This window comes from Sphingomonas sp. (assembly GCF_048595155.1).
In the GTDB taxonomy this organism is placed as follows: domain Bacteria; phylum Pseudomonadota; class Alphaproteobacteria; order Sphingomonadales; family Sphingomonadaceae; genus Sphingomonas_I.
Genome location: NZ_JBMDXN010000012.1, coordinates 1 through 57,092, shown reverse-complemented (window position 1 = coordinate 57,092; position 57,092 = coordinate 1). Strand labels below are relative to the sequence as shown.

54 protein-coding genes (1 of these 54 running past the window's edge) are annotated in these 57,092 nt (G+C 65.4%); 36 read left to right on the top strand and 18 right to left on the bottom strand.

The genetic code is table 11. The features are described 5' to 3' along the window. A protein-coding gene (locus ACOJSI_RS02615) for an aminotransferase class I/II-fold pyridoxal phosphate-dependent enzyme (RefSeq protein ID WP_420136704.1) crosses the window boundary here: on the bottom strand, positions 1-205 show its start. 1,109 nt of this gene lie to the left of the window's left edge; the window shows 205 of its 1,314 coding nt (coding positions 1-205); it begins with the start codon at positions 203-205; its stop codon lies off the left edge, out of view. A 191-nt stretch (positions 206-396) separates the two neighbouring features. On the opposite strand from ACOJSI_RS02615, the gene ACOJSI_RS02610 reads away from it, so the two are divergent. Beyond that, positions 397-1,026, top strand: a complete 630-nt coding sequence (locus ACOJSI_RS02610) for a hypothetical protein (protein ID WP_420136703.1) — start codon at positions 397-399, stop codon at positions 1,024-1,026. Positions 1,027-1,183: 157 nt separating this feature from the next. On the opposite strand, the gene ACOJSI_RS02605 is transcribed toward ACOJSI_RS02610, so the two are convergent. The 5 genes from ACOJSI_RS02605 to ACOJSI_RS02585 all read right to left on the bottom strand — a co-directional run bounded on the left by ACOJSI_RS02605 (position 1,184) and on the right by ACOJSI_RS02585 (position 8,405). After that, the gene (locus ACOJSI_RS02605; protein WP_420136702.1) at positions 1,184-1,366 is read right to left on the bottom strand and encodes a hypothetical protein; all 183 of its coding nucleotides are present in this window, start codon (positions 1,364-1,366) and stop codon (positions 1,184-1,186) included. Between the two features lie 8 nt (positions 1,367-1,374). After that, positions 1,375-2,589: a glycoside hydrolase family 28 protein gene (locus tag ACOJSI_RS02600; RefSeq protein WP_420136701.1), complete on the bottom strand. Its 1,215-nt coding sequence runs from the start codon at positions 2,587-2,589 to the stop codon at positions 1,375-1,377. A 116-nt stretch (positions 2,590-2,705) separates the two neighbouring features. Continuing rightward, positions 2,706-4,139 (bottom strand): efflux transporter outer membrane subunit, encoded by a 1,434-nt coding sequence (locus tag ACOJSI_RS02595; protein ID WP_420136700.1) that lies wholly within the window; start codon positions 4,137-4,139, stop codon positions 2,706-2,708. A gap of 2 nt (positions 4,140-4,141) precedes the next feature. Then, positions 4,142-7,258: an efflux RND transporter permease subunit gene (locus ACOJSI_RS02590; protein WP_420136699.1), complete on the bottom strand. Its 3,117-nt coding sequence runs from the start codon at positions 7,256-7,258 to the stop codon at positions 4,142-4,144. After that, complete coding sequence (locus tag ACOJSI_RS02585; protein WP_420136698.1) at positions 7,251-8,405, bottom strand: efflux RND transporter periplasmic adaptor subunit; 1,155 nt, start codon at positions 8,403-8,405, stop codon at positions 7,251-7,253. Before ACOJSI_RS02585 ends, ACOJSI_RS02590 begins: the two co-directional genes overlap by 8 nt. Before the next feature lie 264 nt (positions 8,406-8,669). Between ACOJSI_RS02585 and ACOJSI_RS02580 the strand changes: the two genes are divergently transcribed. The 5 genes from ACOJSI_RS02580 (at position 8,670) to ACOJSI_RS02560 (ending at position 12,734) form a co-directional block, all read left to right on the top strand. Continuing rightward, a complete protein-coding gene (locus ACOJSI_RS02580) occupies positions 8,670-9,776 on the top strand; it encodes a sensor histidine kinase (RefSeq protein ID WP_420136697.1) in 1,107 nt (368 codons plus the stop codon). Continuing rightward, on the top strand, positions 9,773-10,420 hold the full coding sequence (locus tag ACOJSI_RS02575; protein ID WP_420136696.1) for a response regulator transcription factor: 648 nt from the start codon (positions 9,773-9,775) through the stop codon (positions 10,418-10,420). Before ACOJSI_RS02580 ends, ACOJSI_RS02575 begins: the two co-directional genes overlap by 4 nt. A gap of 96 nt (positions 10,421-10,516) precedes the next feature. Further along, positions 10,517-11,374: a DUF1444 family protein gene (locus tag ACOJSI_RS02570; RefSeq protein ID WP_420136695.1), complete on the top strand. Its 858-nt coding sequence runs from the start codon at positions 10,517-10,519 to the stop codon at positions 11,372-11,374. 63 nt (positions 11,375-11,437) lie between these two features. After that, on the top strand, positions 11,438-12,277 hold the full coding sequence (locus ACOJSI_RS02565; protein WP_420136694.1) for a hypothetical protein: 840 nt from the start codon (positions 11,438-11,440) through the stop codon (positions 12,275-12,277). Next, on the top strand, positions 12,261-12,734 hold the full coding sequence (locus ACOJSI_RS02560; protein ID WP_420136693.1) for a hypothetical protein: 474 nt from the start codon (positions 12,261-12,263) through the stop codon (positions 12,732-12,734). Before ACOJSI_RS02565 ends, ACOJSI_RS02560 begins: the two co-directional genes overlap by 17 nt. Before the next feature lie 31 nt (positions 12,735-12,765). On the opposite strand, the gene ACOJSI_RS02555 is transcribed toward ACOJSI_RS02560, so the two are convergent. After that, on the bottom strand, positions 12,766-13,845 hold the full coding sequence (locus ACOJSI_RS02555) for an AI-2E family transporter (RefSeq protein WP_420136692.1): 1,080 nt from the start codon (positions 13,843-13,845) through the stop codon (positions 12,766-12,768). Between the two features lie 330 nt (positions 13,846-14,175). On the opposite strand from ACOJSI_RS02555, the gene ACOJSI_RS02550 reads away from it, so the two are divergent. The 4 genes from ACOJSI_RS02550 (at position 14,176) to ACOJSI_RS02535 (ending at position 17,805) form a co-directional block, all read left to right on the top strand. Continuing rightward, on the top strand, positions 14,176-14,808 hold the full coding sequence (locus ACOJSI_RS02550; RefSeq protein ID WP_420136691.1) for a tetratricopeptide repeat protein: 633 nt from the start codon (positions 14,176-14,178) through the stop codon (positions 14,806-14,808). Between the two features lie 2 nt (positions 14,809-14,810). Then, positions 14,811-16,151, top strand: coding sequence for a PQQ-binding-like beta-propeller repeat protein (locus ACOJSI_RS02545; RefSeq protein ID WP_420136690.1), 1,341 nt, complete (start codon positions 14,811-14,813; stop codon positions 16,149-16,151). Between the two features lie 86 nt (positions 16,152-16,237). Beyond that, positions 16,238-17,611, top strand: a complete 1,374-nt coding sequence (gene der / locus ACOJSI_RS02540) for a ribosome biogenesis GTPase Der (RefSeq protein ID WP_420136689.1) — start codon at positions 16,238-16,240, stop codon at positions 17,609-17,611. 2 nt (positions 17,612-17,613) lie between these two features. Next, positions 17,614-17,805: a sulfurtransferase TusA family protein gene (locus tag ACOJSI_RS02535; protein WP_420136688.1), complete on the top strand. Its 192-nt coding sequence runs from the start codon at positions 17,614-17,616 to the stop codon at positions 17,803-17,805. 7 nt (positions 17,806-17,812) lie between these two features. On the opposite strand, the gene bfr is transcribed toward ACOJSI_RS02535, so the two are convergent. The 5 genes from bfr to ACOJSI_RS02510 form a co-directional block, all read right to left on the bottom strand. Continuing rightward, positions 17,813-18,295 (bottom strand): bacterioferritin, encoded by a 483-nt coding sequence (gene bfr, locus ACOJSI_RS02530; RefSeq protein WP_420136687.1) that lies wholly within the window; start codon positions 18,293-18,295, stop codon positions 17,813-17,815. Between the two features lie 109 nt (positions 18,296-18,404). Then, positions 18,405-18,578 (bottom strand): (2Fe-2S)-binding protein, encoded by a 174-nt coding sequence (locus ACOJSI_RS02525; RefSeq protein WP_420136686.1) that lies wholly within the window; start codon positions 18,576-18,578, stop codon positions 18,405-18,407. Positions 18,579-18,616: 38 nt separating this feature from the next. Further along, a complete protein-coding gene (locus ACOJSI_RS02520) occupies positions 18,617-19,852 on the bottom strand; it encodes a DUF418 domain-containing protein (RefSeq protein WP_420136685.1) in 1,236 nt (411 codons plus the stop codon). Between the two features lie 227 nt (positions 19,853-20,079). Continuing rightward, the gene (gene purL / locus ACOJSI_RS02515; RefSeq protein WP_420136684.1) at positions 20,080-22,311 is read right to left on the bottom strand and encodes a phosphoribosylformylglycinamidine synthase subunit PurL; all 2,232 of its coding nucleotides are present in this window, start codon (positions 22,309-22,311) and stop codon (positions 20,080-20,082) included. A 93-nt stretch (positions 22,312-22,404) separates the two neighbouring features. Then, positions 22,405-22,794, bottom strand: a complete 390-nt coding sequence (locus ACOJSI_RS02510; protein ID WP_420136683.1) for a hypothetical protein — start codon at positions 22,792-22,794, stop codon at positions 22,405-22,407. Positions 22,795-22,946: 152 nt separating this feature from the next. Here ACOJSI_RS02510 and ACOJSI_RS02505 point away from each other — a divergent pair, with 152 nt between their 5' ends. From ACOJSI_RS02505 to ACOJSI_RS02410, 20 genes are all read left to right on the top strand, one after another. Continuing rightward, positions 22,947-23,939, top strand: coding sequence for a cysteine synthase A (locus tag ACOJSI_RS02505; protein ID WP_420136682.1), 993 nt, complete (start codon positions 22,947-22,949; stop codon positions 23,937-23,939). 76 nt (positions 23,940-24,015) lie between these two features. Then, entirely contained in the window at positions 24,016-24,252 is a 237-nt protein-coding gene (locus tag ACOJSI_RS02500) for a hypothetical protein (RefSeq protein ID WP_420136681.1), read from the top strand. Positions 24,253-24,595: 343 nt separating this feature from the next. Further along, positions 24,596-25,042 carry a hypothetical protein gene (locus ACOJSI_RS02495; RefSeq protein ID WP_420136680.1) on the top strand — a complete coding sequence of 149 codons (447 nt, stop codon included), beginning with the start codon at positions 24,596-24,598 and terminating at the stop codon, positions 25,040-25,042. Continuing rightward, positions 25,039-25,986, top strand: coding sequence for a 16S rRNA (cytosine(1402)-N(4))-methyltransferase RsmH (rsmH, locus tag ACOJSI_RS02490; protein ID WP_420136679.1), 948 nt, complete (start codon positions 25,039-25,041; stop codon positions 25,984-25,986). The genes ACOJSI_RS02495 and rsmH overlap by 4 nt, the downstream gene beginning before the upstream one ends. Then, a complete protein-coding gene (locus ACOJSI_RS02485) occupies positions 25,983-26,681 on the top strand; it encodes a hypothetical protein (protein WP_420136678.1) in 699 nt (232 codons plus the stop codon). The genes rsmH and ACOJSI_RS02485 overlap by 4 nt, the downstream gene beginning before the upstream one ends. Then, on the top strand, positions 26,678-28,411 hold the full coding sequence (locus tag ACOJSI_RS02480) for a peptidoglycan D,D-transpeptidase FtsI family protein (protein ID WP_420136677.1): 1,734 nt from the start codon (positions 26,678-26,680) through the stop codon (positions 28,409-28,411). Before ACOJSI_RS02485 ends, ACOJSI_RS02480 begins: the two co-directional genes overlap by 4 nt. Further along, on the top strand, positions 28,404-29,822 hold the full coding sequence (locus ACOJSI_RS02475; protein ID WP_420136676.1) for a UDP-N-acetylmuramoyl-L-alanyl-D-glutamate--2,6-diaminopimelate ligase: 1,419 nt from the start codon (positions 28,404-28,406) through the stop codon (positions 29,820-29,822). The genes ACOJSI_RS02480 and ACOJSI_RS02475 overlap by 8 nt, the downstream gene beginning before the upstream one ends. Positions 29,823-29,928: 106 nt before the next feature. After that, positions 29,929-31,293: a UDP-N-acetylmuramoyl-tripeptide--D-alanyl-D-alanine ligase gene (locus ACOJSI_RS02470; protein WP_420136675.1), complete on the top strand. Its 1,365-nt coding sequence runs from the start codon at positions 29,929-29,931 to the stop codon at positions 31,291-31,293. A gap of 5 nt (positions 31,294-31,298) precedes the next feature. Beyond that, positions 31,299-32,369, top strand: coding sequence for a phospho-N-acetylmuramoyl-pentapeptide-transferase (gene mraY, locus ACOJSI_RS02465; RefSeq protein WP_420136674.1), 1,071 nt, complete (start codon positions 31,299-31,301; stop codon positions 32,367-32,369). Further along, complete coding sequence (gene murD, locus ACOJSI_RS02460) at positions 32,366-33,685, top strand: UDP-N-acetylmuramoyl-L-alanine--D-glutamate ligase (protein WP_420136673.1); 1,320 nt, start codon at positions 32,366-32,368, stop codon at positions 33,683-33,685. The genes mraY and murD overlap by 4 nt, the downstream gene beginning before the upstream one ends. Before the next feature lie 148 nt (positions 33,686-33,833). Further along, entirely contained in the window at positions 33,834-35,090 is a 1,257-nt protein-coding gene (locus tag ACOJSI_RS02455) for a peptidoglycan glycosyltransferase FtsW (RefSeq protein WP_420136672.1), read from the top strand. Beyond that, complete coding sequence (gene murG, locus ACOJSI_RS02450) at positions 35,087-36,397, top strand: undecaprenyldiphospho-muramoylpentapeptide beta-N-acetylglucosaminyltransferase (RefSeq protein WP_420136671.1); 1,311 nt, start codon at positions 35,087-35,089, stop codon at positions 36,395-36,397. Before ACOJSI_RS02455 ends, murG begins: the two co-directional genes overlap by 4 nt. Then, entirely contained in the window at positions 36,394-37,803 is a 1,410-nt protein-coding gene (murC, locus tag ACOJSI_RS02445; protein ID WP_420136670.1) for a UDP-N-acetylmuramate--L-alanine ligase, read from the top strand. The genes murG and murC overlap by 4 nt, the downstream gene beginning before the upstream one ends. A 142-nt stretch (positions 37,804-37,945) precedes the next feature. Next, positions 37,946-38,845, top strand: a complete 900-nt coding sequence (murB, locus tag ACOJSI_RS02440; RefSeq protein ID WP_420136669.1) for a UDP-N-acetylmuramate dehydrogenase — start codon at positions 37,946-37,948, stop codon at positions 38,843-38,845. Positions 38,846-38,927: 82 nt separating this feature from the next. Next, positions 38,928-39,845, top strand: coding sequence for a D-alanine--D-alanine ligase (locus ACOJSI_RS02435; RefSeq protein WP_420136668.1), 918 nt, complete (start codon positions 38,928-38,930; stop codon positions 39,843-39,845). Next, on the top strand, positions 39,842-40,753 hold the full coding sequence (locus ACOJSI_RS02430) for a cell division protein FtsQ/DivIB (RefSeq protein ID WP_420136667.1): 912 nt from the start codon (positions 39,842-39,844) through the stop codon (positions 40,751-40,753). The genes ACOJSI_RS02435 and ACOJSI_RS02430 overlap by 4 nt, the downstream gene beginning before the upstream one ends. A 17-nt stretch (positions 40,754-40,770) precedes the next feature. Then, positions 40,771-42,018 carry a cell division protein FtsA gene (ftsA, locus tag ACOJSI_RS02425; protein WP_420136666.1) on the top strand — a complete coding sequence of 416 codons (1,248 nt, stop codon included), beginning with the start codon at positions 40,771-40,773 and terminating at the stop codon, positions 42,016-42,018. A 113-nt stretch (positions 42,019-42,131) separates the two neighbouring features. Next, complete coding sequence (gene ftsZ, locus ACOJSI_RS02420) at positions 42,132-43,595, top strand: cell division protein FtsZ (protein ID WP_420136665.1); 1,464 nt, start codon at positions 42,132-42,134, stop codon at positions 43,593-43,595. A gap of 133 nt (positions 43,596-43,728) precedes the next feature. After that, entirely contained in the window at positions 43,729-45,144 is a 1,416-nt protein-coding gene (locus ACOJSI_RS02415; protein WP_420136664.1) for an SPOR domain-containing protein, read from the top strand. Positions 45,145-45,181: 37 nt separating this feature from the next. Beyond that, positions 45,182-46,345 (top strand): deoxyguanosinetriphosphate triphosphohydrolase, encoded by a 1,164-nt coding sequence (locus ACOJSI_RS02410; RefSeq protein ID WP_420136663.1) that lies wholly within the window; start codon positions 45,182-45,184, stop codon positions 46,343-46,345. A gap of 13 nt (positions 46,346-46,358) precedes the next feature. Here ACOJSI_RS02410 and ACOJSI_RS02405 read toward each other — a convergent pair whose 3' ends face one another. Together ACOJSI_RS02405 and ACOJSI_RS02400 are read right to left on the bottom strand one after the other, a co-directional pair. Next, on the bottom strand, positions 46,359-47,321 hold the full coding sequence (locus ACOJSI_RS02405; protein WP_420136662.1) for a class I SAM-dependent methyltransferase: 963 nt from the start codon (positions 47,319-47,321) through the stop codon (positions 46,359-46,361). A gap of 4 nt (positions 47,322-47,325) precedes the next feature. Next, complete coding sequence (locus ACOJSI_RS02400; protein ID WP_420136661.1) at positions 47,326-48,765, bottom strand: glycosyl hydrolase family 8; 1,440 nt, start codon at positions 48,763-48,765, stop codon at positions 47,326-47,328. A 16-nt stretch (positions 48,766-48,781) separates the two neighbouring features. Between ACOJSI_RS02400 and ACOJSI_RS02395 the strand changes: the two genes are divergently transcribed. Continuing rightward, positions 48,782-49,195 (top strand): DUF3592 domain-containing protein, encoded by a 414-nt coding sequence (locus tag ACOJSI_RS02395; RefSeq protein ID WP_420136660.1) that lies wholly within the window; start codon positions 48,782-48,784, stop codon positions 49,193-49,195. A gap of 6 nt (positions 49,196-49,201) precedes the next feature. Here the strand turns inward: ACOJSI_RS02395 and ACOJSI_RS02390 are convergent, their stop codons facing one another. After that, positions 49,202-49,717, bottom strand: a complete 516-nt coding sequence (locus ACOJSI_RS02390; protein WP_420136659.1) for a hypothetical protein — start codon at positions 49,715-49,717, stop codon at positions 49,202-49,204. A gap of 189 nt (positions 49,718-49,906) precedes the next feature. Between ACOJSI_RS02390 and ACOJSI_RS02385 the strand changes: the two genes are divergently transcribed. Further along, positions 49,907-51,250 carry a S41 family peptidase gene (locus tag ACOJSI_RS02385; protein ID WP_420136658.1) on the top strand — a complete coding sequence of 448 codons (1,344 nt, stop codon included), beginning with the start codon at positions 49,907-49,909 and terminating at the stop codon, positions 51,248-51,250. Between the two features lie 192 nt (positions 51,251-51,442). On the opposite strand, the gene ACOJSI_RS02380 is transcribed toward ACOJSI_RS02385, so the two are convergent. Beyond that, the gene (locus ACOJSI_RS02380) at positions 51,443-53,029 is read right to left on the bottom strand and encodes a flavin monoamine oxidase family protein (protein ID WP_420136657.1); all 1,587 of its coding nucleotides are present in this window, start codon (positions 53,027-53,029) and stop codon (positions 51,443-51,445) included. Between the two features lie 285 nt (positions 53,030-53,314). Here ACOJSI_RS02380 and ACOJSI_RS02375 point away from each other — a divergent pair, with 285 nt between their 5' ends. Continuing rightward, positions 53,315-54,247: an alpha/beta fold hydrolase gene (locus tag ACOJSI_RS02375; RefSeq protein WP_420136656.1), complete on the top strand. Its 933-nt coding sequence runs from the start codon at positions 53,315-53,317 to the stop codon at positions 54,245-54,247. 141 nt (positions 54,248-54,388) lie between these two features. Here ACOJSI_RS02375 and ACOJSI_RS02370 read toward each other — a convergent pair whose 3' ends face one another. Continuing rightward, positions 54,389-54,727 carry a YciI family protein gene (locus ACOJSI_RS02370; protein ID WP_420136655.1) on the bottom strand — a complete coding sequence of 113 codons (339 nt, stop codon included), beginning with the start codon at positions 54,725-54,727 and terminating at the stop codon, positions 54,389-54,391. Between the two features lie 131 nt (positions 54,728-54,858). Then, positions 54,859-55,443, bottom strand: coding sequence for a cell wall hydrolase (locus ACOJSI_RS02365; RefSeq protein ID WP_420136654.1), 585 nt, complete (start codon positions 55,441-55,443; stop codon positions 54,859-54,861). Positions 55,444-55,613: 170 nt separating this feature from the next. Here ACOJSI_RS02365 and ACOJSI_RS02360 point away from each other — a divergent pair, with 170 nt between their 5' ends. The 3 genes from ACOJSI_RS02360 to ACOJSI_RS02350 all read left to right on the top strand — a co-directional run. Then, positions 55,614-56,003 carry a nuclear transport factor 2 family protein gene (locus tag ACOJSI_RS02360; protein WP_420136653.1) on the top strand — a complete coding sequence of 130 codons (390 nt, stop codon included), beginning with the start codon at positions 55,614-55,616 and terminating at the stop codon, positions 56,001-56,003. A 92-nt stretch (positions 56,004-56,095) separates the two neighbouring features. Next, on the top strand, positions 56,096-56,407 hold the full coding sequence (locus ACOJSI_RS02355) for an HNH endonuclease (protein ID WP_420136652.1): 312 nt from the start codon (positions 56,096-56,098) through the stop codon (positions 56,405-56,407). A 256-nt stretch (positions 56,408-56,663) separates the two neighbouring features. Beyond that, on the top strand, positions 56,664-57,092 hold a 429-nt coding region (locus tag ACOJSI_RS02350; RefSeq protein ID WP_420136651.1), incomplete at its 3' end, for an aspartyl protease family protein.

Here is a 57,092-nt window from a genome sequence, read left to right as displayed (position 1 = left end):
GGCCTGGCCCGCCGATCAGGATGCCGGCGTCGCGCAGGCGGGCATAAGCGGAGGCGACAGTGTTGCGGCTAACGCCGAGTAAGATGCCGGCGTCGCGGACGCTGGGTAGCCGATCGCCGGGTTGAACCGATCCGAGGCGCACGGCGCGCTCGACCGAGTCGGCAATCTCGACGGCCGTCTCGCCCGAAAGGAAGCTGTGCGACATCCGGCACGACTAATAGCCCCTCCCGAACGAGTAAAGCGCAGCGCCGACGCCCCCTCTCCAACAGACTCCCCAGCTTCGAATGCCTCATAAAGTCTATGCCAAAGTATATTTTGACATATGACATTATAGATAATTATGATCGCCTGAGTGAGGTTTCGTGCGGCGCTGCCGCAGCAATGAGGGGCAGGAAGATGACGTCACGGGTTCTCGCGACATTGGTCGCAACAGGCATGACTTTCAGCGGCATCGCCGGCGCGGCGATGGCGCAAACCTATCGCGTCCATCTCACCAGTCTGAATGCCGGCAAGATCGGCAGCGCGCCCGAGGGAAATGCGACGCTCAAGGTGGTCGGCGACACACTTGAAGTGCGGATCAAGATGAACGGCGTGCCCGCCAACATCGAACATTGGGAGCATTTCCACGGCTTCGCCGATGCGCGGAACGCGACGTGCGTGACACCGGATATGGACGCGAACCAGGATGGCTTCATCGATCTGCTGGAAACCGAACCCGTGTCCGGCACCACGATGGTGCCGTTCAACGACAGGCCGGAAGAAATGCAGATCCCGACCCACACCTATCCGCATGCGTCAGCTCGCGGGAATTTCGATTATACCAAGTCAGTCCCGCTGGCCCAACTCGCGGCGAAGTTCGGCCAGACCTATCAGGACCAGACGATCGATCTCGAACGGCGGGTTCTGTATGTGCACGGCGTACCGAGCGACTCCGCTCTCCCAACCACGGTCGGATCGCTGGGCCCGGTTCCATCGCATGTCACGCTGCCGATTGCGTGCGGCAAAATCGTGAAAGTCTCCGGTTGAGCGCCCGTAAAGACAAGTGGCGAGGGGCGGTCAGCGCTGACCCGGCAGCAGGTCAATCGCCTCAGAGGCCACGCCCGCGCTGAGATAGGCTTTGCCGCCCTTGCCGCTCGCAATGCACAGCCGCGGTTCGTTGAATCCGCGGCGGCGGCAGGGATGGCTAGGTAAAGACGTGATTGTTGCCGCGATAAGAGCCGACGGTCACGCTGGGTGAGGCGGGCTGAACTGACGGCTGCGGAACAGGGCTGATGCAGTCGTCATGGTCGTCCTCTGGCGGGCTTTGGCGAAAGCAATCGTGGTTGGTGAGGCACAGCAGCAGCACGGCAAAGGCGATGCGCTTCACCACGCGCTTCAGTCGCCGTCGTCGGGCGAGGGGCGGTCCGGATCGTCTGGAAAGGGCACCCAGCGGCGCGTGCAATCTGGGCCAGGGCCCGTCGTGGCGGGCCCGTTCACGCCAGGAAGAGCAGGCGTGACGCCGCCTGGGCCGACGGCAACGTTGGCATTGCTTACCTGCCAGCGCGCGCCCGGGCCGAAGCGCACATCGTCGAGCGTCAGCTCCAGCGGACGCGCGGGATCGTGGCCGCGCGCAATCAGATCGCCGTCGCCCCCGCTCACGTCGTGCAGCAGAATGTCGCGGTAGACGGGGATAGCGTTACCCGCCGCACCCGCATCATAATGTGTGTCGAAATCGATCGGCGCGCGATTGCCGCGCAAACAGACATCGTCGAACCGCACCTGCTGGACGATGCCGCCGCGGGGGGCGTCGCTCTTGATCCGCAGCCCGGATGTCGTGCCATCCAACGTCATGTCCCGCACGAGGACGTTGCTGACACCCCCGATCGTCTCGCTGCCGATCGACAGGCCGTGGCCCCAGTAAAGATGGCTGTGGAGCACCGAGATATAGCGCGACCGGCTGCCACGCCCGGCCTTGATCGCGATATTGTCGTCGCCGGTTCGAATGAAACTATGCGTGATCGTGATGTCCTGCGAGCCGCCAGGATCGATGCCGTCGGTGTTACGCGCATTCGCCGGGGCGTCGATCCGCACGCTCCAGAAGGTTGCGCCCTGCACGTTCGTGAGCGCGACGTGGAAGTTGGGACTGTTGCGCAGGGTGACGCGGTAGAAAGTGATGTCGCGGGCCTCTGTCAGCTGGATCAGCCGCGGGGCATTCTGGTGGCCGCCCTGCACCTGCGCGCGGCGGGCAAGCTGCCACCAGCTTTCGGTGCCGCCGCGCATCGACGCGCCGCCCTGGCCATCGATCACGCCATCCCCGACGATCCCGCCGCCCTTCGTCTGCCGAAACAGGAGGAAGGGGCGGCAGCCCTTGCCGGTATCGTCGATCGTCCCGCAGCGGCCGGTTCCGCTATCGTAAGCGCGCGGATCAGCCGATGCCGCCAGCACCACATCCCGGTCCAGCCAGAGCGTGACCCCGGACTTCATCACCAGCGGACCACTGACGAACCGGGCCGCCCCCTCCGCCGCGGCAAGCCGGACCGCGGATCCGGCAGGACAAGCGTCGATCGCGGATTGCAGCGCATGCGTGGCATCGCCGGGTTCGGGCGCCACCGTTGCGCAAATCTGGCTAGGCAAAGCCGGTTGGCGCACCAGCCGGCGGTCCTGGGCGTTGGCTGATACCGCTACGCCCGCGACGGCAAGGCAGAGGCAGGCGAGCGCCCGGTGCATCACCCGGCCACGACATCGTTGCGGTGCCACCAGCCGCCCCCCATCGCCTGGAACAGAGCGGCGCTGTCGCTGTACACGGCGGCACGCGCCTGCTGCAGGGTTAGATCCGTCTGCCAATAAGCCTGCTCGGCATTCAGCAACTGCAAAGGCGCGATCGCCCCCAGCCGCGCCTGGCCGCGCGCGATGGTGACGCTGGCCGATGCGGCGCGCTTGGCCTGCTCCGCGGTCTTGAGTGCGTCACGATCGGTGATGATCGCCGCCAGCGTGTCCGACACATTCTGGAAAGCGGCAAGAACGGCGCTGCGATATTGGGCCTTGGCCTCGTCATAGGCGGCCTCGGCCGCATGCTGGCGATGGCGCAATGTGCCACCGTCGAAGATGGGGGCGGTCAGCCCGCCGACGATGCTCCACAAGATGTTGCCGTGGGCGAGCAGGGAGGCGAAGTCGGTGGATGCGCCGCCGACGCTGCCGCTCAGCGTGATCGCCGGCAGGCGCGCGGCGATGGCGACGCCCACTTGGGCGGCCGCGGCATGCAGATTGGCGGCGGCGGCACGTACATCGGGCCGCTGATCGACCAGCTGCGCCGGCAGGCTGATGGGCAGGCTTTGCGGCAAGGACAATTGCGCAAAGTCGATGTCGGGCTGTTGCGCATCGGGCATCTGACCGGTCAATGCCGCGATCAGATCGCGCTGCTGGGCCAGCTGGCGGAGCAGTCCAGGCAAGCTCTGTTCGGTTTGCGCCAGCAGGACCCGCTGGGCGGCGACATCCGCTTCGGCCGCGTCGCCCAGACGCTGCCGACCCCGCATGATCTGAAGGATCTGGGTCTGGGCGGTGATGCTGTTGCGGGTCGTCGCGATCTGCGCGCGTAGCGACGCCTCCGTGATCGCGGCGGTGACGATGTTTGAGGTGAGCGTCAGATAGGCGGCTTCCATCTGGAAACGCTGTGCCTCAGCCGCCGCGCTACTGCTTTCGGCTTGCCGCCGCACGCCGCCGAACAGGTCCAGCTGATAGCCGACGTTCAGCTGCCCCGTATGCAGCGTGTAGAGGTTTTGATTGGATTGAAGCGGGGAGGCGAGGACGTTGGGGTTGCGGGCGCGCGAGGTCGACGCTGCCACATCGACGCTCGGCAGATAGGCGCCATGGTCGGCGGCGGCCAGTTCCTGCGATTGGCGCAACGCGGCTCGAGCCGCTGCCAGATCGGGATTGGCCGCCAGGCTACGCCGCACCAGCGCATCGATCGCAGGCGACTTGAACAAGCTCCACCAGTCGCCCGGAATATCCGCCTCTACCACGGTTCGGCCGTCCGCCGGCACATTGGCATAGGCTGCATCGGCCGGCGCGGCCGGCTGGTGGAAGTTCGGCCCGACGGCGCAGCCCGAAAGGAGCAGCAAGGCCAGGCAGACGCCTGTGCGGCGTGGAAATGCGGTCGCCATCATCATGCTCCCTCGGCGGTCACCGCGCCTTGCGGCCGTCCTTGCCGCCGTGCTGCCCGGCGCGAAGCGGCGCGCTCGATCACATAATACAGCGTCGGCACGACGAATAAGGTCAGCGCCGTGGCGACGATCAGGCCGCCCACTACCACCGTGGCGAGGCCGCGTTGGACGTCGCTGCCGACACCGGTGTGGACTGCGGCCGGCAGCATGCCGATCGTGGCAACGGTCGCCGTCATCAAGACCGGCCGCAGCCGCTCATTGGCGCCGCGCAGCACCGCTTCCAGCAGACCCTCGCCGTCGACCCGATGCGTATTGAGGTTCGACACCATGATGATCGCATTCTGGATCGCCACGCCAAACAGCGCGATGAAGCCGACGGAGGAAGCGACGTTCAGCGTCGAATGGGTCAGGTGCAGCGCGACCAGGCCGCCCAGCGTCGCCAGCGGGACCGCGCCGAGGATCAGCAGCACCTGCCGCACCAGCGCGAACTGAATGTAGAGAAGCAACCCCATCGCAGCGAACATGACGCACAGGATCACGCGCAGGCGGCTCTCTGCACGCGCCTGATTTTCGAACTGGCCGCCCCATTCCAGATGATAGTTTGTCTTGTCGAACTTGACCTGCGCCGCGATGTTCCGCTGGGCGTCATGCAGGAAGGAGCTCAAATCGCGGTCGCGATAGTCGAGCTTCACCGTCAGATGGCGATGCCCCATCTCGCGCGTGATCGTGCTCTCGCCCATCTTCAGCTGGATATCGGCGACGGCGGACAGCGGAACCTGCGCGCCGGTGCCGGTCGTGATGGGCAGGTTGCGGATCTCGCCAAGCGTACTGCGGGCCGCGGCGGGAAAGCGGACGGCAATATCGTAGCGGCGATCGCCGACATAGAGCTGGTCGATGCCGGCACCGCCGATACCGGTTTGGATCAGGTCTGCAATATCACCCGCATTGACGTTCAGGCGGGCACAGGCGGCGCGGTCGATCCGGATCACCAGCTGCGGCAGCGGTGGTTCCTGATCCAGCGCCACATCGGCCGACCCGGGCGTCTTGTTCAGGACAGTGACGATCGCATTGCCGATCCGGCGCAGCTCGGCGAAATCGTCGCCATAGATTTTGATAACCAGCTCGCTATGGGCGCCCGCCATCTTGTCATAGACACCGTCGATCATCGGCTGGCTGAAGCCGACCGTGAAGCCCGGCATCGTCTTGAACTTGGCATCCATGCGCCGGATCAGATCGGCCTTGGTCTCGCCGGAGGGCCAGGTGCCGGGCGGGTGCAGGCCCACGCTCGCTTCGATGTGCGATGGCGTGAACGGATCGGTGCCGTCGTCATTCCGGCCGAGCTGCGTCACGATATAGGAGGTTTCCGGGAAGGTCCGCACGGCGCGCCGCAGCTCGTCCGCCATGGCCTTGCCTTCCTGCAGCGAAATGCCGCTCGGCAACTGAACCTGAAGCCAGATCGATCCCTCATCCAGCGCCGGCAGGAATTCGCGGCCGACCGTCGCGCCCAGCAGCAGCACGGCGACCGCGGCGACACCGGCCACGCCATAGATGATCGCCGGCGTGGCAAGGCAACGGCGCAGGGCGACGCCATAGCCGCGCTCAATCCGCACCAGTACCGGGTTGTGGAAGGTCTTCGTGGGCTTGCGGAAGGCGATATAGGCCAGGCCCGGCACCAGGGTCATCGCCACCAGCAGCGCGCCCAGCAGGGCATAGCTGACCGTGAAGGCCATCGGCGTGAACAGTTTCGCTTCGATCCGCTGGAACGCGAACAACGGCATATAGGCCGTGATGATGATGATCGTCGCAAAGAAGATCGGTCGGCCGACCTGGACCGCGGCATCCACCGCCTCGGCACGCGTCAACGGCTTGTCGGGCCGCGCCTCCCGTCGCCGCAGCAGCGATTCCATCATCACGATCGCACCGTCGACGATGATCCCGAAGTCGATCGCGCCGAGCGACAGCAGGTTCGCGGGCACATGCGTGACGTTCATTAGAATGAACGCGATCAGCATCGCCAGCGGAATGACGACCGCGACGATCAGGGCGCTGCGCACGCTGCCCAGGAAGAGGATCAGCACGATCAGGACCAGCCCGACGCCTTCCAGGACGGTATGCGACACCTTGTCGATCGTGGTGTGCACCAGATCCGACCGGTCGAGATAAGGCACGATGCGCGCGCCCTTGCGCGCCAGCTCGACGTTGAGTTCCTGTACCTTGGCATGGACGTCGTCCATGACCCGCGAGGGGTTTTCGCCCCGCAGCAACGTCACGATCCCTTCGATCGCATCGCCATGCTCATCCTTGCCGAGGATGCCGTGCCGTTCCATCTGGCTCAGCCGCACCTTGCCGAGATCGCGCACCAGCACGGGCGAGCCTCCCTTCTGGGTGACCGCGACATTGCCGAGATCGCTCAGATCATGCAGCGCGCCGACGCCGCGCACGACATAGCCCTGCTCGCCGCGCGTGATCACGCTGCCGCCGGTGCTGTGATTGTTGGCGGTGATCGCATCCTCGACCGCCTTCAGCGACAGGCCGAAGCGCTGCAGCTGGGCGGGGTCCAGCTCCACCTCATATTGGGTGGTGATCCCGCCGAAATTATTGACGCCCGCCACGCCCTGGATCTGCGACAAGGCCGGGATCACCTCCCACTGCTGCAGTTCCGACAATTCGCGTTGGCCCAGCGTGTCGGATTCCAGCGTGTAGCGATAGATTTCGCCGATCGGCGACGTGAGCGGATCGAGCCCCGGCGTGATCCCGGTGGGCAAGGTCACGCCCTGGATGCGCTCCTGGATGCGCTGGCGCGACCAATAATCCTCCGATCCGTCGCGAAACACGAGTGTGATCAGGGATAGGCCGAACGTGCTCTTGGACCGCATGATCGTCAGGCCCGGCGTGCCGTTGAGCGCGCGTTCCAGCGGGATCGTGATCTGCTGCTCGACCTCTTCGGCCGCGAGACCGGGGGCCTGGGTAATCACCTGCGAACTGACGTCGGCGATGTCGGGATAGGCCTCGATCGACAGCTGCCGCCACGAATACCAGCCATAGGCCGCGACCAGCGCCGCGATCAGCAGGACGATCCTGCGCCGCGTGATCGCCAGCCGGATGAACCGCTCAATCATCGAGCAGTACGCCGCCCTTGGCGATGATCCGCTGTCCTGTCGCAAGGCCATGCGCAATCGTCGTGCGGTCACCTTGTTCGTCGCCGGTGTCGACCACGCGGCGCTCGAACGTCCAGGGCGCGATCTCCACGAACACGGTCGTCGCATCGTCCTTCAGCAGCAGGGCGCTGGTGGGAATGGAGGGTGCCCGCTCGGCCGCTGCCGCGAAGCGCACTGTTGCGAACATGCCGGGCTTGAAGCGCTCATCCGGATTGGCGATCGCGATCCGGACTTTGGTGCGGCGGCTATCCGGATCCAGAATCGGCGCGATCGATTGAACGCGGCCCGCAATTCCTTGGTCCGGAAAGGCATCGAAGCGGATCTGCACCGGTTGGCCGATATGGACGGACGCGATATCCGCTTCGCCCACATTGGCGGTGACCCACACCGTCCCGATATTCGAAATCGTCATCAGCGGTGCGGTGAGATCGGTCCAATAGGCACCGGGCGCGGCGGCGAGATCGGTGACGACGCCAGCCGCCGGCGCGACCAGCGCAAGCCCTCCGCCCTTCACCATTCGCGATTGGCCCAGTTGCCGCAGCCGCGCGTGCGTCCGGGTGGCCTCGGCCTGCGCGGCGGCATAATCGGCCTGTGCTTGCTGCACATCCTTGTCGGCCGCGCCGCCGATCGCCTTCAGGCCGAGCGCGCGGGTGCGGGCGGCGGATGTCAGGCGCAACTGCGCCTGGGCATGCGCATCGTCGGCCAGGGCGGATGATAGATCGGGCGAGGCGAGGGTGGCGAGCATCTCGCCGGCCCGGACATGATCGCCAAGCCGTGCACCCAGCGTGACGATCCGACCTGCGATCGGCGTGAGGATGCGGGCCTGATGTCCGGGATCGGCCTCCACGACCGCCGGGGCAGCGATCTGGCGACCAAGGTCGCTATCGCCCACCCGCGCGATCACCAGGCGCGTACGAAGAGGGGACTGCGCGGGAATTGTCACGCGGCCGCCTTGTGCGATAAAGCTTGGCACGTCGGGGGTGGCCGTCGGCGTCTTCGATCCACAGGACGACAAGGTGCAGAGCAGCGCGGCCAGTATGCCGATGGGCGCGGCGGACGTGATGGGCCGAACGCCGCGACGGCGCACTGGCTCTTCATGGAATGGCATCAGGAATTCCCAGGCTAGTCTGCATGGCGTGCGACACCAAGACGCTGCCGTCCGGGCGTTGCCGCAGGGCCGCTTCGGCAGCATCGCGCCGATAGGCGGCGGTCTGCGCCCGATCGACAATGCATCAGGAAAGCCGGATTATACGAAGGTATATCGGGCCATCGCGCGCGATTGGATGCGCAGGGACGGCGCCTTATGCGAGGCCAGCGCGAACAGGCGACGGTTCACGTCCCGTTTGACCGCGGTAGGCGAGGATGCACGAAGATGTCCGAAACGATCGTAGAAAAAGCGTCCGGAGCATCCGCAGCGTTGCATGGGCTGCACCGGATCTTCCGCAAGCCGATCATCAGGGTTCCGGCGATGGCGCTCGTGATGCTCGCCATCTTCGTGTTCGATACGCTGACCGATTTGGAGATAGCGACCGCGGTCTTCTACATCGCGGTCGTGCTCCTTGCGATCGGGCGGTTTGCGGGTCGCTATGTCATCGCTCTTGCGGCAGCATGCGTGGTGCTGACGCTGATCAGTTTCTTCATCAGTAAAACAGGATCGCGCGAGGCCGGGCTGGTCAACCTGGCAATCAGCGTCTCGACCATCGCCATCACCACCTATCTGGGGCTGAAGATGGTTGCGGCGGAGGGCGCCGCCCATGCCGCGCGCGCGCAATTGATCCGTGTCGCCCGCGTCACAAGCCTAGGCGAGTTGGCGGCGTCGATCGCGCATGAGGTGAACCAGCCGCTCGCCGCAATTGCCACCAGCGGCGACACCGCGTTGCGCTGGTTGAGCGCGACGCCCCCCAATGTCGATCGCGCGCGCTCGGCGCTCGTGCGGGTGGTGGAGGATGCCAGTCGCGCCAGCACCGTTCTCGCGCGGGTGCGTGACCATGCCCGGGGCGATCCGCCGGCATTGCGGCTGATCCGCGTCGACGACGTGATCGAAGAGGCGGTCGAATTGTCCGGCGGCGAATTGCAGCGCCACGCAATCGCCGTCCAACTGGCACTTGCGGACGCTTTGCCCACCGTCCTGGGCGATCGGGTGCAGCTACAGCAGGTCGTCTGCAACCTGATCCTCAACGCGATCGAAGCCATGGCACAGGTTCCGCCCAGCCGCCGCTCCTTGACGATCGCCGCGATGGTGGACGTCAATGGCGATGTGGAAATTTCTGCCAGCGATACCGGCATCGGCATCCGTGACGATCATCTGGCGCGCTTGTTCGATTCCTTCTTCACCACCAAGGAAGGCGGAACGGGCATCGGCCTCACCATCAGCCGCACGATCGTGGAAGCCCATGGTGGGGTGATGTGGGTCGATCGGATGAAGCCGCACGGGGCACGTTTCCATGTCCGCCTGCCTGCCCATGCGGCCGCGGCATGAGCCGGGACGTGTCTTCGATTGAGGACGCCGCGATCGTCTATGTCGTCGATGACGATGCGTCGGTCCGTGCCGCTTTGGAGGATCTGCTAGCCTCGGTGGCGCTGGAAGCGATGCTGTTTGGATCGACCAGAGATTTTCTGGATGCGAGAAAGCCGGATCGGCCGGCCTGTCTGGTGCTGGATGTGCGCATGCCTGGACAGAGCGGCATGGAATTTCACCGCCAGATGGTGCGATACGGCACCGCAATCCCGGTCATCTTCGTCACCGGCCATGGCGATATCGCCATGTCGGTCAGCGCGATGAAGGCGGGCGCGATCGAATTCCTGGCCAAGCCTTTTGCCAATCAGGATCTGCTGGATGCTATCCATCGCGGGATCGAGATCGATCGACAGAGACGATTCAGCAATCGCAAGAGCCGGGATCTGACCCGCCGCTTCGCCGAGCTGACCGAAGGCGAGCAGGCCGTGATGTTCCTGGTCGTGCAGGGGCTGCTCAACAAGCAGATTGCGGGACAACTCGGGGTGAGCGAGATCACGGTCAAGGTGCGCCGCCGCCAGGTGATGCTGAAGATGGGCGCCAGATCGCTGCCGGATCTGGTGCGGCTTTGCGATGCCTTGCCATTGAAAGGCGTAGGGGCCGTCTGAGCCATTCTGGGCGCATGAGAGCCCAATAGGCCCATGTTTCACTCGGCGACTTTCTCTACGTTGTTGGATTGCGCAAGATGGTCCCCAGGGGGGCACATGATGCGATTCGAAAGACGAAGATTAGTGGCCGCAGGAATGTTCTCTTTTGGTCTTGCATGGCTCTTTGGGCGCAAAGCCGAAGCGCGCAGCTTTTCCGATGTTGCGGCGCTGCGCGACCACGTCGTACGACTATTGCGCACGCAAAAGGACTTCAAAGTAACATCTGACCGGAACGATCCAGCGAAGTTTCAGCTGGCAATTGGTGATTGGTCGGTGGTGGGTGATGTCACGAACCTCTTCAATTATATGCGGGGGAATCCGCAGGAGGATCCAGATTTCCTCGTCAGCCGTTTCCTCAATTCATTCGCGGAAGCGCAGCTTGAAGGGGTAGACGACCCCCATATTGTCGCAGTTATCCGGGCTCAGCCCTATATCGATGCGGCGCTGAAGGCGGGCGGGGAGCTTCTCCACGAGCCGCTGGGGGCGGACCTCCAGATTCTCTACATGGCCGACCGGCAAGATTCGATGGCGCCGCTCAGCCCGAAGGATGTGCCCGGCAAGGATCTGGCGAGTCTTCGTGCCATCGCGATGAACAATGAGCGCCGGTGGCTGTCCCAACTTGTGAGCGATGAGTCGCTCAAGTTCGGCATACTTTATTATATTAAAGACAATACGATGCTGTCGCCGAGCCTGCTGCTGCTCGATGATTTTTGGGCGATGGCAGCGAAGCGATTTCCTGGTGACGTGATCATCGCCCTGCCGCGCAAGGATCAGCTCTTCCTTTTCGACGATGAGGAAGAGGCGCGTCGCCGCGCGCGGCAATTGATCGAAGCGACCTTCGCTGAGGATTTCAATCTGCTGTCGCCTTACCTTTACGCACGCCGTAACGGTAAGATCACGATTGTGCCCGATTAGGCGGTTCGTGCGTTTTTCGGGCAAGGATCATTCGTCCGAATGATATGGTAGAGGGAGACCGGCATGAAATTTGTCACTCCGGCTGCGAAGGCGAATTTCACGATTGCGGCAGATGGGACGCCACCGACGATCCCGTTCGAAACCGATGGGACGGGCCCCCATAGCTGGGAATGGACGATCACCTGGAAGACCTTCACCAAGAAGGGGAAGGTCGAAACCCCCGACAATAAGTTGGACGGCGCGACGTTCCTCCAGGACCTGGGCGGCACGCTGGAGGTGCGCGCCACGATGCCGGCGGCTGCCGGCAAGCCGGCCCAGGTGGCTACCGTCAAGGTCACCATCACCGGCACCAACCCGACGATCCACGACGTCACGGTCTATCTCGCGACCAAGGCGGACAGTGCGGGTTTCTCGGCGATCCTGGAGCATGAATCGCGCGGCCGGCAATTCAACACCGCGGGCGAGCCGATCAAATCCTACGACAATGGTTATGGCATGTGCCAGTTGACCACGCCGAAGCCAACGATGGAACAGGTGTGGAGTTGGAAGCGCAACGTCGACGGCGGTCTCAAGCTGTTCGCCAGCAAGGTCACGGACGCGCGCAATTACCTGTCGCAAAGCGGGCGCACGTTCACCGACGCGCAGTTGCAGCACGAGGCGGTGTGCCGGTGGAACGGTGGCGCCTATCACACCTGGGACGGCAAGGCTTGGGTCCGCAATCCGGACATTCTGTGCGACACGGCCACCGGCAACAATGGCTGGGACATGACGAAGCCGGAGAATAGCGGAAAGACCGAGGCTGAGCTGCACAAGCGCGACAAGGACGAATATAAGCGCGGCCACAAGAAGGGCGATCTGTGGAAGCCGTCGGGGGTCTGCTATGCCGATGCGATCCTGGGTTAGCCTTGCGGCGGCACTCGGGCTGACGCTGGCCGGCTGCGCTGCTGCGCGGCCGGGGGGCGCGGCGCAGGCGGGCGCGCTGAAGCTGGAGCTGGCGGGTCGGACGGCGGTGGTCCGGGTGGCGCTCCCTGCGGCCGAGGTGGATCCGGCCAATGATCATAGCATCACGCTGCTGGGCACGCGCGGACCGTTCATGCTGCTGACCGACAGCTATGCCTCGCGCGGACAATCCATGTCGCGGTGCCAGGCGGGGCATGAAACCTGGGTCCGCCTGATCGATACGCGCACCCGCACCGAACGCTGGAACAAGCGTGTCGAAAGCTGCCTGCACGATATCCAGCCGGGAGACCCGGTCGCCACATGGACCGGCGACGGCGCGGATTTCACCGTGCGAACATTGTCGGAGCCGAGCACGCAGATGTCCGTTGCGGCGGACGGTAGCGTCACGCAACGAAACTAAGTCGTCGGGTCCTCCGACGACACCCGCCGCGTCAAGACCAGGCGCCGTCCGGCTGTTCGCGCGCGGCGGTGAAGATCTGCCAGATGGCCATGAACAGCGCCGCGATAACCGGTCCCACGACGAAGCCGTTGAAACCCATCATTTCGAACCCGCCAAGCGTCGAGATCAGCACAAGATAGTCGGGCATGCGCGCGTCACGGCCGACCAGGATAGGGCGCACGACATTGTCGACGCTGCTGATGATCAGGAAGCCGCATAGCGCGAGCGCAATACCCTGCCCGACCGATCCGGTCGCCAGCAGATAGATGGAGACGGGGACCCAGACGAGGCCGGTGCCGACGGCCGGGAAGAGCGAGAATACGCCCATGGCCACACCCCATAACAGCGCGCTGGGGATGCCCAATATCCAGAATGCGATCCCGCCGATCATCCCCTGCAGGACGGCGACGGCCAGCGTGCCCTTGATGGTGGCGCGGATCACCGTGACGAAGGTGGAGATCAGGGCTTTGCGCTGACCGTCGGGAAGCGGCAGCGCACGTTCCAGCCGCGCGGCTACGGCATCGCCATCGCGCAGCAGGAAGAAAGTGAGGTACAGCATCACGCCCAGCGCCAGGAAGAACCCGAATGCACTCTGGCCGATGCTCAGGATCTGACTGGCGATGGTCCGGAAACTGCTGGAGAAGCTCTGCGAGATACGGCTGCGCACGCCCTCGAAATCGTTGAGGCCGACGCTTTCCAGCCAACGTTGCGCCCAGCCCGGCAGATGCGTTTCCATCTGCACGAACATGCGGCCAAGATCGATGTCGCCACCGCGGATCCGGGCATAGGCACTGGAGGCTTCGTTCAGCAATGCCGCCCCCAGCAACATTGCCGGCACGATCACCAGCGCGATGATGATCAGCAAGGTGATTACTGCGGCCAGCGAGGCGCGACCCGGCATCTTGCGCAGGAAGCGCCGATTGAGCGGCGTGAACAGGACCGCGGCAATGACGCCCCACAGGATTGCGCCCGCGAATGGCGCAACCAGCAATAGGAATAGGATCGTGACAAGGAAGACCAGCAGCAGCAGAAAACCCCGCTCCAGGGGCGCCCCGCGCCGGGCCGCGCTCATGCGCGGGTCATCCCGTCATTGTCGGCCGACCGGCCGAGAAAAATGGCTTTGCGCATCGCTTCACTCCCTGTGCCGCTAGTCTATACCCGATGCGGCCGATGAGACCATCGTTGGCTGTCGTTATCGCGGACGATCGCGATCGCTGGGCCCCAATCGGGCGTCCCGCAATCTTCCTGCGTTCGCACAGCTTCCGTTCAGGCGGACTCGGCGCTAGAGAGGCGCCGTATGCCCGCGCTGCGCGCGGATTCCAGGAGAGGCCGTTTGGCGCTAACGCCCATCGATACTGAAGCATTTCGACGTGAAGTCGACGAGAATCTCCGCCGCGACCAGATGACAGGTCTCGCTAAGAAGTGGGGCGTCGTGATCGGCGTGCTGGTTCTTCTGCTGTTGATCGGCCTGGCCGCGTTCCTGTGGTGGCGGAGCCATCGTGCGCATCAGGCAGGGCTTGAGGGCGAGCAGCTGACGCAGGTGCTGAGCGACGTCGATATCGGGCGCGCGCAGCCCAACGATGCCCGGCTGACCGCCTTGGCATCCTCCTCGCGCGATGGATATCGTGCGATGGCGCGGCTCACCCAGGCTGGCATCCTCGCGAAAACCGATGCCCCGGCGGCCGCCGCCAAATATCTGGAGATCGCCAAGGATGATGGCCTGCCGCAGGCGACGCGCGACCTTGCCCTCATCCGCGCCACCACGCTCCAGTTCGATACGATTGCGCCAACGGAGGTGGTGTCGCGCATGAAGCCGCTGGCGGTGGCCAACGCGCCGTGGTTCGGCAGCGCCGGTGAACTGACCGGCATCGCCTATATGAAGATGGGACGCCGCGATCTGGCCGGCCCGCTCTTTGCCGCCATCGCGCGCGACACGAACGTGCCTACCGGCCTGCGGGGCCGTGCGGCCGGGCTCGCGACCGCGCTCGGCCAGACCGTTGGCGTCATCACGCCTGACGGCGCATCCAAGGAATGATCATGACGATGAGTTCGCGCCGTGCGCGCGCTATGGTTGCGTTGACCCTCGTGGCCACGCTGGGCGGCTGCGGGCTGTTCAAGGGCCGCGGCGACCGGGGTCCCAAGACGGCGGTGCTGGGGCAACGCGTATCGGTGCTGAACACCGGCAGCGATGTCGTCGTCGATCCCAGCCTGGCCGATGTGCCGGTGACCGTGCCGGAACCCGTGGTCAACACCGAATGGACCCAGCCGGGCGGCAACGCCACCAAGTCGATGGGCAACCCGGCCCTGCCAGCCGCGCTGCATCAGGCCTGGTCGGCCACGATCAAGGGCGGCGACATCGCGCAGCGCATTGGCTCGACCCCGGTCATTTCCGACGGCAAGCTGTTCATCATCGATGCCGATGCTGTCGTCCATGCCTTCGATGGCGCGACCGGCGCGCATGTCTGGCAGACATCGATCGACGGGGTGAAGCGAGACAAGGCCGTCCTGTTCGGCGGCGGCGTCAGCGTCGAAGCCGGCAAGGTTTATGCGACGACCGGGCGCGGCGACGCGGTGGCGCTGGAAGCCGCAACGGGCAAGCTGTTGTGGAAGGTACGCCCGGCCGGCCCGCTGCGGGGTGCCCCCGCCATCGGGGGCGGCAACATCTATGTGCTGACGCAGGACAATCAGATCCTGGCGTTGAACCCGGCAACCGGGGCGACGCTCTGGACCGTGTCCGCCACGCTGCAGACGTCCGCCGTCTTCGGGGTCGGCGGGCCTGCCATCGCGCAGGGCACGGTGGTGGCCGGCTTCTCGTCGGGCGAACTGTCCGCGTTGCGCTTCGAAAATGGCCGGATCGTGTGGCAGGATCAGCTTTCGCGGACCTCGATCTCAACCTCCGTCTCCGCAATCTCGGACATCGACGCTTCGCCCGTGGTCGATCAGGGCAAGGTCTATGCGATCGGGCTGGGCGGCCGCATGGTGGCGATGGATCTCGTCAGCGGCCAGCGTCTGTGGGAATTGACGATCGGCGGGATCAACACGCCCTGGCTCGCGGGCGAGTGGCTGTTCGTCATGACCGATGAGGCCAAGCTGATCTGCATCGCGCGCACGACCGGCAAGATCCGCTGGATCTCGCAGCTGCCGCGCTATCGCGACCCCAAGAAGAAGGACAAGCCGATCAACTGGTACGGGCCGACGCTGGCCGGGGGCCGGTTGCTGGTCGTCAGCGATCAGGGGCAGATGACCAACGTGGCGGTCGCCGATGGCAAGATCGGCACGTCGGTCAAGGCCGGCAAGGGATTCTACCTGCCGCCGGTCGTCGCCAATAGTACGCTCTATCTGCTGGACGCCAAGGGGCGGATCACCACCTGGCGCTAGCCCCCGCGCGCATCGCCGAACGCGGCGGGAACCCTGTCGGACGTCCGGACTCGTAAATGGCGGGTCCGGACCCTAGAAGGCGCTCCATGCCACTTCCTATCGTTGCCATTATCGGCCGACCCAATGTCGGCAAGTCGACCCTGTTCAACCGCCTCGTCGGCAAGAAGCTGGCGCTTGTCGACGATCGGCCTGGCGTCACCCGCGATCGGCGCGAGGGCGAGGCGAGCCTGCTCGGCCTTGATTTCCGCATCGTCGATACGGCCGGGTTCGAGGATGAGGATCCGCAGAGCCTGCCCGGGCGGATGCGGATGCAGACCCAGGCCGCGGTGGACGAGGCCGATGCCGCGCTGTTCCTGTTTGACGCGCGCGCCGGCGTCGTGCCCTTGGATGAGGAAATTGCGCGCTGGCTGCGCAATAGCGACACGCCGGTCATCCTGATCGGCAACAAGGCGGAGGGCAAAGCCGGCGAGAGCGGCTTGCTCGAAGCCTACGCGCTGGGCCTGGGCGAACCGATCCCGTTCTCGGCCGAACATGGCGAGGGCCTGGTCGATCTGTTCGAGGCTCTGCGCCCGCATATCGAAAAAGCCGAAGAGGAATATGCCGATGAGGAGGATGACGGGGAGGACGGCCGGCAGGGGCCGCTGAAGCTCGCCATCGTCGGCCGTCCCAATGCTGGCAAATCCACGCTCGTTAACAAGATGCTGGGTGAGGAGCGGATGATCACCGGACCCGAGGCCGGCATCACGCGCGACTCCATCGCCATCGAGTGGGAGTGGAAGGACAAGGAAGGCGGCGCACATCCGGTCCGCCTGATCGACACGGCGGGTCTCCGCCGCCGCGCCAAGGTGGAAGACAAGCTGGAACGCCTGTCCGCTGCCGATACCCAGCGCGCGATCGACTTTGCCGAAGTCGTGGTGCTGCTGCTGGACGCGACCCGCGGCTTGGAGGCGCAGGATCTGCGCATCGCCAGCCAGGTGATCGATGAAGGCCGCGCCCTGATCGTCGCGGTCAGCAAATGGGACGTTGCGGAAAATGCGCCTGCGTTGTTCCAGGGCATCCGCGCCGCGCTCGATGAGGGTCTGTCGCAGGTCAAGGGCCTGCCGTTGATCACCGTCTCCGGCTTCAGCGGTCGCGGCATCGATCAGCTGCTGGAAGCCGCGTTCGAGATCCGGGACGCTTGGTCGCGCCGCATCGGCACCGGCGAACTCAATCGTTGGTTCGAACGGGCGATCGAGGCCAATCCGCCTCCGGCGCCGGGCGGGCGGCGGATCAAGCTGCGCTACCTCACGCAGGCCCGCACGCGACCGCCGACCTTCATTCTGTTCGGCACGCGTGTCGATCAATTGCCGGAAAGCTACCGCCGTTATCTGATCAATGGCATCCGCCGCGAGCTTGGCTTTGGCGGCGTGCCGGTGCGTCTGACGGTGCGCGCGCCCAAGAACCCGTTCGGGGCAGCGTAAGCATGCTGGTCGATGCGCGCGGCATGCGCTGTCCGTGGCCGGTGCTACGGCTGGCGCGCGCCATGCGCAGCGCCAGCCGGGTCGACATCTTGGCGGACGATCCGGCCGCACCGGCGGAGATCGCCGCTTTGGCGGCCACGCAGGGATGGTCCCTGCAGGAACGCGACGGCGGCTTCGTCGTCGCCCGCAGCTAAAGCGAACTCAGCTTTCCGGCGCGGGCCGCGACTGCAACTGCACATAATTGTGGATGCCCATGCGCTCGATCATGTCGAACTGGCGTTCCAGGAAATCGACATGCTCTTCCTCATTGTCGAGGATGCGGCGGAACAGATCGCGTGACACATAGTCGCGCACCTCTTCGCAATGGGCGATGGCGTCGCGCAGCAGGGGGATGGCATCGCCTTCCAGGGCGAGGTCGGATCGCAGCACTTCCTCAACCGTCTCGCCGATGCGCAGGCGGCCCAGCATCTGGAAATTGGGCAGGCCGTCGAGGAACAGGATGCGCTCCGACAGCCAGTCGGCATGCTTCATCTCGTCGATCGATTCATGCTTTTCGTAATCGGCCAACCGTTCGATGCCCCAATGATCGAGCAGACGGTAATGCAGCCAATATTGGTTGATCGCAGTCAGCTCATTCTTGAGCGCGGCGTTCAGATATTCGATGACCTTGTCGTCGCCCTTCATGGCGCAACTCCCCGATGGCGATGATGACGCCGCTTAAACCAGGGAAGGGGCGAAAACGAAGTGCAAACGACTCGCGCGAGTCGTTCTCAGAAAATCGCGACAGCGAAGGTCAGGCCGCGGCCTGCTGCTCTTCTGCAATCAATTCGCGTGCAAAGGGAATGCATTGCCCGCAGCGGGGCCGCCGGCCCAGCGCGGCATAAGCGCTATAGGGGCATTGCGCGCCGGACCGCGCCGCCTCCCGTACTTCGCGTTCACGAATCGCATTGCAGTGGCAGACGACCATCGACGACTCCTTGGGGAGCTCATCTAGCGATACTGCGACTAACTCGCAATAGCTCTGCGAAACGGAACGAGCTGTCCGCGCGACAGGCTGCGCCAGGCCCATTCGAACGGACCGTAGTGAAAGCGCCGCAACCAGGGCCGGCTCCACAGCAGCATCAGCGCCCATTGTCCGGCCACCAGCCAATAGAGCTGGGCACGCGAGAGGCTGCCGAACCAGCCCAGGCCGTAGCCATAGAAGATCGTCGTCATGACCAGACTCGTCAGCAGATAATTGGAAAAGGCCATCCGGCCCGCGGCCCCCAGCCGGTCCATCAGCTCCCGCGCGGCGCCCGCGCGCAGGGCAAGGATCAGAAGCGCGGCATAGCCCAGCGCCACGAACGGACGCAGCATCAGCGTGAGGACGTCGGCGAGCGGCAGGAAAGCGGGGTCGAAGTCGTGCGCGATGATCGATCCTGTCAACGGTATGTAGAGCAGCAGCGCGGCCACGCCGGCGACCACGATCTGTCGATAGGCGCGATGCGACCATTGCCCCGTCCAGAAGCCCAGCCGGTAAAGCAGCATGCCTAGGAAAACGAATCCCAGCGTACCCGGCAAGGTCGCCGGCACGATCTGGAACTGGAACAGGCCCGTGGTCGGCGCGCGCGCGGCGAACACGTCGGCGAAGCTGCCGCGATAAAGCTGGATTTCGTGGGCGATGGCGGCGGGGTTCGGCACGACCTGGGCCAGCACCTTGTTCCATTCCCTGACGGCGTCCAGGGGCGGGTTGGGGCCGGTCGCGAGCGTCTGGAGCAGGTTCACGTCATGCCATTGGATCAGGCTTTGCACGCCGTCATAGCCGATCAGGCAGATCGCCGTGAAGGCGAGCGCGCTCGCCGTCCAGGTCCGGCCGATGAAGGCGATTGCCCCACAGATCGCATATTCCACCAGGATGTCGCCATACCAGACGAACCAGGCATGCAGCATGCCGAAGACGAACAGCCAGAAGATGCGCGCATAATGGATGCGCGCCGGCCCCGGCGTGCGATCCTCCGCCGCATCGGTGATCAATAATAGCGACGCGCCGAACAGCATAGTGAACAGCGCGCGCATCTTGCCGTCCGCTAGAATATAGGCGCTCGCCCAGGCCGCCAGATCAGCTCCATGCGCGCCGCCATAGAAGCGCGGATCGACATAAGCGTATGTCGGCATGCCCATCGACACGATGTTCATGATCAGGATGCCGCACACTGCGAAGCCGCGGATCACGTCGAGGGCGAGGATGCGGTCTTTGTTCAAGCTAGCGCCTGCCGCGGCCCACATCGGGGCGACGGCTTGTCGCCCTCGGTGCCCTCAATGCAACAAGTGCTCATTCCCCTCCACCATGCTTCGCATGGTCCCCCTCCCCGAGCAAGCTCGGGGAGGAGAATTCCCTCTCCTCCCCGGAACGGGGAGGGGGACCATCCGCAGGATGGTGGAGGGGATTTGCCGGAACCTCAGCGCCTTATCGATACGGCTGGGATCCCTCACGCCAAAGCGGCGTCGGCGCCCATCAGCTTGGGGAAGAAATCTTCATGGGCGCTGCGCAGGTCCGTCAACGTCACGCAATGATCGCCGCCTTCGGTTTCGAAGATGATCCGGTTGGCGATCGTGCGGCCGATCGGTTCGGCCTCGATCCCATTGGCGTTGGCGCCCGCGAGGAAACCCAGCAGCGCCGGATCGTGCACCGTGACGAGATAGAGCCCCTGATCCTCGGCGAAGTAGGAACCCGCCAGTCCAAACGGCGTCGGCCCGTCGATCAACGCGCCGCAATTGCCCGCCAGCGCCATTTCCGCGATCGCGACGGCGACGCCGCCGTCTGACACGTCATGGCAGGCGGTGATCCAGCCTTGCTCGATCCCGGCGCGGATATAGTCGCCGGTCTTGCGTTCCGCCGCGAGATCCACCGGCGGCGGCGGGCCGGCATCGCGACCGTCCAACCCATGCAACTCGCGCAGCCACAGGGACTGGCCGAGATGGCCCTTGCGGGCGCCCACCAGCAGGATGATGTCGCCGCGTTCGCGAAAGCCGATGCCGACCGATCGCTTCCAGTCCGCCAGCAGGCCGATCCCGCCGATCGCCGGCGTCGGCAGGATGGCGCTGCCGCTACCATCGTCATTCTTGGTCTCGTTATAGAGCGAGACGTTGCCGCTCACGATCGGGAAGTCGAGTGCGGTGCACGCCTCGGCCATACCTTCGATACAGCCGACGAACTGGCCCATGATCTCGGGCCGCTGCGGGTTGCCGAAATTCATGCAGTCCGTGGTGGCGAGCGGCTTGGCGCCGACCGCGGTCAGGTTGCGCCAGCATTCCGCCACCGCCTGCTTGCCGCCCTCGAACGGATCGGCATAGCAATAACGCGGTGTGCAATCGGTGCTGACCGCCAGCCCCTTGTCCGTCCCGTGGACGCGAACGACGGCGGCGTCGCCGCCCGGCCGCTGCACTGTATCGCCGCCGACCATGTGGTCATATTGCTCCCAGATCCAGCGCCGCGAGGCGAGATCGGGTGAGGCCATCAGCTTGCGCAGATCGGCAGCCACGTCACTGCTGTCTGGCAGGTCGGCGGGGAGGGTGGGCACGTCGGTCTTTTCATGCGGCCGATCATAACAGGGCGCCTCATCCGCCAGTGGCTCCAGCGGAATGTCGCAGACCGTCTCGCCGTTGAAGGTCAGCACCATCCGGCCGGTATCGGTGACATGGCCGATCACGGCGAAGTCGAGCTCCCACTTGCGGAAGATCGCTTCGGCGAAATCCTCGCGGCCGGGCTTGAGCACCATCAGCATGCGCTCCTGGCTCTCGCTCAGCATCATCTCATAGGGCGTCATGCCGGTCTCGCGACACGGCACCGCATTCATATCGAGCTCGATCCCGACGCCACCCTTCGATGCCATTTCGACGCTGGAGGAGGTGAGGCCCGCAGCGCCCATATCCTGGATCGCCACGATGGCATCGGACGCCATCAGTTCCAGGCAGGCTTCGATCAGCAGCTTTTCGGTGAAGGGATCGCCGACCTGCACGGTCGGGCGCTTCTCTTCGGAATCCTCGCCGAAATCCGCGGACGCCATGGTCGCGCCATGGATGCCGTCGCGGCCGGTCTTCGAACCGACGTAGACGATCGGATTGCCGACACCGGAAGCGGCCGAATAAAAGATCCTGTCGGTTTCCGCGACGCACACCGTCATCGCGTTGAACAGGATATTGCCGTCATAGGCGGCGTGGAAGTTCACCTCGCCACCGACGGTCGGCACGCCCACGCAATTGCCATAGCCGCCGATCCCGTGGACGACGCCCGCGATCAGGTGACGCATCTTGGGATGATCCGGCCGCCCGAAGCGGAGCGCGTTGAGGTTCGCGACCGGGCGTGCGCCCATCGTGAAGACGTCCCGCAATATGCCGCCGACACCCGTCGCCGCGCCCTGATAGGGTTCGATGTAGGAGGGGTGGTTGTGGCTCTCCATCTTGAAGATGGCGGCCTGACCGTCGCCGATATCGACGACGCCCGCATTCTCGCCCGGGCCGCAGATCACCTGTGGGCCGGTGGTGGGCAGCTTCTTCAGATGCAGCCGCGACGATTTGTAGCTGCAATGCTCCGACCACATGACCGAAAAGATCCCGAGCTCGGTCAGGTTCGGCTCGCGGCCGAGCGCATGCAGGACGCGCTCATATTCTTCGGGGGACAGGCCGTGTTCGGCGACGATGGCAGGCGTGATCTCGCTCATGTCGCGAGCCGATAGCGAAGCCTGGCGCATCGTCCAAAGAAAAAGGCCGGCAGGATGGTCCCGCCGGCCTCGAAAAATGGATTGTGGGGAAAATCAGCCCTCGCAGGTCTGGCTTGCGCCGCCCTTGGCGAGCGTGACGGACGAGGCCTTGGCGTCGCCGGTCAGGGTATAGTCGCCACCGGTATAGGGCGCACCGGCGCTCGGCGCGGCCAGCGCGATCGGATCGGCGGTCTTTTCCTTCAGGCGCAGATTGGCGGTCGTATTGTCGTTGAACCAATCGACATAGACGATGGTGTTGTCCTTGCAGCGATAGGACTTGCTGGCCAGCATCGCCGGCGGCAGCTTCACCGGGGGCGCATTCGCGATTTCGTTGGCGGTGGGATCCGCCGGACCGCCAGCCACGATCGTGGTTGGCTTGGTATCGCAAGCGGCGAGAAGGAACAGGGCGGCGAGCGGCAGAGCGCGGAGCATGGGATGGTTCATAGCGGATCTTTCTTTCGCAGTTGCGGGATATACGTCAAGAGTGTTGACGCTCTTTCTGAAGTTCGAATTTCGGGGATGCGCCGAAGCGTTGCCTTGTCCGCTGAAATCGAAGCTTGCTTGCTCCGTTCCAAGCCCTTGCCTATCGGCTGTTTATGACAATTATCGCTCGAAATGTGCCGGCTCTGGTCGGCAATACGCCGTTGGTTCGCTTGGCCGGTCCCAGCGAAGCCACCGGTTGCGAGATTTACGGCAAGTGCGAATTCATGAACCCCGGCGGGTCGGTGAAGGACCGTGCCGCTCTGTTCATCATTGAGGATGCCGAAGCCAACGGCACGCTCCAGCCGGGCGGGCTGATCGTGGAGGGGACGGCCGGCAATACCGGAATCGGGCTGGCGCTGATCGGCAATGCCAAAGGCTATCGCACCACCATCGTCATCCCCGAAACGCAGAGCCAGGAGAAGAAGGATACGCTGCGTGCGCTCGGGGCCGAACTGATCGAGGTCGCGCCGACCTCCTATTCCAACCCCGCCCATTATGTGCACACGTCTCGCCGCATTGCGGAAGAAACGCCGGGCGCCTTATGGTCGAACCAGTTCGACAATATCGCGAACCGCCTTGCCCACATCCGTACGACCGCACCGGAAATCTGGGCCCAGACGGAGGGGCGGGTCGACGGCTTCACCTGCGCGGTCGGGACCGGCGGCACCTTGGCCGGTGTCGGCCTGGGCTTGAAGGAGCAGCGCGATGATATCGTCATTGGTCTGACGGATCCGCACGGTGCCTCGCTCTACGAATATTATGCCCATGGCGAGCTGCGCGCCGAAGGATCCTCGGTGTCCGAGGGCATCGGCCAGAGCCGCGTCACCGCCAATCTGGAAAGCGCGCCGGTCGACACCCAATTCCGGATTTCGGACGAGGCCGGGCTCGAACAGCTCTTCGCTTTGCTGAAGCAGGAGGGGCTTTGCCTGGGTCTCTCGTCCGGCATCAACGTCGCCGGCGCGATGGCACTCGCGCGGGAGATGGGGCCGGGCCATACGATCGTTACCATCCTGTGCGATTCCGGGATGCGCTACCTGTCAACGATCTTCAATCCGGCATGGCTGCGGGCCAAGGGCCTGCACGCGCCGGATTGGTTACGGCGCTAACAAAGGTTTCCAAGCGGCGGGCGCATCCCTATTCTGTGGCGATGAGGGCCCTTAAGCGCGTCGCGGGAGAAGCGGTATGCACCGTGTGCGCATCGGCCTGATCGGGCTGGCCTGGGTGTTCCTGCTGGTCATGCTCGCCACCACCTTCCTGCATGTCGCCGGACCGGATCGCGGCACGTCGCGTGGCCAGGCCGCCACCAACGATGCCGCGCCAAGCGAGCCGCTGGCGGAGCTGGGGGTGGCGCCCGGCAACACCCCGCCCGACACGAAGGCAGAGCCTGCGCCGGTGAAACCGGCGGCGCCGACGCATTGAGTCGCGCCAAAACACCCACCTACCGCTAAATTTCGCCCCACATTTTTATCCACAGGCTTCGCTCTGCGGGAAACGGCAGTTTCGCGCCAATTTCACGTGTCATTACGGAATCGATACAACCACGGCATACACAGTTCTCCCCATACAGTGGTATTGATACCCATAAGCAACCCATGCTAATCCACGTTCATCCGGCAAGGTGGCGCACGAACTGCGTCGCGGCGCCGAACCGACGGACGGACGGGGCGCGTCACTTCCGCGGCAGCAGGGCGGAACGAAACACTTGGTCAGGGAGACATTCTTTGTTGGGCATGCCCTGAACGCGGTCGACGCGAAGGGACGCGTGTCTGTGCCTGCTGCCTTCCGCTCGCAGATCGATCGACGCGCCAAGGATGACGGCGGCAAGGACGCCGACAAGGAATTGATGATCGCCCCGCATCCCAAGCGTGATCGCCTGCGCGCTTATGATGCGATCGGCCTGCGCGACCTGTCCGCCGAATTGCGGGACAGCGTCGCCGATCTGCCCGCGGCCGCCCGCCGCGAAGCCCATGAAGGCGTGCGCCGCAACGAACTGACCGCTCTGACCCCGGTGACGTTCGATGGCGCGGGCCGCATGGTGCTTTCGCCGATCCTGCGAAAGCTCGGTAAGATCGGCGAGCTCGCCTTCTTCGTCGGCATGGAGGATTATTTCGAGATCTGGAGCCCGGAAAACGCCCGGATCGGCTTCGCCGACAATCCCGTCGTGCTCGAGATGCTCGACATGTACCTGGAAGAGCGGAGCGCGTCATGACCGCCCCGGCACCGCACATTCCGGTCTTGCTCGATGAGGTGATGGCCGGGCTGAGCCCGCAGCCGGGCGAAACCCATGTCGACGGCACGTTCGGCGCGGGCGGCTATAGCCGTGCGCTTCTGGATGCGGGCGTGCACGTGATCGCCTTTGATCGTGATCCCGATGCCGTTGCCGAGGGCCAAGCCCTGGTGACGGCCAGCGAGGGCCGGCTGGAGCTCGTGCCGGACGTCTTCTCGCGGCTGGGTTCGGCGCTGGCCGAGCGGGGGATCGACACGGTCGACGGAGTGACTTTCGATGTCGGCGTCTCGTCGATGCAGCTGGATCGCGCCGATCGCGGCTTTTCCTTCCAGGCCGACGGGCCGCTCGACATGCGCATGGGTCGGTCGGGCATGAGCGCTGCCGATTTCGTCAATGAAGCGGACGAGGACGAAATCGCCGACGTGCTGTTCCATTTGGGCGAAGAACGCCAGTCGCGCCGGGTTGCCCGCTTCATCGTCGCCGCGCGCCCGATCACGCGGACGTCCGAACTGGCGGCGGTGGTCCGCCGCGCGCTTGGCTATCGCGAGCATGACAAGAAGGATCCGGCGACCCGCACCTTCCAGGCCATCCGCATTCACGTCAACCGGGAGCTGGGTGAGCTGGAAGACGGCCTTGCCGCAGCCGAACAGGCGCTGGCGCCCGGCGGCCGGCTCGCGGTGGTCTCGTTCCACAGCCTTGAGGATCGTATCGTCAAACGCTTCCTGAAAGAGCGTAGCGGTACGGCCGCCGGCTCGCGCCACCTGCCCGAGGTCGCGACGCGTACGCCCAGCTTCGAAGCGGTCGCCAAGCCGGTCCGTGCCAGTGAGGCGGAGCTTGCCCGCAATCCCCGTTCCCGTTCCGCCACGTTGCGCGTCGCCCGGCGCACCGCGGCCAGCCCCTGGGCGATGAAAGGTCATGCGTCATGATCGTCGCGACGCGTCTAAGCGCGGTGTGGCAGGTCGCCGGCGTCGCCGCTGCGGCCCTGTGCTGTTATCTGGTGTCGCAGTCGGTGGCCTCCGAACGCGCCGGTCTGCTCAAGGTGGATCGCCAGATCGCGCAGACGCAGGATGAGATTGCGAAGCTGCATACCGAAATCGGTGTGCGTGGCCGCATGGGGCAGCTGGAGCGGTGGAATTCCGAAGTGCTGGCGCTGCAGGCGCCGCGCCCGAGCCAGTTCGTCTCCAGCGGCGTGCAGCTTGCCAGCCTCTACGGGCGCAAGGGCCAGCCGGCGTTGCAGCTGGATCCCGCGATCGTACGCCAGCAGGGTGACGTGACCCGCGTCGCTTATGCACCTCCGGCCGCTGCGCCGGCGCCGGCGATGCCATCCGCGGCGCCCGCGCCGCACACGCCCGAACTCGCACCCGCGCAGCCGTTGCTGCGCACGGCCACCTATATCCGCCCTGTTCCCGATCGGCTGGGGCCGGCGCCTGCGGGCCCGACGACGGCGCCGTTGATCGCCAAGGCCTCGTTTCAGCCCAACAAGCCGGTTGCCCGGCCTGCGCCGGCCCCTGTGGTAAAGGTCGCGTTTCAGTCGCCCAAGTCGCTTCTGCCCGCCGATATCAGCGTTTTGGCGGCACGCGAGGCGAAGGGGTCCAGGGATAACGCCAAGGCAGAGCGGTGAACGCGCCCGCGGGACTGCGCCTGGATCGCGCCGTGCGGGTTGGATTGCGTGAGCCGGCCGCGCCGGGCACGCCGATGCAGGTCGCCCAGCAGCGCCTGATGGGCATCATGCTGATGTTCATGCTGGTGACGGCCATCATCGGCCTGCGCCTGGTGCAGATCTGCCTCTTCACCGGATCGGACGGCAACAATGGCGGCGCGCAGAATGCGCAGCGGGGAGAGATCCTGGATCGCAACGGCCAGCCGCTGGCGACGACGATCAAATTGTGGGCGGTTGCGGTCAATCCGCAGAAGATCCTGGGCGACAAGAACGCGCTGGCGGTGAAGCTCAACCAGCTCATGCCGGAAAAGTCGGTGCTGGATTATCGCCGCATCCTCTTCGGCAAGCGCAAATTCCTGTATCTGCGCCAGCCGGCGCCGCCCGAATTGGCCGCGGCGGTGCATGCCTTGGGCGATCCGGGCCTGCTCCTGCTGAGCGAATCCCATCGGCTCTTCCCGCAATCCGCGATGGCGGGTCATGTCCTCGGCTATTCGCAGGAGGTGGAAAATCCGCGCACTCACAAGCAGGAGCTCACCGGCATCGGGATCGAACGCTATTTCGACAATGATCTGAAGGCTGGGAAATCGATCACGCTTTCGATCGACACCCGCGTTCAGGCCGCTCTCGAAAGCGAGATCTCCAAGCGCATGGTCGAGACACAGGCCGTCGGCGGCGCGGGCGTGATCCTGGACGTGCATACCGGCGAAGTGCTGGCCATGGCTTCGCTGCCGGACATCAACCCCAACGCGCCGCTGCGTGACCAGGCCAACATGTCGAACAAGGTCACCCAGTCGACCTATGAGCTGGGTTCGACCTTCAAGATGCTGACCTTCGCCAACGCCATCCAGTCGGGCGTGCTGACGGATATGTCGCAGAAGTTCGACGTCTCCTCCCCGCTCCATGTTGGCGGCCACACGATCCACGACGACGAGCCCATGCACCGTGCGCTGACCGTGCCGGAGGTGATGACCTATTCGTCCAACATCGGCACCGCCCAGATTGCCGACGAGCTCGGGCCGGAGCGGACCAAGGCCTTCTTCCGCCTGCTCGGCATGGATCGCCGCATCCCGATCGAGCTGCGCGAGCGCGGCATGCCGCAATTCCCCTCTTACTGGGCCCGTACGACGGTGATGACGACGGCCTATGGCCACGGTATCGCGGTGACGCCGCTTCATCTGGCGGTGGCCTATTCCGCGCTTGCCAATGGCGGCATCCTGCGGCCGGCCACCTTGCTCAAGCTGCCGCCCAACGCGCAGGTTCCGGGCAAGCGCGTGATCTCGGAGGCGACAAGTGCGCGCATGCGTCAGTTCATGCGCCTGGTGGTGCTCCAGGGCACGGGCACCAACGCGAACGCGGCCGGCCTGCGCGTCGGCGGCAAGACCGGCACGGCGGAGAAGGTGGTCGGTCGCGGCTATAGCAAGAGCGCCAATATCACGGTATTCGCCGGTGCCTTCCCGATGGACAATCCGCGTTATGCGGTGGTCACGATTCTGGATGACGCCAAGGGCAGCAAGCAGACGGCAGGGTTCAAGACGGCAGGCTGGATGACCGCGCCGCTGATGCGCCGCATCACCGCCCGCGTCGGCCCATTGCTTGGCATCAGACCTGAACTGGATAAGGACATCGATGTGTCCGAGCTGATGGCGTTGCTGGCCGAGAAGAAGGTGCCCGGTAAGAATGTTCTTGAATGAGATCCTCGGCGATGCGCGCACCGGCGTAGACACGCGCGTCACGGGCTTCGCCATCGATAGCCGCAAGGTGGCGCCGGGAACGGTGTTCGGCGCCTTCCGGGGCACGCTCGTCAACGGCGAGGATTATATCCCGAATGCGATCGCCGCCGGCGCGGTGGCGGTCTACGCGCGGCCCGAAGCAGTGGTGGAAGGCGCGATCCATGTCGCCGATGCCGAACCACGGCGCGCGTTTGCTCATGCCGCGGCCAAATTCTTCGCGCCTTTCCCGGATCATGTCGTTGCGGTCACCGGAACCAACGGCAAGACCTCGACCGTCGAACTTACGCGCCAGTTGTGGCGCATGGCGGGCTTTCACGCCGCTTCGATCGGTACGCTCGGCGTCACCACCGCCGACGATTCCGTGTCCACCGGCCTTACCACGCCCGATATCGCGACATTCCTGTCGAACATGGCCGGCCTGCGCCGGGAGGGCGTGACGCACGCCGCGTTCGAGGCGTCGAGCCACGGCCTGTCGCAATTCCGCACCGAAGGTTTGCCCGTCCAGGCGGCCGCCTTCACCAATCTGTCGCGCGATCATCTCGATTATCACGGCACGATGGAAGCCTATCTAGAGGCAAAGCTGCGCCTGTTCAGTGAGGTGGTCGCAGGCGATGGCGCGGCGGTCGTCTGGATGGACGATCCGGCCTCGACCCGGGTCGCCGAGATCGCGCGCGAGCGCGGGCTGCGCCTGATCTCCCTTGGCACCCGGGGAGAGTCGATCCGGATCGTGGAGCGCCAGCCGACCCAGTTGGGGCAGACGCTGACGCTCGAAGCGGACGGCAAGACCCACAGTGTCAAACTGCCCCTGATCGGCGCCTATCAGGCTGCCAATGCTTTGACTGCGGCGGGTCTGGTGCTCGCGACTGGCGGCGAATTGGCCGACATTCTCGCACGGCTGGCGCGGGTGCAGCCGGTTCGCGGACGGCTTGAACGCGCGGCAATCAGCCGCGCGGGTGCGCCGATCTATGTTGATTATGCCCACACGCCCGACGGCCTCGAGGCCGCGATCCAGGCCTTGCGGCCGCATACGGCCGGGCGGCTGATCGTGCTGTTCGGCGCGGGTGGCGATCGCGATCGCGGCAAACGCCCGCTGATGGGCGACGTCGCCACCCGTCTCGCCGATCACGTCATCGTCACCGACGACAACCCCCGCTCCGAGGATCCGGCCTTCATCCGTCGCGAAGTGCTCGCCGGGGCGCCCGGCGCGGTCGAGATCGACGGCCGGCGCGACGCCATCGCTGCCGCGATCGCCGAGGCAGGCAGCAACGACATCATATTGCTCGCCGGCAAGGGGCACGAACAGGGCCAGATCGTCGGCGACCGAGTCCTGCCGTTCGACGATGTCCAGGTCGCGCGGGAGTGCGCGGGATGAGCGTTGCAATTCAACCGTCCGTCCTGAGCGAAGTCGAAGGACGCTGCTGCGCGCCTCTAGTCACGTGCTTCGACTTCGCTCAGCACGAACGGGGCTGGATGGCACGATGAACACGCTCTGGGCCTCCACGGAAATCGCCGCCGCCACCGGCGGTACGGCGTCGGCTCCGTTCGACGTCAATGGCGTCGCCTTCGATTCGCGTGAAGTCGGCCCGGGCGATCTGTTCATCGCCCTCAAGGGCGATAGCACAGACGGTCACCGCTTCGTCGCGCAGGCGCGCGGACAGGGGGCGGCCGGGGTCTTGGTGTCGCAACCGGTCGAGGGGCCGCATGTGCTCGTACCCGATACGACGGCCGCGCTCGACGCGCTCGGTGCCGCCTCCCGCGCCCGCACCACAGGCAAGGTGATCGGCGTGACCGGCTCGGTCGGCAAGACGAGCGTGAAGGAGGCGCTGTTCGCCGCGTTCGACCGCGCCGTGCCGGGCCACGCCCACCGATCGCTCAAAAGCTATAACAATCATGTCGGCGTGCCGCTCAGCCTGTCGCGCATGCCGCGGGATACGCGCTTCGGCGTGTTCGAAATGGGCATGAACCATGCCGGCGAGCTGCGCGCGCTCACGCATCTCGTCCGTCCCCATGTCGCGCTCGTCACGACGGTTGCGCTCGCGCATGGCGCCTTCTTCCCCAATGAAGAGGCGATCGCGGATGCGAAGGCCGAGATCTTCGAGGGGCTGGAACCGGGCGGTATCGCGATCATCCCCTATGACAATGTGCATCGCGACCGCCTCATCGCAGCGGCGGAAAAATTCGCCGGCCAGATTGTGACATTCGGACGCGATCCGGCCGCCGACATCTACGCGCGCGAGGGCAAGGCCGGCCCGCGCGGTACGTTCGTCCAGGCAAGGCTGCGCAATGCGGAGCTTGGCTTCACCGTCGCCTTGCCGGGCGATCATTGGGTGACCAATGCGCTGGCCGTCCTGGCGGTCGTGGAAGCCGCGGGCGGCGATCTGGCTGCCGCCGGGCTCGCCATGGCCGATCTGAACGGTCTCGCCGGCCGGGGCCGGCGCATGACGATCCCGCTCGACGGCGGTGACGCGCTGCTGATCGACGAAAGCTATAACGCCAATCCCGCCTCCATGCGCGCCACTCTGGCGATGCTCGGGCAGGAGCGCGGGCGCAAGATCGTCATCCTCGGGGCGATGCGGGAGCTCGGGCCGGAGGAAGAGCGCCATCATGCGGAACTTGCCGAGCCGATCACGGCGGCGGGCGTCGGACTGGCACTGCTCGTCGGTCCCGAGATGAAACCCTTGGCACGGGCGCTTGAGGGGCGGATCGATTTGGTCCATGTGCCTGACGCCGCTGCCGCCGCCGCGCAGGCTTCCAGCCTGATCGCACCGGGCGACGCGGTTCTCATCAAGGGATCGAACTCGGTCGGGCTCGCCGGCGTCGTCGACGCTTTGGCCGGGGGTTAGGATTTATGCTGTATCTTCTCGCCGAGCATCTCGGCTTCCCCCACGTGCTCAACCTCATCCGCTACATCACCTTTCGGGCGGGTGCGGCGGCGCTGACGTCGCTGTTCCTGGGCCTGATCATCGGCCCCCGTTTCATCGGCTGGTTACGCATTCGCCAGGGCAAGGGGCAGCCGATCCGCAGCGACGGTCCGCAGACCCACCTCGCCAAGGTCGGCACCCCCACCATGGGCGGGCTGATGATCCTGACCTCGGTCACGGTCTCGATGCTGCTGTGGATGAACCTCAACAACCGCTATGTCTGGGCCTGCCTGCTGGTGACGCTGGGCTTCGGTCTGATCGGTTTCCTCGATGATTATGACAAGGTCACGAAGCGCAGCCACAAGGGCGTGTCGGGCAAGGTCCGCCTGCTGATGGAGTTCGTGGTCGCCGGCGTCGCCGCCTGGATCATCGTGTCCGGCAACGATACGACGCTCTATCTGCCCTTCTACAATGGCCCGGTTATCGATCTCGGGCCCTTCTACGTGCTTTTCGCCGCCTTCACGATGGTGGCCTTCGGCAATGCGGTGAACCTGACGGACGGCTTGGATGGGCTCGCGACCATGCCGGTGATCATCGCCAGCCTCGCCTTTTTCGTCATCGCCTATCTTGTCGGCAACGCCAAGTTCGCCGCCTATCTCGGCATCCCGCACGTGCCCGGTGCGGGCGATCTGGTGTTGCTGACCGCCGCAATCATCGGTGCGGGGCTGGCCTTCTTGTGGTTCAACGCGCCGCCCGCTGCCGTCTTCATGGGCGATACCGGCAGCCTCGCCTTGGGCGGCGCGCTCGGCGCGATCGCGGTCTCCACCCATCATGAGATCGTGCTGGGGATCGTCGGCGGCCTGTTCGTGGTCGAAGCCGTGTCGGTTATCCTGCAGGTCTTCTTCTTCAAGCGCACCGGGAAGCGCATCTTCCGGATGGCACCGATCCACCATCACTTCGAACAGATCGGCTGGAGCGAACCGACTGTCGTGATCCGCTTCTGGATCGTCAGCTTCATCCTCGCGCTCGCCGGTCTCGCGACCCTCAAGCTGCGGTGATCACAAGTCCCGTCTTCCGCGGCAAACGCTACGCCGTCCTCGGCCTCGCCCGTTCCGGCATAGCCGTGGTCGAAGCCTTGCTGGGGAGCGGCGCCGACGTGACCGCCTGGGACAGCCGCGAAGAAGCCCGCAACGCTCTCCTCCCCGGAACGGCGAGGGGGGGCGCGCAAAGCGCGGTGGAGGGGAATTCCCTTACCTTCGCCGATCCCCTCGAAATCGATCTGGCCGGCTTCGACGGCGTCGTCGTGTCGCCGGGCGTACCGCTCAACAAGCATCCGATCGCGGCGAAGGCACGCGCGGCGGGCGTGCCCGTCATTGGCGACATCGAACTGTTCGCGCTCGCAAGGCCCAGCCTGCCGCCGCACAAGGTGATCGGCATCACCGGCACCAACGGCAAGTCGACCACCACCGCGCTCATTCACCACATCCTGCGAACGGCAGCTGTGCCGACCCTGATGGGCGGCAATATCGGCCTGCCCATCCTCAGCCAGGATCCGCTGCCGCAGGGCGGCGTCTATGTGCTGGAACTGTCCAGCTACCAGATCGACCTGACCTTCAGCCTCGATTGCGACGTCGCCGTCCTGACCAACATCACGCCCGATCATCTTGATCGCTATGACGGCTTCGCAGGTTATGCGGCGTCGAAGGAGCGGCTGTTCGGTATGCAGTCGGCAGCGCACATCGCGGTCATCGCCACCGAGGACGATCAGACGCGGGCGATCGCTTCGCGCACCTTAGGGAGTCTTGTGGAAGTCGCCTCCACCGCGATCAGCGATCAATCCCGCTGGCCTTCTCTGCAGGGTCCGCACAATGCGCAAAACGCTATCATTGCTATTGAGACGTGCAAGGCGCTTGGGCTTAACGACGATCAGATCGAGCGTGGTCTCGCCACCTATCCAGGCCTACCCCACCGTATGGAGCGCGTGGCTGAGAAGGGAGGGGTGCTGTACGTCAACGACAGCAAGGCGACCAACGCCACCGCGACCGCGCCGGCGCTGGCGGCCTATCCGAAGATCCACTGGATCCTGGGTGGCCTGCCCAAGACCGACGATCTCGACGATTGCGCGCCTTATTTCGGGCATGTGCTCGCCGGTTATACGATCGGCCAGGCCGGGCCGATGTTCGCGAACATCTTGCGCGCCGCCGGCAAGCCGGTGACGGAAAGCATTACGCTCGCGCAGGCGGTCCAGGATGCGGCCGCGGCCGCGCAGCCGGGTGAGGTGGTGATGCTGTCACCCGCCTGCGCCTCGTTTGATCAGTTTACCGATTTCGAAGCGCGGGGCGAAGCCTTCCGCGCCGCGGTGGGGGCTTTATGACCTACACACCGTTCGCTTCGAGCGAAGGTTCGAGCGCAGTCGAGAACCGTAGTCGAGAAGTCGTACCGCTAGTTCTCGACGGGCGCATCTCGACTTCGCTCGATGCTGCTCGAACCGAACGGAAACGCTTACCGGCGGGGGCACTCTGATGGCTAGCGCGGCACCAGGGATCGACAAGGCGGAATTGCGGCGGCGCGCCCGCGCGCGACGGCGCGGCGAGCGCTTCGGCCGTGGCGACCGCTCGGCGCTCGGCACCTGGTTCTGGGAGATCGACCGCGTCCTGCTGCTGCTCGTCACCCTGCTGATCGGCATCGGCCTGATCGCGGTGGCGGCCGCCGCCCCGGCTGCGGCGCAACGATATTCGGACGCGACCCATATCATGCCGGCGCGTTATTATTTCTGGCGCCAGCTGGTGTGGACCTGCCTGGGCGTGCCGGTGATGATCGGTGTCTCGATGCTGCCGCAGGTCATGGCGCGGCGGCTGGCGCTGGCCGGCGCGGTGGTTTTCATGCTGATGCTGGTGATGGTGCCGATCCTGGGCGGTGCGCAGATCAACGGCGCGCAACGCTGGATCTTCCTCGGGCCGTTGCAGATCCAGCCGTCCGAATTCCTCAAGCCGCTGTTCGTCGTGTCGGTCGCCTGGCTGCTCTCGCTGCAGGAAAAGGACGCCAAGCTGCCGGTCGTGCCGCTCAGCTTCATCCTGCTCGCCGCGATCACCGTTTTCCTGATGAAGCAGCCGGATTTTGGCGAAGCGGTCATCTTCGTCTCGGTCTGGCTCGTCCTGCTGACGCTGTCGGGCGTACCGATGAAGTGGCTGGGCGCGCTCGGTGGGGCAGGCATCGGCGCCATCATCATGGCCTATCTGTTCTATCCGGTTGCGACGATGCGCATCAATGCCTTCCTCAAGATCGGCGACGCGTCGAAGCAGGTCGACGATTATCAGATGGTGTCGGCCTTCCGCACCATCACCCATGGCGGGTTGATCGGCACCGGGCCGGGCGCGGGCACGATGAAGTTCGGCCTGCCGGAGCCGCATACCGACTATATCTTCTCGGTGATCGGCGAGGAGTTCGGCCTGATCGCCTGTCTTGCCATCGCGCTCATCTTCCTTGCCATCGTCGTGCGCACCTTCGTCAAGCTGCTGCATGAGGAAAACAGGTTCCTGTTCTTCGCCAGCGCCGGCCTCGTCACCCAGTTCGGGCTGCAGGCGCTGATCAACATGCTCGTCAACGTTCACCTGGCGCCGTCCAAGGGCATGACCCTGCCGTTCATTTCCTATGGCGGCTCGTCGATGATCGCGCTGTCGATCGGCTTCGGGCTTTTGCTCGCCTTCACGCGGAAGAATCCGTACCTGATGCGCTCGCCTTACGTCGTGACCTGGGGAGGCCAGAGCGCCAAGACATGACCATTCGTCGCCACTTCGTTCTCGCCGCCGGTGGTACCGGCGGTCATATGGTCCCCGCGCACGCACTGGGGCGCGAACTGGCGCGCCGCGGCCATCGGGTCGCGCTGGTCACCGATGAGCGCGGCAAGCGCATCCCCGGTTTGTTCGACGATATCGAAACCCATGTCATGCCGGCCGGCCGGGTGGCGGGCGGCCCGTTGGGCTGGCTGAAGGCATGGGCCGGCATCCGCGCCGGACGCGCCATGGCGCGGCGGCTCTACCGGGATTTGCGTCCCACAGCCGTGGTCGGCTTTGGCGGCTATCCCGCGCTTCCCGCCTTGCTGGCCGCGCTCGATACGGGCGTCGCCACCGCGGTCCACGAACAGAATGCCGTGCTTGGCCGGGTAAACCGGCTGCTCGCCCGCCGGGTCGATGCGATCGCCACGGCCTATCCGGAGGTTCAGCGGCTCAAGCCCAATTACGCCATCAAGACCTTCCTCGTCGGCAATCCGGTGCGCGAGGAAGTGAAGGCGATCGGCCGCGCCCGCTTCCCCGCTTACGGCGAGGATCTGCCTCTGAACCTGCTCGTGACCGGCGGCAGCCAGGGGGCAACCATCCTGTCCAGTGTCGTGCCCGCGGGCTTGGGCCTGCTCCCGGACGCGCTGCGCACCCGCCTGAAGGTCGTGCAACAATGCCGGCCTGAGGATATCGAGACGGTTCGCGCCGAATATCAGCGGCTTCATATCGTCGCCGAACTCACCACCTATCTGGAAGATCTGCCCTCCGTGCTTGCCGCTTCGCATCTTGTCATCGCCCGTGCCGGCGCCTCCACCATCGCCGAACTGACCGTCGCCGGCCGCCCCGCCATCCTGGTGCCGCTGCCGAGCGCGATGGACGATCATCAGACTGCCAATGCGCATGAGATGGCGGTAGAAGGCGGTGCCCGCGCCATCGCGCAGGCGCAATTCACCCCTGAACGGCTCGCATCCGAAATCGTCAGCCTCGCCGGCGATCCCGAAGCCCTGATCTCGGCCGCCGCCCATGCCAAAGCATGCGGCCGCCCTAATGCGACCGAGGATCTGGCCGACCTGATCGAAGGCTTTGGCCGCGCGCCGGTGGTGGATGCGGTCGGCGCCCGCAAGCCTGCCGCCGCCAAGGCCGCCAAGGGTCTCGCCATCGGCAACGCCAAACTCTCCTCCCCGGAACGGGGAGGGGGACCGTTGCGCGGCAACGGTGGAGAGGAAATCCGGGAGGGCGGGCTTTTCCCCTCCACCAGCCTGCGGCTGGTCCCCCTCCCCGAGCAAGCTCGGGGAGGAGCGCTGGCATGAAGGGCGTCGCAACCGATATCGGCACCATCCACTTCATCGGGATCGGCGGGATCGGCATGTCCGGCATCGCCGAGGTGATGCATAATCTCGGCTACAAGGTGCAGGGCTCGGACGTCGCCGAAGGCTATGTGATCGAAGGCTTGCGCAAGCGCGGCATCCCGGTTGCGATCGGCCATGCGGCGGAGAATCTGGGCGATGCCGCCGTGGTCGTCACCTCGACCGCGATCAAGCGCGGCAATCCGGAAGTCGAGCTGGCGCTCGAAAATCGCGTGCCGGTCGTGCGCCGTGCGGAAATGCTGGCCGAACTGATGCGCCTCAAATCGACCGTCGCGGTCGCCGGCACGCACGGCAAGACCACGACCACCTCGATGGTCGCGGCCCTGCTGGATGCGGGCGGGGTCGATCCGACCGTGATCAACGGCGGCATCATCAACAGCTACGGCTCCAACGCCCGCCTGGGCGCGTCCGACTGGATGGTGGTCGAGGCGGATGAAAGCGACGGCAGCTTCCTGCGTCTCGACGGCACGATCGCGGTCGTGACCAATATCGATCCTGAACATCTCGATCATTACGGCTCGTTCGAAAAGGTGAAGGACAGCTTCGTCGAGTTCGTTGAGAATGTGCCTTTCTATGGCGCCGCCTTGCTGTGCCTCGATCATCCGGAAGTGCAGGCGATCATCCCGCGCGTGCGCGATCGGCGCGTGGTGACCTACGGTTTCTCCGCCCAGGCGGATGTCCGCGGCGTCAACGTCACGCCCATTCCGGGCGGCAATCGCTATGAATGCATCGTCCGCAAGCGCGACGGCACGACCCGCTCGATCGAAGGGATCGAACTGCCCATGCCGGGCCGCCACAATGTCCAAAACAGCTTGGCCGCGATTGGCGTCGCGCTGGAACTCGGCGTGCCGGATGATGTGATCCGCACCGGTTTCGCCAAATTCGGCGGCGTGAAGCGGCGCTTTACCAATGTCGGCGAAGTCGACGGCGTGACCGTGATCGACGATTATGGCCACCATCCGGTCGAGATCCGTGCGGTCTTGTCGGCGGCGCGGGAAGGTGTGAAGGGCCGCGTCATCGCGGTGGTGCAGCCGCACCGTTTCACCCGGCTGCGGGACCTGATGGAAGAATTCCAGACCGCGTTCAACGATGCCGACATCGTCTATGTCGCCCCGGTCTATCCCGCCGGCGAACAGCCGATCGAAGGTGTCGATGCCGCGGCCCTGGTCTCGGGCCTCAAGATGCGCGGCCACCGCGCCGCGCAGGAAATCGCCGGCGCCGACGCGCTCGCGGTCGAGCTGGCCGAGGTCGCCAAGCCGGACGACATGATCATCTGCCTCGGCGCCGGCGACATCACCAAATGGGCCGCCGGTCTCGCCGACGCCATCGCCAAAGCCCGCGCCGGATGATCCCGCGCCAATTTCTCCTCCCGGGAACGGGGCGGGGGACCAGCCGCAGGCTGGTGGAGTGGAAATCCCTTACCGCTGGGCCAAACCCCTCCACCACCGGCTCCGCCGGCGGTCCCTCTCCCCCTGCGGGGGAGGAGACGCGATGACCGTCTGCGAAGCCTTGCCGCCTTTGCACGGCGACGCCACGCACCAAGGCAGTCTGGCCGACTTCATCTGGTTTCGCACCGGCGGCCCGGCCGAATGGCTGGTGCGGCCGCGCGATCTGGACGATCTCGCCAGCTTCCTGGCCGGGCTCGATCCCGCGACGCCGGTCCTGCCGGTCGGCGTCGGCTCCAACTTGATCGTGCGCGACGGCGGCGTTCCGGGCGTGGTGGTGCGCCTGCCCAAGGCCTTCGCCAAAGTCGCGATCGAGCCGGGCCACCGCGTCCGTGCCGGCGGAGCGACGATGGGCATCACCGTCGCCAGCGCCGCCCGCGATGCCGGCATTGCCGGGCTGGAATTCCTGCGCGGCATTCCCGGCACGGTCGGCGGTGCGGTGCGGATGAATGCAGGCGCCTACGGCCGCGACGCCAGCAACATCCTGATCGAGGCGACATTGGTGCTGCGCGACGGCACCGTCGAGACCTGGCTGGCGGCGAAACTGGGCTACACCTATCGCCATTCGGATCTGCCCGAGGGCGCGGTGGTGGTCGAGGCCCTGTTCGAGGGCACTGCTGGCGACACGGCCGCAATCGGCGCGGAGATGGACCGTATCGCCGCCGAGCGCGAAGCCTCCCAGCCGCTGCGCAGCCGTACCGGCGGCTCCACCTTCAAGAATCCGGAGGGCAAGAAAGCCTGGCAACTGATCGACGAAGCCGGGTGCCGCGGCTTGCAGATCGGGGACGCCCAGGTGTCCGAAAAACATTGCAACTTCCTGCTCAACCTGGGCTCCGCCAGCTCGGCGCAGATCGAGCAATTGGGCGAAGAGGTCCGCCGTCGCGTGAAGGATCAAAGCGGCATCATGCTCGAATGGGAAATCCAGCGCGTGGGCAGGGCGGTATGATCGTCCAATCCACCACCCGTCATGCTGAACGTGTTTCAGCATCCCTCCTATCGCAGCGGCCGTTGCTCCTGGGGGCCGCGCGATGACCCTTCACGTTGCCGTGCTGATGGGGGGCTGGTCGGCCGAGCGCGAAGTCAGCCTGGTCTCGGGCGAAGGCGTCGCCAAGGCTTGCGAGAGCCTCGGCCATCGCGTGACCCGCATCGATATGGGCCGTGACGTCGCCCTGCGCCTGCACGAGGCCAGGCCGGACGTCGTCTTCAACGCGCTCCACGGGACGCCCGGCGAAGATGGCACGATCCAGGGCATGCTCGACCTGATGGGCATCCCTTATACCCATTCGGGTCTCGCTACCTCGGTCATCGCGATCGACAAACAGCTCACCAAGAATGAGCTCGTGCCCCATGGCATCCGCATGCCGGAAGGGCAGATCGTTGCCTCGCAGAGCCTGTTCGACGGCGATCCGATCGCGCGGCCCTATGTGCTGAAGCCGGTCAATGAAGGCTCGTCGGTCGGCGTCGCCATCGTCACCGCCGACAGCAATTATGGCAGCCCGATCGGCCGCGATGTCGAGGGCCCCTGGGCGCATTTCGATCAGCTGCTCGCCGAACCCTTCATCAAGGGCCGCGAGCTGACCACGGCGGTCGTCGGCGAACGCGCGCTTGGCGTCACCGAATTGCGCCCGAAGAGCGGCTTCTACGATTACGATGCCAAATATACGGACGGCATGACCGAGCATGTCTGCCCGGCCGATATCCCGGACGACATTGCGCAAGCCTGCCTGCAGATGGCGCTCGATGCCCACCGCCTACTCGGCTGCAAGGGCACGTCCCGTTCGGACTTCCGCTGGGACGACGAACAGGGCGTCGACGGCCTCTATCTGCTCGAGGTCAACACGCAGCCCGGCATGACGCCCTTGAGCCTGGTTCCCGAACAGGCGAAGCTGGTCGGCATGACCTATGAGCAGCTGGTTCAGGAAATCATCGACGAGGCGCTGGCGTGAGCCGTGCGCGCGCCCAGGTGACGACGCGGAGCAGTCGCAGCCCGGCCGCGCGTTCGGCCAAGCCGGCGCGGCGCCGTCCGCCCGCGAAGACCAGCGAGTTGCCGCGCATCCCGCTGCCGGAAGGCTTGGTCCGCAAGATCCGCAACTGGACGCTGGCGTTGTTCGTGGTCGCTGCGCTGATCGGCGGCGTGATCGCCATGGGCATTCCCCAGATGGTCGGGCTGGCCGCGGCGCACGGGCTCGGCGACATGGGCTTCGTCGTCCGCAATATCCAGCTCACCGGGCTGAAACAGGTCGATCGCGACACCGTCTACCGGATCGTCTCGGAAGCGCACGGGCAGGATATGCCGCTGGTCGATCTGCAGCAGGTCCGCCAGCAATTGCTGCAGCTCGGCTGGATTGCCGATGCGCGCGTGTCGCGCAGGTTGCCCGATACGCTGGCGATCGATCTGGTCGAACGCGTGCCCGCCGCCGTGCTTCAGCGCAACCAGCAGCTGTCGTTGATCGATGCGGAGGGCAATATCCTCGCCCCGGTCGAACCGCACACCATGCCGGTCCAGCTGCCGCTCGTGATCGGTGAGGGCGTGGAAGGCCATATCAACGCGCTCCACGAACTGATCGCCAGCCAGGCCCCGTTGAAGCAGCTGATCGATGGCGCGACCTGGGTGGGCAATCGTCGCTGGGATCTGCGCTTCCAGTCGGGCGAGACCTTGTCGCTGCCGGAGGGCGATGCCGCCGCCCGGCAGGCGCTGGCCACGTTCGTGAAGAAGGATCAGGAAGCGCGCCTGCTCGGCCAGGGCTATGTCCGCATCGACATGCGCGATCCGAAACAAATGGTGATCCGCACCTCGCGCGATCCCGGAACGAAGATTACAGATCCCGTGCCGCCGGCCGCGACGCAGGCGTGAGCGAGAGCATATAGACGATGGCACCACCCCGTACGGACGGCCTGATCACCGCAGTCGATATCGGCTCCTCCAAGGTGGCCGCCCTGATCGCGCAACCGGTCGAAGGCGGCCTGCAGGTGCTGGGCACCGGCCAGCGCGAGAGCCGCGGCGTGAAGCATGGCTTCATCGCCGACATGGAGCGAACCGAACATGCGGTACGCGAAGCGGTCGAGCAGGCGGAACGGATCGCGCGCACCAATATCGAGGAAGTGTGGGTCAGCTTCTCCGCCGGCGGCCTCTACAGCGATGTCGCGTCAGTCGAAGTCGCGCTGGGAGGCCAGCGGATCGAGCAGCGCGACATCGATGAGCTGCTGGGCGCCGGCCGCAACTCGATCGATCCGGAAGGCCGGCTCGTCCTCCATGCCCAGCCCGCGCTCTACACGTTGGATGGCCTGAACGGCGTGCGCCAGCCGCTTGGTCTCCATGCCGAGAAACTGGGCGTGGACATCCACGTCGTCTCGGCCGATCCGTCGCCGGTGCGCAATCTGGATCTGTGCGTGCGCTCCGCTCACCTCGCGGTGAAGTCGATCGTGGCATCGCCCATCGCCACCGCCATGGCCTGCCTGAGCGAAGAGGAGCGTGAACTTGGTGTCGCCCTGGTCGAACTGGGCGCGGGCGTCACCAACGTGTCGCTGTTCGCGGGCGGGCTGCTGGTCGGCCTGTCCTCGCTGCCGATCGGGGCGGGCGAGATCACCGACGATATCGCCTCCACCTTCGGCATGCGCCGCGCGCAGGCGGAACGGCTCAAATGTTTCCACGGCTCGGCCCAGACCTCCCCACGCGACAATCACGAGATGATCGAGGTGGCCGGCGGTCCGGATGGCGCCGAGCCGCTCCGCATCAGCCGCGCCCAGCTGATCGCCGTGATCCGCCAGCGTCTGGAACATTGGTTCGCCGCGATCGAGGAGGCGTTGAAGGCGCTGGGGTTCACCGGCCCGATCGCGCGCCGTCTCGTCCTCACCGGCGGTGGCGCCGAGCTGAAGGGCATTGCCGATTATGCGCAGAGCGTGCTGGGCCGCGCCGTCCGCGTCGGCCGCCCGCGCGGCCTGATCGGCATGCCGGAGGCGCATTCGGGCATGAGCTTCGCCACCTTGGCCGGCCTCGTCCTCTATGCGGCGTCCGAGCCGATCGACCTGCGGCAGGTGCCGCACCCCCAATCGGTCACGCGCGTCTCCCCTTCGGGGATGGTGCAAAGGCTTATTGCGGCGGTGCGCAGCAGCTACTGACCGCAAACGATCAACAGGAAAGATAGCCCTAACCCCAAAAAGCGCTCGCACCGGCGAATCACTTGGGGCACTTTGCGATAACACAGCTAGATGCTGACGAATTGGAGACTAACATGGCGATCGAATTCCTCCGGCCCGAGGTCGATGAGCTGAAACCGCGCATCAGTGTGATCGGCGTCGGCGGGGCCGGCGGCAATGCGATCGCCAACATGATCGCGTCCGAAGTGCAGGGCGTCGACTTCATCGTCGCCAATACGGATGCGCAGGCCTTGAACGCCTCGCCCGCCGAAAGCCGCATCCAGCTCGGCATGAAGATCACGCAAGGTCTCGGCGCCGGTTCGCGTCCGGAGATCGGCCGCGCCGCCGCCGAAGAGACGATGGATCAGGTGGAGAAAGCGCTGGAAGGTGCGCACATGTGCTTCATCGCGGCCGGCATGGGCGGCGGTACCGGCACCGGCGCGGCGCCCGTCATCGCCAAGCTTGCGCGCGAAAAGGGCATCCTGACAGTTGGCGTGGTGACCAAGCCGTTCAGCTTCGAAGGCTCGCGCCGGATGAAGTCGGCCGATGCCGGCATCAATGAGCTGCAGAAGCATGTCGACACGCTGATCGTCATCCCGAACCAGAATCTGTTTCTGATCGCCAATCCGAACACGACCTTCAAGGAAGCGTTCCTGATGGCGGATCAGGTGCTGCAGCAGGGCGTGCGCGGCATCACCGACCTGATGGTCATGCCCGGCCTGATCAACCTCGACTTCGCCGACGTCCGCTCTGTGATGAGCGAGATGGGCAAGGCGATGATGGGCACCGGCGAAGCGTCGGGCGACAATCGCGCGATCGAGGCGGCCGAAAAGGCGATCGCCAACCCGCTGCTGGATGGCGTCAGCATGAAGGGCGCCAAGGGCGTCATCGTCTCCATCACCGGCGGCGACGATATGCGCCTGCTGGAGGTCGACGAGGCCGCCAACCACATCAAGGATCTGGTCGATCCGGATGCCAACATCATCTGGGGCTCCGCCTTCAACAATGATCTGGAAGGCCGCATCCGCGTGTCCGTGGTCGCCACCGGGATCGAGGCGGAAGCCAGCGCGATGCCGGAACCGGCCAAGCCGCTGAATTTCCCGCCGCGCAGCCGGACGGAGGCGCGCGCTCCGGGCAGCGAGCCCGCACCGGCCCCGGCCCGTGCGCCGGACGCGCCGACGCTCAACCTCAACGAGCCGACGCCGCCTGCGCCCACCACGGCCTCCAGCCCGGCCGACGAGGACGAGCTGGTCTTGGGCGACGATACCCGGGTGAGCACGCCGCGGGTTGAGGCCGATCCGACGCCGGCCCTTGCACCCCAGCCGGCGCCGGTTCGGTCCGGACCGCGCCGTTGGTTGCAGGACGCCGATGAGGATGCGGCGTCTGCGCCGGCTCCTGCGCCCGCACCGGCTCCTGCGCGTGGCGGTACGCTGTTCGAACGCATGTCCAGCATGGCACGCGGATCCGCCAAGATGAGCGGCACGGACGAGCAGGAAGAGGAAGGCCCGCGCGATCCGCTCGACATTCCGCGCTTCCTGAATCGTCAAAACAATCAATGATCTGGCCGGGGCGGCTTCGTCGCCGCCCCGCCACGGTTGAACGACGGGCGCAGGTGCAACCCTTGCAACTAGGCGACCAAGTCGCTTGAAGAGCGGGGTGTCCCCCCGATCGATGATTCCTGCGCTTGCCCTGATGGCGAGCTCGCTCTGTTCGCCCGTCTCCGCCGCCGCGCAGGATGAGGTGTTGCAGCCCGCCCAAACCGCCTCGACGGCCGTGTCCAACATGCTGCAGCTGGCCCAGGCTGCGGCCAACCGAGGCGATTCGGCCGAAGCGCTGTCGCGCTACCTGCGCATTCTCGCCACGGCCCCGGATGATGTGGCGGCCCTGGCGGGCGCCGGCAAGGCCGCGCTGGATGTCGGCGATACCAATGCCGCGGCGGGCTTCTTCTCGCGCGCGGACGTGCTGGATTCGCGCAATGGCCAGGTGAAGGCCGGGCTTGCCGAAACGATGCTTGCCAATGGCAATGCGCGGGCTGCGCTCCGCTTGTTCAACGATGCCGTCAATCTGGGCGTGCCGGTGATCGATATCGCGGGCGATCGCGGCCTCGCTTATGATCTGCGGGGTTCTCCCAGGCGGGCCCAGGCCGATTATATGCTCGCGCTGCAGGCGCACCCCAGCGACGAACTGACCCGCAGGCTGGCCTTGAGCCAGGCCATCGGCGGCGATCGCGCGGCGGCCATGGCGACGTTGGATCCGCTGCTGCGCAAGCAGGACGTGCCCGCCTGGCGCGATCGCGTTTTTGTCTACGCCATGACCGGCGATCTCGCCAGCGCGCAGCATGATGCGCCCCTGGTGATGCCGTCCAATCAGGTGGCGATGCTGGCACCTTATCTGCCGCGCCTGGCGACCCTGAAAATGGCGGACAAGGCCGCTGCCGTTCATCTTGGCCGCTTCCCGGGCGATACGCCGCCCGAAGCGAAACCGGCGCAGATCGCCGCGCCCCGCATCCAGGTGGATCAGGCCACGCTGGCTCCGTCGGCGCCCGTCCAGACCTTTTCAGAGGTGAGGGCCGCCGCCGCGGCGCAACCCACGCCGCGGCCGCAGGTCCAGGCCCAGGCGGCGTCGCCGATCCGCCAGCCTCAGGCGACCATGCCCGCTACTGCCACCGTGGCCCCGGCCGTAAGCGCCGGCCCACCTGCGCCCACGCGCGAAGAGCTGGCGGCACAGGCCCGGCAGGATGCGAAGGCGCGTGCCGCCGAAAAGCGCAAGGCCGATGCGCTCGCCGCCGCCAAGGCCAAGCGCGAGGAGGAGGCGGAGAAACGTGCCGCCGAGAAGAAGAATCCCGCGCGTCATTGGGTTCAGGTCGCGGGCGGGGCCAATAAGAACGACCTCGATCGCGCATGGGATCAACTCAAGGCCAAATGGCCCAAGCAGCTGGCCGGCAGGACGCCGTGGACCACCCATTATCGCTTCACCAACCGGCTGATGATTGGGCCGTTCCCAACTTCTGACGCCGCGCAGGATTGGGTGACGGCGCGCAAGAAAGAGGGCTTTGGCACATTCCGCGTCGAAACGGCGGCGGGGGATCCGGTCGAGCGCGTGAACTAAGCTCGACTTTCCGGCGCGCAGCTCCCATCTGGCGCGCATGGCGCTCGCCCCCTTCGCTGCCGATCCGGCGCTCACCCGCGGACGGCGTTATGCGCTGGCGTCCGCCAGCAATCGCGGCCAGCGCGACGAATATCAGCGCGATCGTGATCGTATTGTCCACTCGATCGCCTTTCGCCGGCTGCGCCACAAGACGCAGGTGTTCGTGGCGCCCGACGGCGATCATTTCCGCGTCCGGCTGACCCACAGCTTGGAGGTTGCGCAGATCGGCCGCACGATCGCGCGCGCGCTCGACCTGAACGAGGATCTGACCGAGGCGCTGTGCCTGGCCCATGATATCGGCCATCCGCCCTTTGGCCATGCGGGCGAGGATGCCCTGAAGGAGGCGATGGCCGGGGCAGGTGGCTTCGATCACAATGCCCACACCTTGCGCGTGCTGACGCGCCTCGAATCGCCTTACTCGCATCACCCCGGCCTCAACCTGAGCTGGGAGATGATCGAAGGGCTGGCCAAGCATAATGGCCCGGTCGCCGATCCTCCCTGGGCGCTGGCGGAGATCGACGCCGACTGGCCGCTGGATCTGGCCGGGCAACCCTCGCTCGAGGCCCAGGTCGCAGCCCTCGCCGACGATATCGCCTACGACAATCACGATATCGATGACGGCATCCGCGCCGGCTTATTGTCGCTGGACGAGGCGCGCACCGTGCCGCTGGTGGCGGAAGGCTGGGAGGCGGCGCGCGCGCGCTGGCCCGATTGCAGCGACAGCGCGCTCCGCAGCGAGCTGATCCGCAATCAGATCGGCCGCATGGTCGCCGATCTGCTCGCCGAAAGCCGCCGCCGCATCGCCGTCGCCAACCCGCGCTCGATCGCCGACGTGCATCGGGCCGCTACGCCGCTCATCGCCTTCTCGCCCGACATGGCCGCGGCCGAACGCACGCTGAAGCGCTTCATGTATGCGCGGCTCTATCACCACCCCCAGCAGGTGGCGGTGGCGGAACAGGCACACGTGATCGTCGCCGGTCTCGCGCGCGCTTACCTCTCGGATCCGGCCATGCTGCCGTCCGAATGGGCCGCCCGCCTGCCGGCCGACGAGCCCGCCCGCACCCGCCATATCGGGGATTTCATCGCCGGCATGACCGATCGCTATGCCGTCTCGCGCTATCGCGAGGTGATCGGGCCGGTGGATATGCCGGAAGGCGTCTAACCGGCCGCCGGTCTTAGATCTTCGTCGCTACCAGCGTGTTGCCGCATGCCAGCCGTTCGATGCAGGCGGGCGGCAAGTGCGCGAGGATCTGCTGCCAGAAGGCGCCGCCCGGTCGCTCGGCGAGCAACGCGCCGAGACTCATGTCCAGCACCTGTGCCCTCAGCGCGGGGTCGGTCACGCTGTCGATCAGGTCGTGCAAAATCCAGCTGACCATGTGATCGGGTGTCTGATTGTCGAATGTGCGCAGTTCAGCCACATCGAAGCCGTCCGCGAACATCGTGCGCAGGCCCTCGCGCGTCGCATTATAATAATGGCTGGGATAGCCGTGGACCGGCTGCAGGAACGGCCAATCGATGAACAGCTTTCCGCCGGGCTTCAGCATCCGATGGAATTCCCGCGCCACTTCCCACGGCCGCGTGACATGTTCCAGCACCGCGAAGCAGCCGATGCCGTCCAGCATGCTGGACGCGATCGGATAACGGCAGGCCGGCTCCATCACGATATCGGCCGAAACCGATCGATACACGTCCAGATAGAGGCAGTTGGGCTCGATCCGCTCGCGCCGGCCGCAGCCGATATCCATGTACAGCTTGTCGGGATTGGCCCGCATGTCGTCGATGAACGGCCCGAAGCCGCAATTTGCGGACTCCCCTTCATAGAGGCTGAGGTCCAGCGCCTTGAGCCCATAGAGAATGGGGAAAATGCTCGGCATATCCAGGAAGCGGAAGTCGCCGCCGGCGCCGCATGCCGGATCCAGCAGATGCCGGAACCGCTCATACCGCCTCTCCCCTCGGCGCACGCGTTCCTCCGGCGAAGGCCGGATTTGTTTGCGCTGCTCCTTCTGCCCGTGGCGGCGAAAATGGGTGAAGGCGTCGCCTCCCGCCTGCACATGCCGCGCCACGTCGGGGTTGGCGCGCAGGTAATTGGCTTCGTTGAAATTATCGAACGTGGCGATTTCGAGTTCGATATCCGCCACTATCTCACCCCTGCGATCGCGGCGCGATGATCCGGAATTCGCCCGCGCAATGCATCAGGCTCATCAGATACAGCATCCCATCGAAATAACGCTGTTCGCCGGCGGGCACGGGCATGTCCCACAATTCCTGCAGGAAGGCCTTGGACACGGGCCCCGGGGTCGCCGCAAATCCGCCCACTGCGGTCGCTGCGACCATGCCGGCCGAATGGCGGGTGGAGAGCGGCTTGCCGTCAAGCGTGTAGCGATCGGCGAACGTCTTGATCCCTTGCCCGTGCAGGAATCCCTGGATGCGGTCGCTCAGCGCCTGCTGGCGCGGATCCTTGCCCCACCAGGCATGGTCGACGGACCAGTTGCTGGCGGTGCGCCAGCTGTCATAGGCGAAGGATCCGGGCTCGCCGTCCCACCCCGGCATTGGCCGGCCGTCGAAATGGCTGCGATCGGGGGCCAGGCCGGTCTTGGCGTCAGCCACCTGCACGAAGAAGTCGCGGCTGACCCGCGCCGCGCGAGCCCAGAAAGCCCGATCCTCCGCCGGGCCCCAGCGTGCCCACAGCTCGTAAAAAGCCGGCAGATGATAGGAGGCGTCGGTGCCGCCGATGCTTGTTTCCGGCACGAAGCGGACCATCGCGCTCGCCTCGTCCACCATCGGCCCGACCGTCACCGGGCGCGGCACGCGGGCCGGGCGCACCGGTGGCCACGGCTTGCCCGCTTTCTCGGCCTCCGCCTGGGCGGCGCGGTTGTTCGGGCTTGGCCACGGCGTCGCCGGTTCGACGAACGGCGGATCACTGGGATGGATGCGGAAGGGCGGGGTGGCGGTCAGCGTCGGATGGTGGCGCATACCCCGCAGGATCGTGTCCGCCTCCGCCTGGTAGTTGTAGATGCCCTTGCCATTGCCCCAGCGATGCGCCGCGAAATACAGCGCCATCGCATAATATTCCTCGCCATCCGGGGCGGCGCCGGTCGCACGTGGCGTGCCGTCGGTACCCATCGACCAGGCAAAATAGCCGATCGACGGGTTTTTCGGGTCCGTCGTCAGCATGTAGGTCTTGGACCAGTTCCATAAGGCGTCGAATTCGCGCTTTTTGTCGAGCTGGACGGCGATCATCATGCCATAGCTCATGCCTTCGCTGCGCGCGTCGTTGTTGGCCCAGTCGGTAATGTAGGCGAGCGGGCCTTTCGCATTGGCGCCGGTCTCGAAATAGACGCGCTGCTCCTGGCCGTCGCCGTGAAAGAATTGACGGAAGGCATGCTCGATCTTGGCACGGCTCTCCGCTTGGCTATGGCCAAGCTGTTCGGTGAACAGGTTGCGATACGTCTGGGTGGCATAGGCGCCGTGGCCGTCCGCGGGGGCGGTGACCGGCGCGGCGGGCGGCGCCGCGGGCAGGGCGGTGCCAAGCAGGGCCGCCCCCGCCCACATCGCCGCGGCTGCCTTCGTCCACCCTGCCATCCTCAATCCCTTGTGCATGATTTCACGGGGGATAATGGTACACGCAGGAGCGGCCATGAAGTCGATTATCTTTTCGATCGCCGGAATCGCAATGCTGATCGGTGCAGCCCTGTCGGCGCTATCCACCCGCCGTTTCGTGCAGGAAGCGGCACGCGCGCCCGGCCTCGTTTATGCGACCCCCTTTGGCGGCAGCCATCCTCAGATCGAATTCGTCACTCGAAGCGGTCAAAAAGAGCAATTTCCGCAAGGCGGGTGGATCGGGGGATATAAGGTCGGCGATCGCGTCACCGTGCTCTATCGCCCGGAAGACCCTCGGATCGGTGCCAGCATCGATGCCGTAGGGGCTCTTTGGGACGGTCCCATTTTTCTCTTCCCCATGGGCTTATTCTTCTGTCTCGCCGGAATTTTCGGGAACCGTTTTTCTGATTAGATGATCTCACCGCTGCGCCGGGGCAGCCCGCGCCTGTTCCAGCAGGCGTCGCGCCCGCAGATACATTTCCAGCCGCGTGGCCGCGAACAGGCCCAACGCGAAGACGACCAGCAGATCGGTCACGAACGCCAGGTTGAAGCCCAGCGTGCTGGCTTCCATCCGCAAGCCCTGCCGGATGATGATCAGAACCAGGATGAACAGCATCGCCGCGGGCGATGCCTGCTGGTTCAGCGCGTGTGTCTCGGGATCGACGCTGATCCGCATCATCGCCCCGCGCCGCCATCCCAGCAACGCGCCAACGGCCAAAGCGATCAGCACGTACAGCCATTGCAGACCCCTTGGCATCGATTGGTACAGCACCGTCGCCGTCACCAGCGCATACAGCGCCGGCACCACCCACAACCGCTCCAGCCGCAATTTTTGCACCCGCCGCATCGACCGGAAGCGGAAGACCAGGATGATGCACACCACGATCGCGGTGATCAGATACCCTATGTACGCGCCCGGATGACCCTGCCCCATATCGCTCCCCCTCATGCGCTATCGTGTAGCGGCGGCGGCATAGGCTGTCGATTGTCGGGTCAGGCCGCCATGGCATATCTCCCATATCGGCTGGCTTGACTTGTAAATCTACATAAGTAGTGGATAGGAGAGGCGACAGGATCGGCGGTCACGTCGACGGGCGCCCGCATGAGAGAGAGGAGTTTCGCCATGACCCTTCGCCTCCGCTTAATCGCCTGTGCCTCGCTTTGGGCGTTTCTGCCCGCTGTCGCCGTGGCGCAGCCGGCTCCGCCACCAGCAACCGCCCCCGCCCAAGCGCTTGATCCTGTCGTGCGGCAGGCGGTGGTTCAGAAGCTCGCCGACGCGATGCGCGACAATTATGTTTTTCCCGAAGTCGGCGAACAGGCCGCCGCCGCCCTGACGGCGGCGCTCGCGCGAGGGGATTATGATGCGCTGAACGATACTGCCGCGCTTGCTGCCCGACTGACCGCTGATCTCGCCGCCGTCGCGCATGACAAGCACCTGCGCGTCATCTCGCAAACATCCGGATCGCCCGGTCCAAGGCCAGGCGCGGGTCCGCCCTTTCGCGACGAGGCCGGCATCGTCCGCGCCGACAAGCTCGCCGACGACATCGGCTATGTCGAGGTTTCGGGATTCCCGCCGCCGCCAGTGTTCAAGCCGGCGTTGGATCGCGCCCTTGCCACGCTCAAGGGAAGCCGCGCGTTGATAATCGATGCGCGGCGCAACGGCGGCGGGGCGCCGGAGGCGGTCGCCTATCTCGTCAGCTACCTGCTCCCGCCGGGACCGCCCGTCACGATCATCGAGTTCGTCAACCGGACGCCCGCTACGCGCGAATTCACGCGCGATCGCACCACCACCGTCTCCACGCCCTTCACCTTTGCCAAGGTGCCCGTCTACGTCCTGACCAGCAAAGCTACCTTCTCGGGCGGCGAAGAGTTCGCCTACGACATGAAGACGATGAAACGCGCCACCTTGGTGGGCGAGGTAACGGGCGGCGGCGCCAACCCCGTCGGTCCGGTCAGTCTGGGCCATGACTTCATGGTGGCGATGCTCGCCGGAAGGCCCGAAAGCCCCATCACCAAGACCAATTGGGAAGGCGCAGGCGTCGCGCCGGACATCAAGGTTCCGTCGGCGGACGCGCTTGCTGCCGCGCTGAAGGCGCTCGGCCAGGCGCCCGCCGCGGATATCGCCGCCGCATCGCGCGAGCAAACATTCGCTCCGCGCACCGTGCCGCTTCCGGGGAGCGAAGCGGCACTGAAACGCGTCATCGCCATGTACGCGACCGGCAAGATCGACGACGCCCTGTTCGCTCCCGACGCGGTCGAAATGGCGCATCGCTCGCTGCCGTTCGTCCTGGAACAGCGCGCCCGCTACGGCGCCCTAAAATCCCTGACCTTCCGCGATGTCAGGATGGGCGCCGACATGTACCTCGCGACGTTCGACAACGGCACGGCGATGGTCGGCATCGCCGTAGATCCGCAAGGACGCGCCCTGGCCATCACCGGCTTCATGCCGCTCCCGCTTAGGAGGTAGATTTTCTCGACCATTCCATGTCGGGAGCCGCCCATGTCGTGAGCGTACAAACGTAACATCGGCGACTTGTCGAACGCATGGTCGTTCGAAACGCCAGTGAACGCCTTGACGGTTCGCTCGCTATCACGCCGGGGTTGATGCACCGCTCGAGACGTGATGAGCATGTGCCGCCACGCGTTACGCGGCCTTCGTTTAGGCCTTTTTGAGGGTCACGACATGGTCGTCCGCCACACGCCTTGCCAGCAGCTTGATCGCTTCGAAGGCAGACAGCGCCGCGCCTTCCTGCCACGATCCGATATAGCTCAGATGTTCGCCCGCAAAGAAGACGCGGCCCTCGGGTCTGCAAAGTTCGGCATAATCGGTCGCGCGCTGCTCGGATTTCCACTCGGCGGCTACGCCCTCGCTCCACGGCGTCTGCGTCCACGAAACGGTCAGCGGCTTTTCCAGTAAACCCGACTTGCCCGGGTGCATCCGTTCGAGCACGTCTTTCGTGATCGCGAACCGCTGGTCGGCCGTCATGGCGGCGAATTTTGCGACCGCATCGCCATAATAGGATCCGGACGAATAGGCCGCCATCAGCACGCCGCGTGGATTGTACCAGTCTCCGCTGGGATACCAGACCTGCACGCTCGGCTGATCGGTGAAGGCAAGGCCGCCCATGATGCCCACATCCTGCCAAAAGCGTGGCGCCTCCCACGCCACCTTGGTCGATATGCCATATGCCGTGTTCGCCAGGGCGGTCTTCTTGGCCGGAGATAGCTGCATCTTCAGCCTCTTCACCATCGTCGCGGGCAAGGTGCAGAGGACGTAATCGCCCTCGACCATGCGGCCGTCTGCCAGTACGACGCGGACGCCATGTTCCAGCTGGTCCACCCCCTCCACCGGGGTGTGGAGGCGAACATGATCCCGCACCTGCTGATGGAGAGCTTCGGCGATACGGTCCATGCCACCGATCGGCTGAAACATCGGCGCCTGCTGTTCGAACACCTCTTCGAAGGAGACGTTGCCGCTCCAGAAGCCGTCCTCGATGATCCGGTGCAGGGTCAGCGGGTCCATCGGCTGCGGCGGATGGGCATATCCGCCCGGAGCGACCTTATACCCGGCCCGGCTGGAACCCGAATAGCTGCCATCCTTGCCGAGCGCGCCCCATAGCCTGAGATAGGTCTTGAGCTTTTCCTTGTCGTCCAGCGTCATCGCCGTATCGAGACTGTCGCCGGCAAGGCTCTTCTCCAGCAGCTCAGCGATGCGGCCTTTGGTGTCGTTGATGGCTTGTCGATCCTCGACCTCATTGCCGCGATAATCCCACCGCGTGGAGCGATCGACGTTGACCATCACCTCCAGCGGCACGTCGAATTGTTTGGCGTAGCCGAGGATCGTCCGGTGCGCCGTCGGCAGCCGAGCGGCGCCGGCATTCATGTAAAGGCCTTGCGAAAAGCGGCAGATCTGGTCCGGCCGATCGATCTGCTCCACCCGGTCGCCGTCGCGTAGACTCCACACGCGCCCGCCGACCCGGTCACGCGCTTCGAAGATCGTCACCCGGTAACCGGCCCTGCGCAACTCGAAGGCCGAAACGAGCCCGGCAATGCCGGCGCCGAGGATGATCACATGTTTGCCGATGCCCGATCCGGTGGGAAGATCGGGCTTCGTCGTCTGGGCCGTGGCAGGATCGCAGAGCAGACCCATCGCCTGCATCGACAGATAGGTCGCGGAATAGCCGCCCGCGCGGCCCATGGCATGCAGGAACTGGCGCCGGGTGGGCGCTGTGCGCCGACGCGTCATTCGATGGCACCCATCATACTGTTCACGTTCAATCTTCGGTTGAAACGACGTTGGCGACCGCGCTACTTTGCTAGTGCAGCCAAGATCTGCATAATCATTCTTGCAAGAATGTTGTTATCATTCTTATCAAACCCGAATGAATATAATTCATTGTCTTTGATTGTTTGCCGGCAATACACCTGAATAAAGAGGGCTGTCTGTGGAACTGCGCTGGCCAATGTGCGGTGGGCAACCTGATCGGCGGTGCGGGGACGTGCGATGAAGATGATGGTTCGATTGGCCTCAATGGCCGCAAGGATCCTGGCCATCGCCTTTTGTGGGGCCGCCACCGCGGCCCCGATATCGCCCGATCTCAAGCCCGGATCGCACACCGTCCATCTTGGGGAGGTCGACATCCACTATGTCGTGCGCGGCCATGGCCCGATCGCCTTCGTGGAAGCACCGGGCTGGGGCGTCACCTCCCAATATCTGCTGAACACGCTGCAGCCGCTCGAACGGAGCGCGACGCTCGTCTATATCGATCCGCGCGGGAGCGGCGGATCGTCGCGGCCGGCCGATCGGAGCCGCATGTCGCAGCGCGTGATGGCGGACGATATCGATGCGCTGCGCATCAAGCTCGGGTTGGACAGGATCAACCTGTTCGGCCACTCCGACGCCGGTACGATCGTCTTGGCCTATGCGGAACATTATGCGCGCCATCTGAACAAGCTGGTGGTCGTCGATGGGTGGGTCGCGGGGGACCCCGATGCGCGTCGGACGCGATCGGCCATGCTCGATCTATGGAAGCTCGATCCGCGATACGCGGCGGCTGTCCATCAGCTGCAGGCCATGCCGCCGAAGATGTCCGATGACGCCATGGCGCGGGCCGCCGATACGATGACCCCCATCTATTTTTCGGATCCAGCGCGATACGTCCCCATCCTCAACGCGGCCCAACGCAACCTACATTATTCGTCCTGGGCGCTTTCTGCCGAACAGGATGCCGACCTCGAGAAACACGAGAACCAGCTCGCTTTAGCCCACACGATCACGTCGAAGCTGCTCATCATCAACGGCACCGCCGACATGATGTGTCCGTATCCGGCGGCACTGCATCTTCACGACGCCGTCCCCGGTTCCCGATTGTCGGTCTATGTCAATGCGGGTCACCTTCCCTGGATCGAGCAGCCCAGGCGCTTCTTCACGGAAGTGGGGGAGTTTCTTGGCAGTGCCTCATGATCCGTTGGACGAGCGTGATACCGCTTGAACCCAAACGGCGTCTCTCGAAGGTTCCTCTCGTCCGGAGGGGTGGACGGACGGTCGATCCGGCGCGCGGCAGATGAGCAGGGGCTGCGCCCAAGGCGCGAAGCCCGCCGCGTCTCAGCTGCTCGGATCGTCCATGAACTCGCGCAGCTCTTGAGCGCAGCGGCAGGCGACCGCGATCTTCCTCGCCCATGCCACGGCATCGTCGCGGGTGGGCAGTTCCAGCACGGTAAAGCCGCCGTTTAGATCACTGCCGGGATAGATGCTGGTAGAAACCGTGCCGTCGCCAGACACCAATATGGGGTCGACCTGCTCTGCAATGCCGCCGCCAAAGACGTAGACGCCAGCGGCCTTGGCGTCTTCTATCACGGCATGCGCATCGGCAGCCACGATCGGCAGCTCGTCATCGGTGACGACCATCGCTTTGCTTGGGAACGAGATGAGATATTTGGTCACGCCCGTGTGATGCTATGTCGATCCGCAGAGAGCAAGCCATCGTCGATGTCGGCCCGACGCCTCGCACCCGGTTCTGTTGCCGGCATGATCGGGGCCGCACCGCGCAACCGCAGGCAGCTCTAGCCATCCCCTCAGCGCCGCCGCACATAGAAGAGATGGGGCCCCACCCGCGCGATCTTGACCATCGAATCGCGCCAGTACGGCACCACCCAGTCGGCATGATAATGCGTGGCGCGGCCGACATCCTCGTCCACCGCGCCGGTAAGCGCGGCGCGTGCTCTCCGCCGGGCGCCGGCCCAGCCGGCCCGGATCGGGCGGCGCTGCACCGATCCATCGCAGGTGAAGGAGAATTGGCAGCCCGTCGCCCGCGTGGAACCCTGATACACCACGCCGCAGACCGTGCCGGGGAAGCCACGCGCGCGCACCCGATTGAGGATCACCTGCATGACGGCCCGCTGCCCTTGCGGGTCATCGCCCACCTCATACAAGGCCGCGGTGGCAAGGCATTCCACCGCCCGCCGCGCCGCCGCCGGCCGCTTGCGCAGATGGAAGCCGGCTGCCCGCCCGCGACGGCTCGGATCGATCGGGATCAGCGCATTCGAGGCCCGCGCCGCGGCCATCGTCATCGGCCGATCGACATTGGGCGGCGGCGTCGGCCACGGCCACCGTCCGGACAGGACGATGCCCGCTATGACGGCGACGGCACCGACAACCACAAGCTGCCAGATCGCCCGCCGGCGCGCTCGGCGTGCCCGTGCCGTTTTGCCGCCATATCTCCTGCCAGTCCGCGCCATGGCCCGCTGCCTAGCGGAGGATCGCCGGGGATGCAGCGTCTCGCGCCGGACGCCAGGCTGGCCTGCCCACCGAAGCGCAGTAGAAGCGCCTCATGAGCACACCCGCCGACCTTGACATCCGTATGCGACGCGCCGCCTTCAACGCGGCACTGGCGCGGGGCGACCTGGAGCCGATCCAGGACATTCTCGCGCCCGCCGCGATCCTCGTGACCGGAACCGACAGCGCGTTGCTCTCGGGTCGCAAGGCGCAGCTGCTGGCGTGGAAGCGGGAGTTCGCCGCCGCGGATCGGACGATCTACATTCGCACGCCCACCGCCATCACGCTGTCGCCGGTCGAACCAATCGCGCTCGAATATGGCGATTGGAAAGGCGTGCCCGCCGCTGGCAACGGCGTGCGGGCCACCGGCACCTACACCGCCAAATGGCGCCATTCAGGGCAGAATTGGGTGATCGAAGCGGAGCTGTACCTCACCCTCGCTTGAGCGCCGCCGTCCAACCGCCATTCCGCTCGAAAGGGCGCCCGTACCTCCTATATCCTCCCCGTATGGGCGGTCGCGTCAAACGAAGGCAGGGGATGGCAGAGGCGCAAGCCAGGCTGGCGCGGGCGCCCGAGGACGCCCGCTGCGCGCTCTGCGACCGGCCGCTCGGGCAAGCCGTGGAGCAGCATCACCTTGTCCCCAAAAGCGAAGGCGGCACGCAGACCGTGCCTGTGCACCCCATCTGTCATCGCACCATCCATGCCTTCGTCACCAACCGCGAACTCGCGGCCTCCTATCCGACGATGGATCAGCTGCGCGCGCGGGACGACGTAGCCCGCTTCCTGCGATGGATTGCCGGCAAGCCGCCCAGCTTCCGGGCTCCGACCCGCCGGCGAAAGGCGCGTTGACGCATCATCCGCCCCTCGCGGCTGAGGGTTGTAATCTGCGAGCCGGCCGCGCGCACCGTTCCTGTTTGAGCAACGCAGAACCACCCGAGACAGCACTAGCTTGCGCCGCGCGGAGCCGCCACATCTCGGCGTAACCAACGCCCGGCCCCGTGCGTAAGACACCGTTCGGATCGGAGCGCGTCATTTTCGCGATCCGGGATCCCCGCATAACCCATCTCGCCTAGGGCCAAGGCGCGAAACAAGGATTGGAACATCAGTGCAGAAAACTCTTCGGCCCCTGCTCGGCGCGGCGCTCGCGGCCGGCCTCTGGACCGGGTCGGCACAGTCCCAGACAGCGACGGAGCATGATCCGCAGGCGCAATCGCAGTCCGAAGCCAATGCACCCGATCGTCCCGCGCAGCTGCCCGACACGCCCGTCAGCATCCCGTTCGAACTCCGCGACAACCTTGTCGTTATCGATGTCACGCTCAACGGCCGCCGCCAGTCCGCCGTGGTCGATAGCGGGTCCGGGGCGCTCCTCGTCGATCGGCGCACGACGGCGGCTTTGGGCCTCGTGCCCGCGCAGTCGATCGGGGAGGTTGCGGGTGGCGGTGCGCAGGCGCAGCAGCTGCAGCCGATCGAACTCGCATCGCTGCAGGTCGGGCCGCTCGGCTTCGCGAAGCTGCCCGGATACGCCTCCAACCTC

Bases quoted from the DNA above. Each gene is read 5' to 3' on its own strand.
- ACOJSI_RS02505 (WP_420136682.1), top strand. From the start codon at position 22,947: ATGACAATTATCGCTCGAAATGTGCCGGCTCTGGTCGGCAATACGCCG.
- ACOJSI_RS02545 (WP_420136690.1), top strand. From the start codon at position 14,811: ATGACGATGAGTTCGCGCCGTGCGCGCGCTATGGTTGCGTTGACCCTC.
- ftsA (WP_420136666.1), top strand. From the start codon at position 40,771: ATGGCACCACCCCGTACGGACGGCCTGATCACCGCAGTCGATATCGGC.
- rsmH (WP_420136679.1), top strand. From the start codon at position 25,039: ATGACCGCCCCGGCACCGCACATTCCGGTCTTGCTCGATGAGGTGATG.
- ACOJSI_RS02550 (WP_420136691.1), top strand. From the start codon at position 14,176: ATGACAGGTCTCGCTAAGAAGTGGGGCGTCGTGATCGGCGTGCTGGTT.
- murB (WP_420136669.1), top strand. From the start codon at position 37,946: ATGACCGTCTGCGAAGCCTTGCCGCCTTTGCACGGCGACGCCACGCAC.
- ACOJSI_RS02455 (WP_420136672.1), top strand. From the start codon at position 33,834: ATGGCTAGCGCGGCACCAGGGATCGACAAGGCGGAATTGCGGCGGCGC.
- ACOJSI_RS02485 (WP_420136678.1), top strand. From the start codon at position 25,983: ATGATCGTCGCGACGCGTCTAAGCGCGGTGTGGCAGGTCGCCGGCGTC.
- ACOJSI_RS02590 (WP_420136699.1), bottom strand. From the start codon at position 7,258: ATGATTGAGCGGTTCATCCGGCTGGCGATCACGCGGCGCAGGATCGTC.
- ACOJSI_RS02410 (WP_420136663.1), top strand. From the start codon at position 45,182: ATGGCGCTCGCCCCCTTCGCTGCCGATCCGGCGCTCACCCGCGGACGG.
- ACOJSI_RS02385 (WP_420136658.1), top strand. From the start codon at position 49,907: ATGACCCTTCGCCTCCGCTTAATCGCCTGTGCCTCGCTTTGGGCGTTT.
- ACOJSI_RS02610 (WP_420136703.1), top strand. From the start codon at position 397: ATGACGTCACGGGTTCTCGCGACATTGGTCGCAACAGGCATGACTTTC.
- mraY (WP_420136674.1), top strand. From the start codon at position 31,299: ATGCTGTATCTTCTCGCCGAGCATCTCGGCTTCCCCCACGTGCTCAAC.
- ACOJSI_RS02355 (WP_420136652.1), top strand. From the start codon at position 56,096: ATGGCAGAGGCGCAAGCCAGGCTGGCGCGGGCGCCCGAGGACGCCCGC.
- ACOJSI_RS02395 (WP_420136660.1), top strand. From the start codon at position 48,782: ATGATTTCACGGGGGATAATGGTACACGCAGGAGCGGCCATGAAGTCG.
- ACOJSI_RS02560 (WP_420136693.1), top strand. From the start codon at position 12,261: ATGCGATCCTGGGTTAGCCTTGCGGCGGCACTCGGGCTGACGCTGGCC.
- ACOJSI_RS02470 (WP_420136675.1), top strand. From the start codon at position 29,929: ATGAACACGCTCTGGGCCTCCACGGAAATCGCCGCCGCCACCGGCGGT.
- murC (WP_420136670.1), top strand. From the start codon at position 36,394: ATGAAGGGCGTCGCAACCGATATCGGCACCATCCACTTCATCGGGATC.
- ACOJSI_RS02575 (WP_420136696.1), top strand. From the start codon at position 9,773: ATGAGCCGGGACGTGTCTTCGATTGAGGACGCCGCGATCGTCTATGTC.
- ACOJSI_RS02585 (WP_420136698.1), bottom strand. From the start codon at position 8,405: ATGCCATTCCATGAAGAGCCAGTGCGCCGTCGCGGCGTTCGGCCCATC.
- ACOJSI_RS02565 (WP_420136694.1), top strand. From the start codon at position 11,438: ATGAAATTTGTCACTCCGGCTGCGAAGGCGAATTTCACGATTGCGGCA.
- der (WP_420136689.1), top strand. From the start codon at position 16,238: ATGCCACTTCCTATCGTTGCCATTATCGGCCGACCCAATGTCGGCAAG.
- ACOJSI_RS02525 (WP_420136686.1), bottom strand. From the start codon at position 18,578: ATGGTCGTCTGCCACTGCAATGCGATTCGTGAACGCGAAGTACGGGAG.
- ACOJSI_RS02535 (WP_420136688.1), top strand. From the start codon at position 17,614: ATGCTGGTCGATGCGCGCGGCATGCGCTGTCCGTGGCCGGTGCTACGG.
- ACOJSI_RS02360 (WP_420136653.1), top strand. From the start codon at position 55,614: ATGAGCACACCCGCCGACCTTGACATCCGTATGCGACGCGCCGCCTTC.
- ACOJSI_RS02595 (WP_420136700.1), bottom strand. From the start codon at position 4,139: ATGGCGACCGCATTTCCACGCCGCACAGGCGTCTGCCTGGCCTTGCTG.
- ACOJSI_RS02570 (WP_420136695.1), top strand. From the start codon at position 10,517: ATGATGCGATTCGAAAGACGAAGATTAGTGGCCGCAGGAATGTTCTCT.
- ACOJSI_RS02435 (WP_420136668.1), top strand. From the start codon at position 38,928: ATGACCCTTCACGTTGCCGTGCTGATGGGGGGCTGGTCGGCCGAGCGC.
- ACOJSI_RS02580 (WP_420136697.1), top strand. From the start codon at position 8,670: ATGTCCGAAACGATCGTAGAAAAAGCGTCCGGAGCATCCGCAGCGTTG.
- ACOJSI_RS02510 (WP_420136683.1), bottom strand. From the start codon at position 22,794: ATGAACCATCCCATGCTCCGCGCTCTGCCGCTCGCCGCCCTGTTCCTT.
- ftsZ (WP_420136665.1), top strand. From the start codon at position 42,132: ATGGCGATCGAATTCCTCCGGCCCGAGGTCGATGAGCTGAAACCGCGC.
- ACOJSI_RS02375 (WP_420136656.1), top strand. From the start codon at position 53,315: ATGGCCGCAAGGATCCTGGCCATCGCCTTTTGTGGGGCCGCCACCGCG.
- murG (WP_420136671.1), top strand. From the start codon at position 35,087: ATGACCATTCGTCGCCACTTCGTTCTCGCCGCCGGTGGTACCGGCGGT.
- ACOJSI_RS02400 (WP_420136661.1), bottom strand. From the start codon at position 48,765: ATGGCAGGGTGGACGAAGGCAGCCGCGGCGATGTGGGCGGGGGCGGCC.
- ACOJSI_RS02555 (WP_420136692.1), bottom strand. From the start codon at position 13,845: ATGAGCGCGGCCCGGCGCGGGGCGCCCCTGGAGCGGGGTTTTCTGCTG.
- ACOJSI_RS02415 (WP_420136664.1), top strand. From the start codon at position 43,729: ATGGCGAGCTCGCTCTGTTCGCCCGTCTCCGCCGCCGCGCAGGATGAG.
- purL (WP_420136684.1), bottom strand. From the start codon at position 22,311: ATGAGCGAGATCACGCCTGCCATCGTCGCCGAACACGGCCTGTCCCCC.
- ACOJSI_RS02500 (WP_420136681.1), top strand. From the start codon at position 24,016: ATGCACCGTGTGCGCATCGGCCTGATCGGGCTGGCCTGGGTGTTCCTG.
- bfr (WP_420136687.1), bottom strand. From the start codon at position 18,295: ATGAAGGGCGACGACAAGGTCATCGAATATCTGAACGCCGCGCTCAAG.
- ACOJSI_RS02380 (WP_420136657.1), bottom strand. From the start codon at position 53,029: ATGACGCGTCGGCGCACAGCGCCCACCCGGCGCCAGTTCCTGCATGCC.
- ACOJSI_RS02390 (WP_420136659.1), bottom strand. From the start codon at position 49,717: ATGGGGCAGGGTCATCCGGGCGCGTACATAGGGTATCTGATCACCGCG.